The 54,968-nt window shown below is 60.0% G+C and carries 51 protein-coding genes; 24 read left to right on the top strand and 27 right to left on the bottom strand.

Going from position 1 to position 54,968, the window contains the following annotated elements; all coding sequences use genetic code 11:
• Nucleotides 1-160 (bottom strand): helix-turn-helix domain-containing protein (locus tag E2481_RS17825; RefSeq protein ID WP_169302491.1); only part of this gene is annotated, 160 nt, incomplete at its 3' end.
• Nucleotides 161-394: 234 nt separating this feature from the next.
• On the opposite strand from E2481_RS17825, the gene E2481_RS17820 reads away from it, so the two are divergent.
• Together E2481_RS17820 and E2481_RS17815 are read left to right on the top strand one after the other, a co-directional pair.
• The gene (locus tag E2481_RS17820; RefSeq protein WP_136718515.1) at nt 395-1,078 is read left to right on the top strand and encodes a nucleotidyltransferase domain-containing protein; all 684 of its coding nucleotides are present in this window, start codon (nt 395-397) and stop codon (nt 1,076-1,078) included.
• Nucleotides 1,079-1,145: 67 nt separating this feature from the next.
• On the top strand, nt 1,146-1,577 hold the full coding sequence (locus E2481_RS17815) for a hypothetical protein (RefSeq protein WP_250137878.1): 432 nt from the start codon (nt 1,146-1,148) through the stop codon (nt 1,575-1,577).
• A 151-nt stretch (nt 1,578-1,728) separates the two neighbouring features.
• Here E2481_RS17815 and E2481_RS19075 read toward each other — a convergent pair whose 3' ends face one another.
• Nucleotides 1,729-1,851 carry a hypothetical protein gene (locus E2481_RS19075; RefSeq protein ID WP_256867917.1) on the bottom strand — a complete coding sequence of 41 codons (123 nt, stop codon included), beginning with the start codon at nt 1,849-1,851 and terminating at the stop codon, nt 1,729-1,731.
• Nucleotides 1,852-2,148: 297 nt separating this feature from the next.
• Here E2481_RS19075 and E2481_RS17810 point away from each other — a divergent pair, with 297 nt between their 5' ends.
• The 3 genes from E2481_RS17810 (at nt 2,149) to E2481_RS17800 (ending at nt 5,639) form a co-directional block, all read left to right on the top strand.
• Complete coding sequence (locus E2481_RS17810; protein ID WP_136718514.1) at nt 2,149-2,730, top strand: DUF7437 domain-containing protein; 582 nt, start codon at nt 2,149-2,151, stop codon at nt 2,728-2,730.
• Between the two features lie 11 nt (nt 2,731-2,741).
• Nucleotides 2,742-3,272 carry a hypothetical protein gene (locus E2481_RS17805; protein WP_136718513.1) on the top strand — a complete coding sequence of 177 codons (531 nt, stop codon included), beginning with the start codon at nt 2,742-2,744 and terminating at the stop codon, nt 3,270-3,272.
• Between the two features lie 1,302 nt (nt 3,273-4,574).
• Nucleotides 4,575-5,639 carry a transcription initiation factor IIB family protein gene (locus E2481_RS17800; protein WP_136718512.1) on the top strand — a complete coding sequence of 355 codons (1,065 nt, stop codon included), beginning with the start codon at nt 4,575-4,577 and terminating at the stop codon, nt 5,637-5,639.
• A gap of 847 nt (nt 5,640-6,486) precedes the next feature.
• On the opposite strand, the gene E2481_RS17795 is transcribed toward E2481_RS17800, so the two are convergent.
• Entirely contained in the window at nt 6,487-7,011 is a 525-nt protein-coding gene (locus E2481_RS17795) for a zinc ribbon domain-containing protein (protein WP_136718511.1), read from the bottom strand.
• A gap of 1,166 nt (nt 7,012-8,177) precedes the next feature.
• Here E2481_RS17795 and E2481_RS17790 point away from each other — a divergent pair.
• Complete coding sequence (locus tag E2481_RS17790) at nt 8,178-9,194, top strand: DHH family phosphoesterase (protein WP_136718510.1); 1,017 nt, start codon at nt 8,178-8,180, stop codon at nt 9,192-9,194.
• A gap of 63 nt (nt 9,195-9,257) precedes the next feature.
• Here E2481_RS17790 and E2481_RS17785 read toward each other — a convergent pair whose 3' ends face one another.
• From E2481_RS17785 to E2481_RS17765, 5 genes are all read right to left on the bottom strand, one after another.
• Nucleotides 9,258-10,352 carry an ABC transporter ATP-binding protein gene (locus E2481_RS17785; RefSeq protein WP_136718509.1) on the bottom strand — a complete coding sequence of 365 codons (1,095 nt, stop codon included), beginning with the start codon at nt 10,350-10,352 and terminating at the stop codon, nt 9,258-9,260.
• Complete coding sequence (locus E2481_RS17780; protein ID WP_136718508.1) at nt 10,340-12,133, bottom strand: ABC transporter permease; 1,794 nt, start codon at nt 12,131-12,133, stop codon at nt 10,340-10,342. Before E2481_RS17780 ends, E2481_RS17785 begins: the two co-directional genes overlap by 13 nt.
• Nucleotides 12,133-13,185: a thiamine ABC transporter substrate-binding protein gene (locus E2481_RS17775; protein WP_136718507.1), complete on the bottom strand. Its 1,053-nt coding sequence runs from the start codon at nt 13,183-13,185 to the stop codon at nt 12,133-12,135. Before E2481_RS17775 ends, E2481_RS17780 begins: the two co-directional genes overlap by 1 nt.
• 162 nt (nt 13,186-13,347) lie before the next feature.
• Complete coding sequence (locus tag E2481_RS17770; RefSeq protein WP_136718506.1) at nt 13,348-15,570, bottom strand: GGDEF and EAL domain-containing protein; 2,223 nt, start codon at nt 15,568-15,570, stop codon at nt 13,348-13,350.
• A gap of 115 nt (nt 15,571-15,685) precedes the next feature.
• Nucleotides 15,686-16,846: a DUF2092 domain-containing protein gene (locus E2481_RS17765; protein ID WP_136718505.1), complete on the bottom strand. Its 1,161-nt coding sequence runs from the start codon at nt 16,844-16,846 to the stop codon at nt 15,686-15,688.
• A gap of 186 nt (nt 16,847-17,032) precedes the next feature.
• On the opposite strand from E2481_RS17765, the gene E2481_RS17760 reads away from it, so the two are divergent.
• Nucleotides 17,033-17,908 (top strand): GIDE domain-containing protein, encoded by an 876-nt coding sequence (locus E2481_RS17760; protein WP_169302490.1) that lies wholly within the window; start codon nt 17,033-17,035, stop codon nt 17,906-17,908.
• Between the two features lie 54 nt (nt 17,909-17,962).
• Here E2481_RS17760 and E2481_RS17755 read toward each other — a convergent pair whose 3' ends face one another.
• From E2481_RS17755 to E2481_RS17745, 3 genes are all read right to left on the bottom strand, one after another.
• Nucleotides 17,963-19,633, bottom strand: a complete 1,671-nt coding sequence (locus E2481_RS17755) for a flavin-containing monooxygenase (protein ID WP_256867916.1) — start codon at nt 19,631-19,633, stop codon at nt 17,963-17,965.
• A 99-nt stretch (nt 19,634-19,732) separates the two neighbouring features.
• Nucleotides 19,733-20,749 carry a TIGR04024 family LLM class F420-dependent oxidoreductase gene (locus tag E2481_RS17750; protein WP_136718502.1) on the bottom strand — a complete coding sequence of 339 codons (1,017 nt, stop codon included), beginning with the start codon at nt 20,747-20,749 and terminating at the stop codon, nt 19,733-19,735.
• Nucleotides 20,750-20,790: 41 nt separating this feature from the next.
• Nucleotides 20,791-21,654, bottom strand: coding sequence for a DUF2250 domain-containing protein (locus E2481_RS17745; RefSeq protein WP_136718501.1), 864 nt, complete (start codon nt 21,652-21,654; stop codon nt 20,791-20,793).
• An 82-nt stretch (nt 21,655-21,736) separates the two neighbouring features.
• Here E2481_RS17745 and E2481_RS17740 point away from each other — a divergent pair, with 82 nt between their 5' ends.
• Together E2481_RS17740 and E2481_RS17735 are read left to right on the top strand one after the other, a co-directional pair.
• On the top strand, nt 21,737-22,354 hold the full coding sequence (locus E2481_RS17740; protein WP_136718500.1) for a class I SAM-dependent methyltransferase: 618 nt from the start codon (nt 21,737-21,739) through the stop codon (nt 22,352-22,354).
• A gap of 459 nt (nt 22,355-22,813) precedes the next feature.
• Nucleotides 22,814-23,584, top strand: coding sequence for a pirin family protein (locus E2481_RS17735; protein WP_136718499.1), 771 nt, complete (start codon nt 22,814-22,816; stop codon nt 23,582-23,584).
• 549 nt (nt 23,585-24,133) lie between these two features.
• Here the strand turns inward: E2481_RS17735 and E2481_RS17730 are convergent.
• The gene (locus E2481_RS17730) at nt 24,134-24,391 is read right to left on the bottom strand and encodes a hypothetical protein (RefSeq protein ID WP_136718498.1); all 258 of its coding nucleotides are present in this window, start codon (nt 24,389-24,391) and stop codon (nt 24,134-24,136) included.
• Between the two features lie 843 nt (nt 24,392-25,234).
• Here E2481_RS17730 and E2481_RS17725 point away from each other — a divergent pair.
• The gene (locus E2481_RS17725; protein ID WP_136718497.1) at nt 25,235-25,879 is read left to right on the top strand and encodes a hypothetical protein; all 645 of its coding nucleotides are present in this window, start codon (nt 25,235-25,237) and stop codon (nt 25,877-25,879) included.
• Nucleotides 25,880-25,895: 16 nt separating this feature from the next.
• Here E2481_RS17725 and E2481_RS19150 read toward each other — a convergent pair whose 3' ends face one another.
• On the bottom strand, nt 25,896-27,176 hold the full coding sequence (locus E2481_RS19150) for an ATP-binding protein (RefSeq protein WP_136718496.1): 1,281 nt from the start codon (nt 27,174-27,176) through the stop codon (nt 25,896-25,898).
• 304 nt (nt 27,177-27,480) lie between these two features.
• On the opposite strand from E2481_RS19150, the gene E2481_RS17715 reads away from it, so the two are divergent.
• Complete coding sequence (locus tag E2481_RS17715; RefSeq protein ID WP_136718495.1) at nt 27,481-27,735, top strand: hypothetical protein; 255 nt, start codon at nt 27,481-27,483, stop codon at nt 27,733-27,735.
• A 152-nt stretch (nt 27,736-27,887) separates the two neighbouring features.
• Here the strand turns inward: E2481_RS17715 and E2481_RS17710 are convergent, their stop codons facing one another.
• Entirely contained in the window at nt 27,888-28,127 is a 240-nt protein-coding gene (locus E2481_RS17710; RefSeq protein WP_250137876.1) for a hypothetical protein, read from the bottom strand.
• Between the two features lie 182 nt (nt 28,128-28,309).
• Here E2481_RS17710 and E2481_RS17705 point away from each other — a divergent pair, with 182 nt between their 5' ends.
• A complete protein-coding gene (locus tag E2481_RS17705; protein WP_136718493.1) occupies nt 28,310-28,564 on the top strand; it encodes a hypothetical protein in 255 nt (84 codons plus the stop codon).
• A gap of 699 nt (nt 28,565-29,263) precedes the next feature.
• Here E2481_RS17705 and E2481_RS17700 read toward each other — a convergent pair.
• The 6 genes from E2481_RS17700 to E2481_RS17675 form a co-directional block, all read right to left on the bottom strand.
• Nucleotides 29,264-29,494 (bottom strand): hypothetical protein, encoded by a 231-nt coding sequence (locus E2481_RS17700; RefSeq protein WP_136718492.1) that lies wholly within the window; start codon nt 29,492-29,494, stop codon nt 29,264-29,266.
• 2,164 nt (nt 29,495-31,658) lie between these two features.
• On the bottom strand, nt 31,659-32,063 hold the full coding sequence (locus tag E2481_RS17695; RefSeq protein ID WP_136718491.1) for a hypothetical protein: 405 nt from the start codon (nt 32,061-32,063) through the stop codon (nt 31,659-31,661).
• A complete protein-coding gene (locus E2481_RS17690) occupies nt 32,060-32,935 on the bottom strand; it encodes a ParA family protein (protein WP_136718490.1) in 876 nt (291 codons plus the stop codon). Before E2481_RS17690 ends, E2481_RS17695 begins: the two co-directional genes overlap by 4 nt.
• Before the next feature lie 644 nt (nt 32,936-33,579).
• Nucleotides 33,580-34,857: a tyrosine-type recombinase/integrase gene (locus E2481_RS17685; RefSeq protein WP_136718489.1), complete on the bottom strand. Its 1,278-nt coding sequence runs from the start codon at nt 34,855-34,857 to the stop codon at nt 33,580-33,582.
• A 284-nt stretch (nt 34,858-35,141) separates the two neighbouring features.
• Complete coding sequence (locus tag E2481_RS17680) at nt 35,142-35,504, bottom strand: DUF7344 domain-containing protein (protein WP_136718488.1); 363 nt, start codon at nt 35,502-35,504, stop codon at nt 35,142-35,144.
• 80 nt (nt 35,505-35,584) lie between these two features.
• Nucleotides 35,585-36,256: a helix-turn-helix domain-containing protein gene (locus tag E2481_RS17675; protein ID WP_136718487.1), complete on the bottom strand. Its 672-nt coding sequence runs from the start codon at nt 36,254-36,256 to the stop codon at nt 35,585-35,587.
• Between the two features lie 156 nt (nt 36,257-36,412).
• Here E2481_RS17675 and E2481_RS18795 point away from each other — a divergent pair, with 156 nt between their 5' ends.
• Nucleotides 36,413-36,583 (top strand): hypothetical protein, encoded by a 171-nt coding sequence (locus tag E2481_RS18795; protein ID WP_169302487.1) that lies wholly within the window; start codon nt 36,413-36,415, stop codon nt 36,581-36,583.
• Nucleotides 36,584-36,625: 42 nt separating this feature from the next.
• On the opposite strand, the gene E2481_RS17670 is transcribed toward E2481_RS18795, so the two are convergent.
• Nucleotides 36,626-37,786, bottom strand: coding sequence for a glutathione-independent formaldehyde dehydrogenase (locus tag E2481_RS17670; protein WP_136718486.1), 1,161 nt, complete (start codon nt 37,784-37,786; stop codon nt 36,626-36,628).
• A 164-nt stretch (nt 37,787-37,950) separates the two neighbouring features.
• On the opposite strand from E2481_RS17670, the gene E2481_RS17665 reads away from it, so the two are divergent.
• A complete protein-coding gene (locus E2481_RS17665; RefSeq protein WP_136718485.1) occupies nt 37,951-39,726 on the top strand; it encodes an aldehyde ferredoxin oxidoreductase family protein in 1,776 nt (591 codons plus the stop codon).
• Between the two features lie 6 nt (nt 39,727-39,732).
• On the opposite strand, the gene E2481_RS17660 is transcribed toward E2481_RS17665, so the two are convergent.
• Nucleotides 39,733-40,311 (bottom strand): hypothetical protein, encoded by a 579-nt coding sequence (locus E2481_RS17660; RefSeq protein ID WP_136718484.1) that lies wholly within the window; start codon nt 40,309-40,311, stop codon nt 39,733-39,735.
• A 175-nt stretch (nt 40,312-40,486) separates the two neighbouring features.
• Here E2481_RS17660 and fdhF point away from each other — a divergent pair, with 175 nt between their 5' ends.
• Nucleotides 40,487-42,604: a formate dehydrogenase subunit alpha gene (gene fdhF / locus E2481_RS17655; protein WP_136718483.1), complete on the top strand. Its 2,118-nt coding sequence runs from the start codon at nt 40,487-40,489 to the stop codon at nt 42,602-42,604.
• Between the two features lie 186 nt (nt 42,605-42,790).
• Nucleotides 42,791-44,059 carry a formamidase gene (gene fmdA, locus E2481_RS17650; protein WP_136718482.1) on the top strand — a complete coding sequence of 423 codons (1,269 nt, stop codon included), beginning with the start codon at nt 42,791-42,793 and terminating at the stop codon, nt 44,057-44,059.
• A 43-nt stretch (nt 44,060-44,102) separates the two neighbouring features.
• On the opposite strand, the gene E2481_RS17645 is transcribed toward fmdA (E2481_RS17650), so the two are convergent.
• Nucleotides 44,103-45,449 carry an RNA-guided endonuclease InsQ/TnpB family protein gene (locus tag E2481_RS17645; protein ID WP_136718481.1) on the bottom strand — a complete coding sequence of 449 codons (1,347 nt, stop codon included), beginning with the start codon at nt 45,447-45,449 and terminating at the stop codon, nt 44,103-44,105.
• A gap of 269 nt (nt 45,450-45,718) precedes the next feature.
• Entirely contained in the window at nt 45,719-46,063 is a 345-nt protein-coding gene (locus E2481_RS17640; RefSeq protein WP_136718480.1) for a hypothetical protein, read from the bottom strand.
• A gap of 114 nt (nt 46,064-46,177) precedes the next feature.
• Between E2481_RS17640 and yqeC the strand changes: the two genes are divergently transcribed.
• On the top strand, nt 46,178-46,900 hold the full coding sequence (gene yqeC, locus E2481_RS17635; RefSeq protein WP_136718479.1) for a selenium cofactor biosynthesis protein YqeC: 723 nt from the start codon (nt 46,178-46,180) through the stop codon (nt 46,898-46,900).
• Between the two features lie 8 nt (nt 46,901-46,908).
• Here yqeC and E2481_RS17630 read toward each other — a convergent pair whose 3' ends face one another.
• Nucleotides 46,909-47,529 (bottom strand): molybdenum cofactor guanylyltransferase, encoded by a 621-nt coding sequence (locus E2481_RS17630; RefSeq protein ID WP_136718478.1) that lies wholly within the window; start codon nt 47,527-47,529, stop codon nt 46,909-46,911.
• A 147-nt stretch (nt 47,530-47,676) separates the two neighbouring features.
• On the opposite strand from E2481_RS17630, the gene E2481_RS17625 reads away from it, so the two are divergent.
• The 3 genes from E2481_RS17625 (at nt 47,677) to thsA (ending at nt 50,547) form a co-directional block, all read left to right on the top strand.
• Nucleotides 47,677-47,997, top strand: a complete 321-nt coding sequence (locus tag E2481_RS17625; protein WP_136718477.1) for a hypothetical protein — start codon at nt 47,677-47,679, stop codon at nt 47,995-47,997.
• Between the two features lie 201 nt (nt 47,998-48,198).
• Entirely contained in the window at nt 48,199-48,723 is a 525-nt protein-coding gene (locus tag E2481_RS17620) for an AmiS/UreI family transporter (RefSeq protein ID WP_136718476.1), read from the top strand.
• A gap of 129 nt (nt 48,724-48,852) precedes the next feature.
• Nucleotides 48,853-50,547 carry a thermosome subunit alpha gene (gene thsA / locus E2481_RS17615; protein WP_136718475.1) on the top strand — a complete coding sequence of 565 codons (1,695 nt, stop codon included), beginning with the start codon at nt 48,853-48,855 and terminating at the stop codon, nt 50,545-50,547.
• Nucleotides 50,548-50,595: 48 nt separating this feature from the next.
• On the opposite strand, the gene fmdA (E2481_RS17610) is transcribed toward thsA, so the two are convergent.
• Nucleotides 50,596-51,858: a formamidase gene (fmdA, locus tag E2481_RS17610; protein WP_136718474.1), complete on the bottom strand. Its 1,263-nt coding sequence runs from the start codon at nt 51,856-51,858 to the stop codon at nt 50,596-50,598.
• Between the two features lie 175 nt (nt 51,859-52,033).
• Here fmdA (E2481_RS17610) and E2481_RS17605 point away from each other — a divergent pair, with 175 nt between their 5' ends.
• Both E2481_RS17605 and E2481_RS17600 read left to right on the top strand, forming a co-directional pair.
• The gene (locus E2481_RS17605) at nt 52,034-52,714 is read left to right on the top strand and encodes a hypothetical protein (RefSeq protein ID WP_136718473.1); all 681 of its coding nucleotides are present in this window, start codon (nt 52,034-52,036) and stop codon (nt 52,712-52,714) included.
• 46 nt (nt 52,715-52,760) lie between these two features.
• Nucleotides 52,761-53,366, top strand: a complete 606-nt coding sequence (locus E2481_RS17600; protein WP_250137875.1) for a carboxymuconolactone decarboxylase family protein — start codon at nt 52,761-52,763, stop codon at nt 53,364-53,366.
• Nucleotides 53,367-53,427: 61 nt separating this feature from the next.
• Here E2481_RS17600 and E2481_RS17595 read toward each other — a convergent pair whose 3' ends face one another.
• Nucleotides 53,428-53,661 (bottom strand): hypothetical protein, encoded by a 234-nt coding sequence (locus tag E2481_RS17595; RefSeq protein WP_136718472.1) that lies wholly within the window; start codon nt 53,659-53,661, stop codon nt 53,428-53,430.
• Between the two features lie 680 nt (nt 53,662-54,341).
• Between E2481_RS17595 and E2481_RS18790 the strand changes: the two genes are divergently transcribed.
• Complete coding sequence (locus E2481_RS18790) at nt 54,342-54,788, top strand: CBS domain-containing protein (protein WP_169302489.1); 447 nt, start codon at nt 54,342-54,344, stop codon at nt 54,786-54,788.
• A gap of 74 nt (nt 54,789-54,862) precedes the next feature.
• The coding region (locus E2481_RS19255; RefSeq protein ID WP_169302488.1) for a helix-turn-helix domain-containing protein at nt 54,863-54,968 on the top strand (106 nt) is incomplete at its 3' end.

Here is a 54,968-nt window from a genome sequence, read left to right as displayed (position 1 = left end):
CTTTCCGTACTCGCTGCGTGACCGTGCCAGCCGAGTCAGGAAGACGGTTGAACCGGTGGAGGGCGTGATTATACACCTGTCGCACGGTATCACGTACCCAGTCCAACTGCTCGCGCTGCGATGTGGTGGGCAAGAGCCGGTATTTGAGCACGTAATCCATGCGCCGTACATGGGTTATCCAGGTGCAGGAAAGTAAAAGTATGCGCCCAGCTTCGCGGGGCGATTCATCTCCTCCCTACTCGCTCACCGCGACTGCGGTTCGCTCCTTGAGGACGGAGGCTTCTCGCCCAATCAGCTAAGACTGTGGTCTCTATTGATTATTGGATTGAGGGGAACTTCGTAGCGTCCAGACCGACCCGAAGACTTTTGCACATTATGCAACTACACTCGTATCATGCAAAGTCAGGCAGCCGTACGACTCGACTTTCCGTTCCCCGAGGAGCGAGTCTTCCGATACCAGGCGATGCAGGATATTCTCCATCATCTTATGAATCACCCGTTCGAGGAATTCACGCAGCGTGAGCTGGCGCGGATTACCGGTGCGGATGTCTCCTCAGTGTCGCGTGCTGTCGACCTTCTCACACAACTTGGAGTGCTCCACGTCACGGCGGGCAAACCAGCCCGCATTCGTATCGATCAGGAGCATATCGAACGGCCGGATCCGGTCTTTGCGATTCCACAGCAGGAGTTCCGCAAGCCAGTTCGAGCATTTCTCGACGAACTCACAACCCAGATTGCCGAGTCCGAGAAGGTAACCGAACTGATCGGCGTTGTCCTCTTCGGGAGCGTCGCCCGGGGCGCAGCCGACAGACGCAGTGACATCGACCTCCTCGTGATTGTCGACGGCGACGCAACCTACGGCCGCCGTCTCGGGTCACAGGTCGGTCAGAGTCTCTCTGAGCAGACGTTTGACGGTGACCGCTATCAGTTCGAGGTTCTCGTTGAGACGCCGGCGTCCGCCGAGTCACATGGGCAGAAATTGACAGAGATATTTGATGGCGGGATCGTCTTGGAACAGTCGGAAACGCTTCAGGTCGTCCGAGACACCGTCTACGAAGCCGAACAGGATGGTGCGTAACAGATGCCGCTCACGCTCGACGACATCGAACCGTTGCTCTCCACTGCGGAGGAGGCGTTCCGGCGCGGTGGGCAGGAGCAGGAAACAGGGGCTAGATGTTTCGGATGCAAGTTTCGTCCACCTCCGGAAGGGATGCCGGTCGCTATTAGGGGCCGACCGCCTGCTCACCGATGGCTACTACACCCTCGTCATCGAGGCGGCATTCACGTCCATCGAGAAGACGCTTCTCTTCTGGTTGATTCAAGAGGGGTATCAGGACCCGTCGAATCCCCCACAATCGCATACAACTGCGATCAACCGGAGTGCCGACGTTGGATTTCTTAGCGACGATGTCGCGTCTCGATTCGTCGATCTCTGGGCGGAGAACCGAGCGCAGACGTACTACCAGACAGGGAAGGCCACTCGTGAACGAGCGACGGCAATGCTGGAACTCGCAACCGAGATTCATTCACAGATCATCACTCTCGCCGGGCTGTCCCACGAATGTGTCTGTGATTAGAGTTCGTTGAAATTGCCGTGGACGATGTATGCAGAGGATCGGGCACGGGTAAGATCCCGGGTCGGGACTGGTTCAGTTGGTCCAGATGTGTGACCCAGTAGTTGATCGATCGTGTTCGTCGACCCTGAACTCCCCATGAAAAAGTGCGCTCTTACTCGTCGTCAGACCCACGAGCCATCTTCGAAGCCGCCGCACGGTCCTTCTGGAGTTGCTCTTTCGACTGGCCAGTCGTTTCGGCCAGTTCCTCGACCGTGGGGATGTTCTCCAACGCCATCGTCTTATTCACACATAGCTACCTCTGTCAATTATACTTTCGTACCGTCAGCTGAGCCTGGCTTCGTCTGCTAGTTTCCTCACCCCGTGCGACCCGCCCGCACAGTCCGCCAGGCCCGCCCGTGGGCCATCTGGCGAATGGCGACGCTTCGAAGCGCGACGCTTGGTGATTACGTTGGTATCGGAACTCGCCGCACGTTACCCGACAGCGGACAGTTATCAACGGGAGACTGAGAGCGTGCTGTGTCGCCGGGATCCCTCCCAAGGATTATTATCCAATACACGAATTATGTATTGTATGTCGAAAACCGCTGGTGATCCCGAGCGGGCGATCAATGGACTCCTCTCGGTTGCCCACCTGCTCGAAGAGCCCCGACTGGCACGTCTCTATACGTTCGTGCTTCGAGCCGGCGACGTCACCATCGACGATCTCGTCGACGAGTTAGAGTTGCCCCGGACGACCGCGTATTCGGACACGGCAACACTCGTTGACCTTGGTGTCCTCACCCGGGACGACACGCAGAAAACGCACACGTATTCGGCAGTCCCGATCACGCTGACGGCAGATCTCGACGGCGACGAGTACACGGTCACGCCTACGCTCATCGATGCGTTCGGACGCTCCCCGCGGGATCAAGACCTAGATCTCCTGATCGACAGGCATGGCCTCGGAAAACTCGCCGCCGCGCTCACGTACGCGATACCGTACACTGACGGAGCAATGTCTGAACGAGTCGCAGCGAGGGAACTCGACCTCCAGCCTGCATTCGCCATTGCAGTGTTGCAAGCCCTGCGAGCAGTCGTCCACGACATGCGAGATATCGATCCGTACTTCGAGGAGATCAGGAGTGCCCGGGGCCAGCCGCCAGCGGAGGACTAACGGGCGGACAGATGAGTGAGTCGCTCGACCCGTCTCACGAGACCGTCGTGTGGGTCGCAGATACAGGATTGTTCATCGCTTGTGGTCGTCAGCAGAACAACAAATACACCGCACTGAAGCAGTTCGCGCAGCGAAACGACACCACGTTCGTCATCCCACAGCGGGTCTACGACGAACTCGGCGGTGCGCCCGATCGGAGCACACCGGGGCAGATGCCAATCAACAGCGCAATCACCGATGGGTGGGTGACAGTCGCTGATGAACCGGACTATACGAACAGTACGGTCTCGAAGGTCATGGACACCGTTCGTGGATACATCGCTCGCTCGTCGAATCGAGACGAAGACGACATCGAGAAGGCTGATACCGCGCTCGCGGCCGTCGCAGCGACCCATCTCGATAACGGGGATGCCAGGTACGTCTGCATCGTGACGACGGACGTTGATGCTGGAGAGGGTGTCGTCGCCGCCCTGGCGGCACACGGATTTGTGGACCGTATCCAGTTCAAAAATGGATTCGAGTTAATTAAGGAGATTACGTGACCGATATGGGGTATTACGAACTCTAGCTGACGCGGGCTCCACGCCCGAGTGCGTGGCGGTAGCGAAGGCTCGTGAATCCGATGCCTCGGTTACTCTTCCGCATCGATGAGTGTGCGCCGACCCTCGGGACAGACGTATGCATCACGAATCAAGAGACCAATCCGGAGTCCTAGAACAACACTCCGTGAGAGCGCTGCCCTCACAGTCCGCCAGGCCCGCCCGTGGGCCATCTGGACCATGGCTATGACTAGAACCACTGAGAGACGCTGGGCGATCCCGTGAGTCTCTCGGAACCTCGCGATCCGCGCGCCTTCACACAACCTGACAACTCGCGCACGCGTCGGAGTCACGCGCACGGACCGCGAGCACTCAGGCGCGCGGACTGCGCGCCGGGGTCCTCCCGCGCCGGCCAGGCGGCGCGGGTCCCACCCGGTGCTCGGTCGCGCGGTACGGGCCAGCCGCGCGACTCGCGTCGTGAGGAGTAATCTGTGAGCTCGTAGGTGCCCCGGTTCCTGCGCGCCGTGGGTGCTCGGATACGCGCCCCCGCTCGCCGATGGCGAGCCTGCGCGGGGGCTGCCGGGACGCGGCAGAGCCGGTCCGGGCTGCCGGGCGCGACTGCCCCACATGGGATTCCATCCGACGCGTTGCTGCGGGGGCGCTCGCGGCTGTCACGATGTCCGTTGCTCACTGCGTTCGCGGCGGACATCGACCGCGATGCGCCCGCCTCGCGGCGCGCAGATTCCATCCCATGTGACTTCGTCGTGCCGGGCGCTCAGGGCCGCCCGCTCAACCCGCGAGCGGGTCGGCCTGACGGAACACCTACGTGCTCACGGCAGTCGCGCCGGCTTGGGCTTGTTTTCGCCCCGAACCCGGGTCGCGATTTCCGGTGCTCACTCTGCTCACGGTTCGCTTTGCTCGCGGGTCGAGTTGCTCCCCGCTCGCATTTCGAGACGCTCCCTGCCTCGCGGCAAGCCGCTCGGCTTCCGAGGCCTCCCTCTGTTCGGCCTCGCACCGGTCGCGTCTCGCCCCGCTCACCGTTCGCTTTCGAGGCCTCCCTTGCCGGTCGGCCTCGCACCGTTCGCAGTGGAAATCGACCGCGTTCGCGCCGACACGGGCGCGTCGCCGGCGCTCCCTTGGTCTTCGACCAGATCATAGACGGGGATGGCCCGTCCGGGGCAGGTCGCGACGCCGGCGGTTGGTCGGTTGCGACGTGCAGTCGGCCGCCGGGCGGGGCGTGGGGCGACAGCCGTGGCTCGCGAGGACTGGAAGCGAGGCGCGGTGAGCGCCCCAGGTGTGAAAGCAATGTCTCGTTCTACCTTCTCGGAAAAAACGGTTTCGGACGAACAGATCTCTAACCAGCAGCCAGCCAAGCCGGTTACGGTCAAGCGTGATCCGACACACCGGTCGGCGTGCCCGGACTGTGATGCGCTCCTCGTGTCGGACGAGGAGGTGTCGTTCTGCCAGGAGTGTGGCCTGATCGTCGCCCAGGAGTACCTCGAACGCGAGCCGACGCTCGCGGAAACCGGCGCGAAAGCCGGCACGGAGTTCCAGGCCGAACCGACGAACCCGCTTCGCGAGGGCAAGTCCATCGGTTCGACGTTCTGGCACTCGGACATCGACAGCTGTGCCCCCTCGACGACGCGCGCCAAACAGCTCAACCGGATGCTGACCAAACACCGGCGCTTCGCCTACAACGGCAATCGCCACCGGTCGAAGCGCCTCGACGACGTTTGCTACGACATCCAGTTGCTCAGGAGTGCACTCAGTCTGCCCGAGGTCGTCGCGATCGAAGCCGCCCGGTGGATGCGCCAGGCCAAGGACGAACGCCTCCCTGGCGGCCACATGGCCTGGGAGTCGCTCGCGGCGGGAGCGGTCCTGCTTGCGATCCGCGATGCTGGGTTCTCTCACGACCCCGAGACGGTCGCCAAGTTCGCCAAAACGAATCACGAACGCCTCTGTGCGGCCGCGAGAAAGCTCCGCGTCGAATTGGGGCTGGACGTGCCGCCCGTCCGGCAGGACGTCGTCACGACCGTCCTCGACGGGCTCGACGCCGGCGACGGCGGGACGGCCGTCCGGACGTGGCGGCTGGCCCGGCACCTGCTCGCGATCGCCGACGACGAGCAGATTGGCTCCGGGACGCCCCGGCTCACAATGGCAGCGGTCGCGGTCTACACGGCCGATCGCCTGACCGACGGCAAGCAGTGGACGCGCCAGGCCGTCGTCGACGCGGCCAACCCGGTAGTCGAGCTGTCGGTGAGTAAGCTCGACCAGTACAATCCCCGGCTGTACGACGCCTACGTGGACCAGCACGGAAGCGACGATCCGAACGCCGTGCTCCAGCCCAACGCGACGATCACCCTCGAATAGACGTCCTGCACCCCTTTTTTGCGCAGGTGTTGAGCACGTCGAGGGTGGGGGATACACTCCAGTTGGTGTGATCGAGTCTGCGTCACACCGTGGCGATGTGCTCGCGAACAGGGGTGGCACGGCTAGCTGTGGCTCCGCTTGGTGTGATCTCCTCGCTCACTGACGCTGTGTCGTAGAGTAGACACTTCTCCGGTGGAAGCGGGTCGATAGTGGTGGGCCCCAGGCCACGCTGGACGACTCGAAAATCGGCGCGAGCGAATGACCGCAAAGTTATGATTTTCAGCTGAGAGACGCGGTTTCAGGGCCAGTTTTCGTGGGGCAAGATAAAGAGGTGCTGCACAGCGTGAAAAATCGGGCGCAGTCCGGCGATTCGATGTGCAGCACGCTACAGATTGTGTAGCAGATCACGCTGCAGACGGCTGCAGTCCTGCGATTATCGAATTTCTATAATGGTCTATAGTAAATATTAGATGACGAATGGATTGATTCGCGCTGTCGGGTGTCGATCGGCTTCGCCCGGGCAACGCCAGTACCCACGCACAACGGAGTGAGTTATTGTAAGCAAACTAGATGATTGGCATGGCTCGTTTGCGAGCGATGTCTGCTGGTGATGGGTGTACAGGAACAGTCTAGATACACGGTGATGAGTCCGGTGTAGCTGTGCCGTGGACCGTCGGTGTGGATTGCTCAGTCAACCTGCCTACTGATCTCTAAGAATCCTAACAACCTTCGTATGTTTTCTGAAAGCCGTGCAAGATGTAGCGCGCGTATGCAGCACGTCGCACATCGAGAATCAGGGATGTCTGATCCGGTCAGTACATCTGCCGCGAGTAACAGCGCTTCTTTTTCATTCGGGCGTCAACCGACCGGACAGCAGATAAAACACGATGCCAAGCGGTAGTCCGACGACGAACGCCATGATCGTCAATGCTCCGCCACCGAGGGCTGCCCCAGCCGCTCCCGCATCACTGGAGGTCTGCGAAGAGGCGAAAGTGAACGTGTAAATGATCATGACCAGTGGTGAAAGGAGCATCTCGATTGCCAGCCAGTAAAACGCGCCTCCGAACATTGCTTTCGTTGTCGGTTGTTTATACAGCAGGTAGCCGAAAACGCCAATCCCGATTAAAAAAGCCACGCCGACTGGCCCACCGGCGTTCGCCAGCGAAATCAGCATGTAAGCACCAAACGCCGGCAACAGCCCGATCAATCCCGCCTTTCCGGCATGGCCCCAGTTGATGCCGTCCTCTGTCGGGGGGGCTGTGACTGATTCCTCAGTATCAGTTTCGACTGAACCGCTTTGGTCCAGTTCCTCACCACAGTCAGGGCAAAACGATGCATTACCTGCATCGGTCCCGCATTCTGAGCAGTACACAGCTGGCCTAATACATCGGATCAGTTTAAAATTCGGGGGAATATCAGGTCATGTTTCGCACAGTTTGTTTAATTGAGTCTGGCGTGCTGACTTCACCCTCTAAGTCTTGCACGTTAATTCTGACAATATTCTAGTAAATTAGAATTCGCATCGGTATCTGAACGCTCTGGATTGATCACTCATCGAACTGCAGGAGAGGGTTTTCTATGGCTCGTTCAGTAGTTTGCTCACTGGTTTTTCCGATCAGATCTCCCGGTCGCGGTCGATGTCGACGTCATCGCTGTCATCGGGAGCACGAGATTGGACTCGTCACTATCAGTGATGATGCGAATAAGGTCGAACGGGACTCCCCACGAGCTTGGAGAAACATGGCCGACCCCCTGTCGAGATACATCGATGGAGGAGCGTGATGATCACGTGGACTGTCACCACTGCTGTAGCACCGACGGCTGTACGCCTTCCACGCCGGTTCATGTCCCGGATTGCAGACACATTTTGCAGGCATGTTCTCGGGCGGAGTGGGGCACCCAGTGGAGCGCAGATCGGCTCGAAAATCGCCGTGCACGATGGTATGCAACCTGATGATTTTCGGTGAATCAGATCTGATTCGGGTGCCGATAGTGGAGGGCAAGATAAAGCGGTGCACTAGATTGATGAAAATCGGGTTGCCTCTTGCGGTTCGGAGTGCCCTAGATCCGAAAATGTGCCCTAGATACCTATCTAGATGGCTATTGTCTTGCGATTTTCCGAGTAAACATGCCCATTTTTGATTATTGTTATATTGATTACTATTGTTGGCATGCCAGCGGGCCATTGGCCCAATTGGAACAGTCCAGTTCCGTTGTCTCGACTACAACTCGATGTTATACCATATTGTATTTGATATTGGCTACGTCGGCATGAGGAAGAGCACATTCGGTTGGTACTAGTGATGGAAGTGGGTGCGTAGATTCGCAACTGGACCCAGTCAGCGATCCTCTTCGACTGGGGTCAGTGAGAGCCAAGTCGCGAGCAGTCGCGTGATATCCAGTCGTGAGAACTGCCGATTTCAGGGGTCCTTCTCGTCCTCGTAGATTCGACTCAACACCGACGAGATTCCATTTAACTCCCCGACGATTAGGAGAGTCCTGTACGCCTAACTGTATAGAAAGCATAGGATTCAGAGAATGAGTTCGCCGCAACAGCTTGATGAACTTCTCGGTGAGGGTAGCGAGATCAACATCGTGTGCCACAATAACCCCGATCCGGATTGTCTGGCAAGCGCGCTCGCATTGGGTCGGATCGCGGCTGCGGCTGGCATCGATAACCGGCACATACTCTACAGCGGCGATATTTCCCACCAGCAAAACCGGGCGTTCGTCAATCTACTCGATATTGACCTCCAACCGTTCGATGTCGAAGCTATCCAGAACCGTCAACCGGACTCGTTACTCGCATTCGTCGACCACTCAATCCCGGGCGAGAACAACCGGGTTCCCTCGGACACGAACGTAGATATCGTGATCGACCATCACCCTGCCAAGGATGTTGACGCCCGGTTCGTCGATCATCGCGAGGAGGTGGGGGCAGCTGCGACGATTCTGACGGAGTACGTGCGGGCCTTCGATATCGAACTCGATACGGATCTTGCGACGGCACTCCTGTTTGCCATCCGTTCGGATACCCTCGATTTCCTCCGCGGAGCGACCCCCGAAGAATATGATGCAGCAGGGCATCTCCATGAGTACGCGGACCAGGAGATGCTCCGGCAGCTATCGACGCCCTCAATTACCGGGGGAACCCTCGACGCGATCTCATCTGCTATCGACAATCGAAAGGCGATCGATGCGGTACTCATCTCTCATCTCGGCCGCACGAGCGAACGGGATGCACTCCCCCAAGCCGTTGACTATCTCGTGAGACTCGAAGGCGTTCAAACCGCAATCGTGTTTGGAATCGTCGACGATGCTATTCATGTTAGCGCTCGGTCGCCAGATCCACGAGTACACGTTGGGAACGTACTGAATGATGCGTTCGAAGATGTCGGGAGTGGTGGCGGTCATCACGATGTCGCTGGCGGTGAAATCCCGCTCGGCATCGTTGCTGACTACACGTCCGACGACGCGCAGTTGCTCGACATGCTCGAACAGATCATTACTGCACGCCTCGTTGCGGAACTCAACCTGTCTGAAGACGATGACTGAAATCGCTCCGGCAATATCCTGTGCGTATGCAGTCTGGCCATTGGCATTGAGAAAATCGGCTACTCAATCGGAATCTAGAATGATTCGAACGTCATCGCGATCGATCCCGAGTTCCACCGCGTCGTCAGTCTGTGTCCAGGCCGACGTCTTCACGAGTATCGACTGCCCCTGCCAGTCGCAGTGGAGGCGATACGCGTCGCCGAGGAACTCGACGTTGTCGACGGTCACCGTGAGCGTCGCATCCCCGTCTCCGAGTTCGATGGCTTCTGGCCTGACCGTGAGCGTCACGGATTCCCCGGCCGACACCTCGGAGCCAGCTGGAAGCAGGAACGGCTGGCCGTCGATCGTGGCGCGGGGAGGGGCAGTATCGGTCACAGTGCCCTCGAAGAGGTTGTTGTCGCCGATGAACGTCGCGACGAACCGCGAGGCAGGCTCCCGGTAGATGGCCTCGGGCGTTCCAACCTGTTCGAGTCGACCGTCGGACATGACGGCGACGCGATCGGAAATCGCAAGCGCCTCTGCCTGGTCGTGTGTGACGTAGACAGTCGTTATCCCGAGTTCCTGCTGGATGTCCCGGACGGTGACGCGAAGACGTTCTCGGAGTTGCGCGTCGAGCGCGGACAGGGGTTCGTCCAGCAGGAGGACCTCTGGGCCGGGAGCCAGAGCGCGAGCGAGTGCGACCCGTTGCTGTTGTCCGCCCGAGAGTTCCGTCGGATCGCGGTCGCCCATCCCCTCCATATCAACCAGATCGAGGAGTTCGTCGATACGGGCCGCCGGTGACTGGTCGCCTGGCGAGTCCCGAAACCGCAGCCCGTAGCCCACGTTTTCCCGGACCGTCATGTTCGGGAACAGCGCGTAGTTCTGGAAGACGATCCCGATGTCCCGCTCTTCGGGCGGGACCCCTTCAACCGAGCGACCGCCAATACGGATAGTACCCTCAGTCGGCGGTTCGAACCCCGCAATGGCCCGCAGAGTCGTCGTCTTGCCACAGCCCGAGGGGCCGACGAGCGTGAAGAACTCGCCCTCAGCAACCGAGAGGGAAATATCGTCCAGCGCCGTGACGCCGTCGAACGCGACGGAGATGCCATCGAGTTCGACACCCGACTCATCGGAAGGGGTACGGTCGACGGCATCAGCCGTGTCAGTCACAGGTCCCACCGCCCGCCCATGCGGTCGATAACGACGAAACTGGCGGCCGTGATCGCGAGCAGGACGGTAGCCATCGCGGTCGCGGGGCCGAGACTCGGCCCGAGTGATCGGTTCCCGATGTATCGTTCCAGGGCCACCGGCATCGTGTAACTGTCGACGTTGCTCGCGAGCAACACCGTCGAGTCGAACTCGCCGACGCTGATGGCGAAGGCGAAGGCGGCTCCGGCCGTCACTGCGGCCCCGATCAGCGGCAGTTCCACGTCGAGCATGACCCGGGTACGGGTCGCACCCAGCGACCGGGCCGCATCGACGAGTCGGTCGTCGAGACTCCCCAGCGCTGGCGCGACGTTTCGGGTAACGAACGGGTACGCCGCGATCGCATGTGCGAGGACGATCGCCACCGGGCCGAGGACCGTGAATCGGTGGCCGAACAGGACCGTTCCGAAGACGAGTGTCTGGAGGAGTCCGATTCCCAGGACGACACCGCTGACTGCGAGTGGTGCGGTCAGGACTGCCTCCGCGAGTCGACTGCCCGGGAGGTCTCGCGTCGCGACGACGGCGACGACGATTCCCATCGGCATCGCGAGCAGGAGCGTCCCGACGCCGAAGACCAGTGAGTTGATGATCGCGGGAAGGGGCCTGGTCGTTCCCGACGCTGTCGCTGTCTGCCGGGACAGGAGGAACTCGTAATACGCCGTCGTGAAAGCCCCGTTCGGCCCGGTGACGCTCTCGACGACCAGACTCAACAGTGGTCCGACGAACACGGCGAGCGCGACGACGCCGTAGGTCAGGAGCCCGATCCGGCGCAAATCAGTGAGCGTGTTCCAACCCACCAGGAATGGGCGTCTCGCCAGCGGTGTGCCCCCGCTACTGGCAGACGATTGTCGGTCCTCGTAGCGGAGATAGACGTACAGCAGCAGCAGCGATAGGACCGTCTCGATGGTCGCCAGCGTCGCCGCCTCAGCCAGCGCGAGACTCTGGACGCGGGCGAAGATCCACACCTCGACCGTCGCCAATCGGAGGCCTCCCAGCGCGAGCACGATGGGGAACGACATGAACGTGAAGATGAACGTGAGCAGCGCCGCGGTCAGCAGTGACGGTAAGAGCTCTGGGAGGACTACGTCACGGAACGCTCGCATCCGAGAGGCACCCATCGCACGAGCAGTCTCGACGCGACGAACGTCGACGGACTCCCAGGCGGCGGCCACGAGTCGCGTCACGAGCGGCGCGTTGTAGAAGGCGTGCGCGAGGACGATGATTTCGAGCGTATACAGTATCTCGATCGACCCCAGTCCAAGCAGTCCGAGCACGTCGTTCAGGAACCCCTGGCTGCCGAACATGGCGACGAACCCCACGGCGACCATGATCGAGGGCAGGACGAAGGGAAGGATGGTCAGCGACCGCAGTGTCTCCCGGCCCGTAAACTCGTAGCGAGCCAGCAAATACGCGCCCGGGAGCCCCAGCGCGACGCTAGCGACGGTCGATAACAGCGCCTGGTAGGCCGTGAATCCGAACAGCCCGAGTTCGACTGCCGGCATACCGGCCTGCAGCCACGTCGCGATTCCGCCCGGAACAGCAAGAGGGTCTGTAAAGAGATAGTGCGCCACGCCGGTGTAGAACGGGTCGGTGAGCACGTCCAGCAGCGGTGCCAGCGTTGGACCGCCGTCGCTCCAAACTGCCTGACTGAACACGCTCCAGACCGGATAGTAGAACACGACGGCAAGCACCGCGACCGTCAGGACGAATCCGAGGGGAATCGCCAGCCGTTCCGCCCACCGCCGTTCGTTCATCAGTTGCTCGCGACGAGTTGCGCCCAGTCGTCGATCCACGTCCCAACGTTACCGACCAGTTCGTCGTACGTGAACGTCACGGGGTTCGGCGGTTCGAGCGCGTACTCGTCGAACTCCTCGCTCGGCGTGACGCCCTCAATGGCCGGGAACTGGACGTTTCGGACCGCGATTTCGGCCTGTGCACGCTCCGAGAGGACGAACTCCATGAACTGCCGCGCCAGTTCCGACTGGTCGGTGTCTGCGAACACGCCCATTGCCTCCGGGTTCGCGTAGCCCTGATCGTTGAGGAAGCCGACCTGATGTCTGGACATATCCACGTCGGGACCGTGATAGAACACCTGATCGGTCGAGTAGGAGACGACCATCGGCGCTTCCTCGTTCGTATAGGCCTGATAGGCCGGTTCCCAGTCGGAGATGACCTGAACGCCGTTGTCCAGCAGTCCCTCCCAGTAATCGAGATAACTGTCGGGCCCCTGCTCGTGGATCGACCACAACAGGAACGCGCGTCCGGGATCCGATTGCTGGGCGTTCTGCGTGATGAGCGCGTCCTCGTATTCGGGTTCCAGCAACGCGTCGAACGAGCCGGGATTCTCGACCTCGTCCTCGTCGTACACCAGCGAGATGTACCCGGTGTCGTAGGGGAGCACGCGACCGTCGGGGTCGATACGGAGGCTCTCCTTGACCCCCTCGCTCCCTTCGATAGTTCCCTCGAAGGAACGGAACAGGTCCTCGTCGAGTTGTTCGTCGGCTCGGACGAGTTCGCCGGTGTTCAGTCCGACATACATGTCGGCACCGATAGGCGCACCCTGTTGTTTCCGCTGGATGAACTGGTTGAAGCCGTTTTCGGGCGTGGTGAACTCCACAGTTGCGTCCGAGTGTTCCTCCTCGAACGCCGACTTCAGCCACGCACCAGCCGTGTCTTCGCCAGTGAACGACGAATACGTCGCGATCGTGAGCGTGTCATCGCCAGTCGGTGCGGTGTTACACCCCGCCAGGAACGTCGCCGCGCCGACGCCAGCCCCGGCTTGTTGCAGGAATCGTCGTCGTCTCATTACCGGGTTGTTACACCGAGTTAATAAACGCCTTCCGAAATTATACGGTAGCTAACGGCACAGTGACAGGAATCGCGGTAGTTCTTCGGCGGCAGAGAGACCGTAAAAGAAGGATTCGGTGTCGAAATGTGACCGTACCGACCGACCACTCGCAGCAGCGTCTCAGGACTGGGAAGCGCGCAGGTCCTGGAAGATGCCGAGATAGCCGACGATCTCGTCCTCGCCGTCGATCCGCGTCGAGGAGAGTCGCACGTCGCGGAGTTCGCCGGATTTGGTCTGTCGTCGGGTCTTGACGGTCTGGATGGTTTCGCCGCTGTTGAGTTGGCCGATGACCGGTTCGAACTTCGAGGGTTTGTTCTCGGGGATGAACGGGACGGGTTCGCCGAGGACCTCGTCTTTCTCCCAACCGAAGAGTCGCTCTGCCGCACGGTTCCAGAGTACGACCTCGCCGGCTGGGTCGACGATGACGATTGCGTTCGGCGAGGCTTTGATGACGGCTTCGAGCGTGTTCGTCGTCTCCGAGAGGCCCTGCTGGACGTGTTTGCGCTCGTCGATGTCGATATGAAGCCCCGTCGCTCGGGTGGCGGTCCCGCTCGCGTCGCGGTCGACCACTGTTCCGATCGTCCGAACCCACTGCCAGTCCCCGTCCTCGGTCCGCATCCGGACTTCCTGGTCGTACCGCTCGGTCTCGCCGTCGAGGTGGGCATTCAGTGCGGCCCTCGCGTCGTCCACGTCGTCGGGGTGGATCACGTCCGCCCAGATGTCGAAATCGAATTCGGGAACCTCGCTCGCCAGTCCGACCATGTTGGTCCACTCGTCGTTGAAGACGATTTCGTCGGCCTCCCGGTCCCAGTCCCAGGTGCTGATAGTCGCGCCCTCGACGGCCAGTTCGAACCGCTGTCGGACCTGTTCGAGCGTCTGCTCGCGGTCCGTTTGCTCGGTGACGTCCCGCGTAACGAAGACGAGCCCCCCGATCGCGTCGGCGTCCAACCGGTTGACTCCCCTGGATTCGACGGTCGCCCACGACCCGTCGGCCTGTTGTAACCGGTAGGTACACGTCACCGTCTTCGATGGACTACCAAGCAGTTTCCCGATCTCCGTTTCCACCCCTTCCCGGTCGTCGGGATGGACGTGTTCGAGGAGCGACGACCCGACGATGTCGTCCGGTTCGTGGCCGACGACCTGCGTAGCCGCCGGACTCACGTACTCCACGGTCTTCTCGGCGTCGACGACCGTGACGAACTCGGTCGCGATCTCGACGAATGTTTCGTAGCGCGCGAGGTCCCGATCACGTGCCTTGCGGTCCGTCACGTCACGCCCGGAACCGACGAGTTGGACGACCTCACCATCGACGACCACCGGAGCAATTCGAATCGACCACGACGACTCGTCGTCCGGAACAGGGAGTTCGAGTTCGCACTCGACGGGTTCCTGCGTCGTCACGCACTCGCGAAACCGCGATACGAGCGTCTCGCCGGCGTCGTCGCCGAGGATTTCTCCGGCCGTTTCCCCACGGATATCCTCCGTCGACAGTCCCGTCTGGTCCTCGTAGGCCGGATTCGCCCGCTCGAAGACGAAGGTCTCCGCGCCGGCGTCGACGTCGACGAAAAATATCGCGTCCTGTGCGTTCCGGAACATCGCGTCGGCCCTCGCGAGACCCTGTTCGTGTTCCCGTTCGTCCGTCCCGCTCTCGAAGATGGTAACGTAGTACTCCCCACCGCTGATTTCCTCGCGGCTCGCAGTGATTGTACCCTCGAAGGTATCTCCGGCAAGGGTCTCGAATTCGATCGGTCGATCCGACACTTGCCCGGTCGCAGCCAGTGACTCGACGAGCGCCTCGCGTTCGTCCGCGTTCGCGTACAGTTCGGATGGCCTGTGATCCAGGAGCGCATCTGTCGATTCGGCACCGACCAACTCGACCAGCCCCTCAGTGACGTACGTGAACTCGTCGTCATCACCGGTCGTCGCTCGCTCGATGGCGACGGGGAGATGCCCGAGAATCCGCTCGTATCGGTCGACTTCCAGTTCTCGCTCTCTCCGTTCGGTAATATCGGTGAAGAACAGGGAGACACCGTCCTCGTCGGGATAGACGCGGACCTCGAACCAGCGGTCGATATCGTCGTCGTACCGTTCACAGGTCTCCTGTTGGCCCGATTCCATCGTCGCCTCGATTTTCCGCTGGGCCTCGGTGCCGACCATGTCCGGAAAGACGGTCCAGACGTGGCTCCCGACGATATCGTCGGCGTCAGTCCCGAGGAGCCCTTCGGCTCGTTCGTTACAGGTGAGACACTGGAAGTCAGAATCGAGAACGACGACCGCGTCGGAGACCCGTTCGAGCATCTCGTCCCGCATGAGAACGTCACTATCACGCTCGGATCCGCTCATGTTAGTGACGTTGTATAGGGGGATGGATAAATCGCTTTGGCGTCACCAGTGTCGCCGTAAAAAAAAGCAGTTCGCTGATACTCGTTACGGCAGGTCAGATCGGGTCACGGCGTGGTCACTCGCAGTCGAGCGATTCGCCGATGTCGATGATCTCTTCTTTCGAGAGTCGACCGGAGAGACTGTAGGAATTGTCCGCACAGTCGAGCACGAGGATGGACGTCGTGTTGCCATTGTACTCGTAGTCCGTGTAGTAGCCGGTCTGATTCCCGACATCGACTGCATCGAACTGCTCGCTGTCACTGTAGTTGAAGCCCGTCGCGGAGCGTGTGGCGACGTGGAGGGACTCGCCGTCTCCATTGGTGTACCGAAGCGTAATCGCGTGGTAGTCGTCACCGTCGATGACGTCTCCTCGATCGAAGTTGTAGGCGTCAGGCACGTCCGGGTCGGGGACCGATCGGTTCGTGTTGTCCTGGAGGGCCGACAGCGAGTCGTAGGTGCTCCGGTTCGGCATGGAGTGGTCCGGTTCCTCGGCGTCATCGGGGATGTCGACAGTGAACCGATCGTCCGGAATCGATTCGTTCAGCGTGACGTTCCGGAACTGAGCGGTCATCTCGTATTCTGACTCGCCGCTGTCGATGTTTGTGGCCATCTTCGTCGGGAAGTAGGTATCCGTGTCGAGCCAGACGGTCGCGTCGACGGACCCGTCCATCCCATCCGTGTTCGTGGGGGTCACCTCCAGCCGATAGGTCTGCTCACCGTCCAGACGCTCGCGGCCGTCGTACGAGAGTTCGCTGTTGTTGAGCATTCGGTCAACCATCGTCTTCGGCCCAGTGTCGCCGGTGTTGTCGAACCGGTTCACCTGATTGTTTTCCACGTCGTAGGTCACCGTCTTGCTCTCGTTGCGGACGGTGATCGTCTCGGTCCGATCGGTTTCGGTCTCAGTCCGGATGCGATCGTTCTCGTAGTCCACCCACATCTCCTGTAGGGTTGTCATCGTCCGGTTGTCGTTCATCGTCACGTTCGTCTCGTAGGCCATCACGAGCGTATCGAGTGACGAGACGCGTTCTTCGAACGTTTCGATCACTTCCTCACCGTCGGGAGACGGCGAATCTGTCTGTTCGTCCGCATCAGAAGACGTGCTCTCTGTCTGTTCTTCGGGCTGTTCCGCAGTCGGCGACTGGTCGGTCATCGCGGCCGCTCCGGTAACACCGGAGGCGACGACCAGCGCGCCGAACGTGACTGCAATCAGGGCAGCACGGAGGTTGTCGGGAACCATTGCACTACCAACTCGTGCCCGGTCTCGGATAAAACGGAACCGCGAGGTTCAGACCCGGAAGCCGTGGCCAACTTATAAATGTCATGTCGTCGTTCCCCGGGCAGGCGCGACGGAAGCCAGCGGGGCTTCGAGGTCCGTGTCCCCTCGATTTATGTATCCGTTCGGCCAAATCTGTCAATAGTTCGTATGGTCAGTATCGGCGCGCTCGGCGTTGGCCTCGTCACGCTCGTAATCGCGGGTCTCGTCGGTCGATTGGGCTGGCGACAGCAGCGTCGTCACTCCCTCGTCGCGAAGACGCCAACGACCGATGTCCGGTCCATCGACGACGAGGGACTCGTCGAGCTCAAGGGCCGGGTCAAATGCGAGGAGCCGTTTCAGTCGCCGATCAGGGACGAGGAGTCCGTCCTCTCCGCGTGGGAAATCGACGAGTGGGACGAGCGCGGCAACACCGATATGTGGGAGACGCGCGCCTCGGGTGTGTACGCGAAACCCTTCGTCATCGACGACGGAACTGGCGAAGTTCAGGTCGATATCGACGACCGCGTCGTCGGCGAGGACGCGGGCAGAACCGAACTCAGTCTGGGCCCCGTCGATTTCGACCGACTGGTCGCGAGCGGCGTCACGGTCGAAGACGTCTACTGTTCGTTCGACCGCTTCCCCGTGGAAACGACGGTGCCGCCCGACGCGGACCCGCCGGAACGGATCGCCGAGTTCGTCGAGGGAGAGACCGGCATCTCCGAACAGACTGATTCGATCACGAACATCGTCGATATCGGGAACAAACACGGCGAACGTCGGTACTACGAGCAGACGATCGAACCCGGCGCGGAGATATACCTCCTCGGGAACGCCGAGGCGACGGCCGACGCGACGTATCCGTTAGGTCCCGACGACGTGGTAATTACGCCCCCAGCGGACGGGGACGGGTCGATGATCGTCTCGGATCAGTCCGAGGACGCGCTCGTGTCGGACCTCGGCAGTTACAAATTGGCCTACGGGGTGGCGGCAGCCATCGGTCTCGTCGGTGTCGGGTTCCTCGTCGTGGGTGCCGGAGTGGTCTGACTTCCTGCGGTCGTGCGACACGTCGACTCCCGCTTTCGTGACTTGGTGGTCGTGTCAGCGACCCTCGACCGTCGGTGCGTCGTCGACCCGGTCGAGTTCGAAGCCGTCGTAATCGTCACCCGCGACTCGGTCACAGATCTCTCGGTAATTGTCGAGGCCACCGGGGAACGGCGTGAAGACCTGGGTTTTCCCGGGGACGTTCGCGCCGCGGTACCAGGACTTGGCTTCCGAGAACAGCATGTTTTCGGCCAGCATGTTCGTGTTCTGGACCCACTGGGTTTCTGCGTCCTCGGTCGCCTCGATGCGGTCGTACCCCTGCTCGTCCATGTAGGCGATGCAGTCGGCGATCCACTCGACGTGCTGTTCGATGGCCATCGGCATGTTGGTGAGGACCGAGGGACTCTGCGGCCCAGTGATGGTGAACAGGTTCGGGAAGCCGTGAATTCCGAGGCCGAGATAGGTTCGCGGTCCGGCTTCCCACTTCGCTTCGAGCGTCTGGCCGTCCCTGCCTTCGATATCGATCGCCAGAAGCGCGCCGGTCATCGCGTCGAATCCCGTCGCGAAGACGACGGTATCGAGGTCGTAGTGGTCGTCGGCCGTCCGGATACCATCGGGCGTGAACGCCTCGATGGGCGCCTCGTCGACGTCGACGAGCGTCACGTCGTCGCGGTTGTACGTCCCGTAGTAGTCGTTGTAATCCATCGGCGGGCGTTTCGAGCCGTAGGGATGGTCGGTGGGGACGAGTTTCTCGGCCGTCTCCGGGTCGTCCACCTTCTCGCGGATCTTCTCGCGAATGAACTCGGAGATCGTCTCGTTGATCTCGGCGTTCGACAGAATGTACCCGGGCTCGAAGGCGTGGAGAAATCGGAAGCCGCCCTGCTGCCAGCGCTCTTCGAGAACCTCCTCGATTTCCTCATCAGAGAGGTTGAACGCGGTGTGTTGCTCCCAGTCGAACGGCATCCCGAGCCGGGAGTCCCGCGCTCGCTCCCAGATGTCGTCGTAGTTCGCCCGGATGTCCGCGTACTCCTCGTCGCCGAGCGGTCGGTTCCTGGCGGGGACCGCGTAGTTCGGCGTCCGCTGGAAGACGGTCAGGTGATCGGCGCGCCCGCCGACCTCGGAGATGAACTGGATACCGGTCGAGCCAGTACCGATGACGCCGACGTGGTCGTCGCCGAAATCGATCTCCTCGTCGGGCCATCGGGCCGTGTGGTACCACTCGCCCTCGAAATCGTCCAGCCCGTCGAAATCGGGGCGGAAGGGCTTCGAGAGACAGCCGACCGCAGTGATGAAAAAGCGAGTGGAGACGCGTTCGCCGTCCGCCGTTTCGACTGTCCAGGTGCTCGATGACTCGTCGTACGTCGCCGACGTGACCTCAGTCTCGAACTCGATGTCGCGGCGGAGGTCCAACCGGTCGGCGACGAACTGGAGGTACGCGAGGATTTCGGGTTGTTCAGGGTAGCGTTCGCTCCACTCCCAGTCCTCGTGCAGTTCCTCGGCAAACGAGTAACAGTAAATGTGGCTCTCGCTGTCACAGCGCGCGCCGGGATAGCGGTTCCAGTACCAGGTCCCGCCGACACCGTCACCCTTCTCGAAGACACGAACGGAGAGGCCCAGTTCCCGCAGGCGGTGCAGCATGTAGAGCCCCGAGAACCCCGCTCCGATAACGACTGCGTCGACGTCGGCGGACCCAGTACCCCCCTCAGTATGTGTGTCTATGTCAGACACGCTGAATCACTGCCTCAAGCATAGGGACGGCCCCGGTTAAAAATACCCCACCAGACTATCGGCTGTATATCAGTGACGGTCGAACGCGGAATCGGGTTGCTACCAGTTTTCCGGTGCGAGCGCGTCCCTGGTCTGTTCGAGTTCCTCGACGGACTGGCCGTGTGAAAAGGAGATTCGGACGGCATCGACGGCGTCGATGTCAGTGAACTTCCTGATGCGTTCCCGGACTTCCTCGGGCCGACCGGCACCGACGAGGTCGTCCATCAGTTCGTCCGGGAGGGCGTCGCGAGCGCCCTCTTTATCACCGTCCTCCCAGCGCTGGTGAATCTCCGACGTCACCTCCTCCCAGCCCTGCCTGGCAACCGATTCCCGATAGAACGGGCCGTAGGCAGCCAGCATGAACACCAGCTGGTCGCGGGCGAGCGTGCGAGCGCGCTCGCGGTCCTCCAGCGCACAGCAGCGGAAGGTCGGCGTCACCCGGAGGTCGTCGAGCGAGCGGTCGCCGAGTTCGGCACCCCGTTCGAGGTCTTCGAGACGGTCCCGGAGCCCGTCCGGCGTGAACAGTTGTGGCACCCAGCCGTCGGCAAAGCGACCGGTCATTTCGACGGACTTTGGACCGAGCGCGGCGATGTCGATGCCCGGTTTGGGTTCGATCGCGTCGAACTCGGGGTTGAGGCCCCCGAGATCGAAGATCTCGCCCGAGTAGTCCGCGCGCTCGCCGGCGAGGATCATGTTGATTATCTCGATGGCCTCACGGAGCGTCCGGAGCGGGCGGTCGAACTCGCGGCCGTGCCACTGCTCGGCCAGCGGCGGCGAGGAGGCACCCAGCCCCATTCGATAGCGCCCGCCGGAGAGCTGCTGGACAGTGGCGGCCGTCTGGCCGAGGAGTGCCGGCGACCGACCGTACGGGGAGATAACGTCGTTCGTGATACCGATCTCTGTGGTCTGTCTCGCAAGCGCGCCCTGTACTGCAACCGCGTTGTACCCCGTCACCTCGGACATCGAGATGAAACTGTAGCCGACGTCTTCGGCGTCCTGTGCGAACTCGATGGCGGCGTCCATCGAGGGAAACGTACTCATCGGGAGCGTCGTATCGAGTTTGGCACCTGTTGGCATGTTCAGGACTCCATCCGGCTCGTACTTGGAAGTACCCCCGTTCAGTCGTCGAACTCCCGTAACAATCGATCGGCCGTCGACGTAGTAACGTAGTAGGTGTGTTTGCGATGTGTCTCGTCTTTGGGTTTCAACTTTCGTTCGCTGCCCTTGATCGTACTTCCCTCGTAGACGGTAACGAGGCCGGTGCGTCGCAGCGTACGATAGAGATGTCGCACGTACTCGAACTCCATCCCCAGTTCCTCGGCAGTCATTCGCGGATAGTCGGGACCGCCGCGCGCCAGTCGCTGTGCGATGGTCCTGCCGTCCGGCAGATGCCGGAGGACGTTCAGTTTGCCTTCATCGTCGTCCAGAAACCGGAGTAGGTGATCACCCTCCCGTGAGAGTCGATAATACGTGTGGTGTTGCCGGACTTCATCGGCCTTTTTCGCCTTCACGCGACGCTGTTTGACGGTCCCCGATTCGACCCGTTCGAGCAACCCCGTGGACTCCATCTCCTCACACAACGCTTCGACCTGGCTCCGCTCTGCATCGAGGTGCCCGGCCATCGACCGCGGGTAGTTTCCCTCGACGGTATCGAGGTGATAGAGCACGAGATACGCGACTGGATCGGCGGGTAGCGGTGCCAACTGTCCGACGACAGCCTGTTTCTGTTCGAGCTGGGATTCGAGTTCTTTCGCGCGCTCGTAGCGTGTTTGGGCGTTCGTCGCCGCGTCCGCATCGAGGTCGAGTTCGAGGTCGATGTCCTCGCCCTGAGGCGTCCGTAGGGTCAGGTCGAGTTCACCGGCTTCCCAGTGGTCGCCGGTTTCGTTGCGGGCCCGTTCGAGAGCATCGTCGACCGCCTGGATGCGAGTCATGATGGTATCTGCCTCCCGTCGAAGGCGCTCGATTTCGGCCTCGGATACCATCTTGGGGGCCGATAATAGCGATGGCCGTTTGAACCCATCGCGTATCGATCGGCCTTATTGTCTTCACGACGATATGCTCGGTATGGACCCTGACGACACACACACCGAGTGGGCCGAGCGCTCCGGCCAGTACTCGCCCGCGTACTACGCCGAGATCGGGCCCAACGAGGTGAGCGACACGCTCGCGACCGTCCTCTCGTACTACGCCAGCGAGGAGGCCGCGATCCTCGAAGTCGGCTGTAGTTCGGGCCGCCACCTGGCCCACCTCCGGGACAACGGCTTCGAGAACCTCACCGGGATCGATATCAACGACGACTCTTTCGACGTGATGGCCTCACACTATCCGGGACTCGCCGAGACGGGGACGTTCCACACCGGCGCTATCGAGGATATCGTTCCCGAGTTCGCTGACGACGCGTTCGACGTCGTCTACTCCGTCGAAACGCTCCAGCACGTGCCGCCCGAAAACGAGTGGGTCTTCGAAGAACTCACGCGTATCACGAGTGATCTCCTCATTACTGCCGAAAACGAAGGGAACAGTCCACAGCGTGGCCGGACGGGGGAAACGAAGACGGTCGTCAACGACGACTTCCCGCTGTACTTCCGGGAGTGGAAGCGCGTGTTCTCCGATCTCGGGCTCGCCCAGTTGCTGTGCGAGCCGACCGATCGAGACACTGTTCGTGTCTTTCGCGTCTCTTGAGGTAACGCCCGCTATCGGGGCCAGTACGGCCGCCTCCGTGGACTGGTCGCTCGTTCGCAACTGGTGAAGCAGCGGACGACAACTATATAACTCTACGTAATAAAGATGTAAGGATGTCTCCCTCTAAGTCTCTACCGGCCCGAAAGGCGACGCTCTACTGTACCGGCTGCAACCACGCTAATCTCATAAACGGCGACTGGACCATTCAGATCCGTTCCGACTCGCTTCGGTACGAGTGTCCCGAGTGTGGGACACTGATCGATTCGACCCGCGACCGTGGGGATCTGACCCAACAGAGCGACGGATCGCTTTCGTTCCGAAACTGATCACGTCCACGATCTGTGGCAGGACTGTCCCAACGAGAGCGACTGGTGTGCGATCTGGGACGTGTTCTGCCCTCAGGTCTGTGGCTCCCCCGCTACAGAATTCATATAACTCCTGATACCTTATCCGGACGTAATGGACAACTCTCCGTCGTCGCAAGCGCAGTCACACATCCACACGGCCCCGCGGACGGAGATCTCACAATATCAGGGCAAGTTTCGAATGCACTTCAACTTCCCTGGCCGGCTCGTTCCGGGCCACGACGATCACGGCTACGGCCCGCTGGCAACGGTCGTCGAGTCGTTCATGGATCCGGGAACGCTGATTCGGATGCATCAGCACCGCAACGAGGAGATCATCTCCTGGGTTCCCGACGGTGTGATGCGCCACGACGACCGCCAGGGGAACGAGCTGGTCACGGATTCGGACCACGTGATGGTCATGAACGCCGGCAGCGGCTTCTGGCACGCCGAGGAGACGCTCGCAGAGGACCCACCGCTGCGGATGCTGCAGATATTCGTCCGGCCACACAGTCTCGATCTCGACCCCGACATCCAGCACGAACCGATTCCCGACGCAAACCCCAACGAGTGGCGCACCCTCTTCGGACCCGAGGACGGCGATGCTCCACTACACGTCCGCAACGACGTGTATTTCTATGACTGTCGGCTCGACGCCGGCGCGACCGTCAGCCTACCCTCCAGACCCGGCTGGGACACCTATTTTTACGTCTTCGACGGCGCTGTGACGGCTGGCGAAGGAGAAGCCGAGCTGGGATATACAGAAAGCGGTCTCGTGACGGATGCTGGCGACGTGCCCGTGACGGCCACGGACGACTCGACCCTCGTTGCCTTCAGCATCAATCCCGACGCCCCGATCACCCGCCAAGGGACGATCGGCCGCTGAGTAGCTGCTTTCGAGGACCAGCGAAGAGTCCGGGACGGATTCCGGTCGGAAACAGCATCAAGCAGTCGGGACAACTGTAGCACCGTATCATCCTTTGGGTATTATTACTACTCGTATGCAGCCGAATTTAATGTCAGACACCTATCTGATTATTCTCAATAAAACTTACTTTCCCAGTGAATAGATAGTAATGTCAGTCGTGCCAGCACACGAAAACGATGTGGACGTTGTGGACGCCCCTTTCACACTTCCATGTGACCACAGCTTCGCATATTCGACGCTGGCAACATCGATCGAAGACAGTGAGTTCTCCCTGGAGAACATCGGGTCCACGACGGACGGAGCGATGTACATGGAGGTTTCCTTCGCGTGTCCTCGATGTCAGACGACGGTCACAGTCGAATTGTTAGAATCCGTCGTGATGTCAGGCGAATAACGGAGTCGCGTCGCGTAAGACACCGTTCACAGCCCTTGTACAGCCCCGATCCGGCAAATTCGACTCGTTCAACGTGAGTTCCGCCTGTTCGCGGGCCCCTGTCGCTCCATTACTCACTCCGAAAACTCGTCGGAGTCGACACCCGGTATCTGATCGACCCGTTCCGCGAACTCCACCGACGAGAGTTTCGCGATCTCCGCCAACCCGAGATGGATCATCACTGGGTAGAAATGGCGGGTGACAGCCATTTCACCGTCGAGTTCCTGCCTGATACAGTCCGCCATATCGGACCGGACGGATTCGAGGGCCTCGTCGAGCTCTTCCGGAACGTATAGATTGCGGTGCTCCCACTCCTTCTGAACGTGTTTCACACGTGGGTTTTCGCCGTGTGATCGAATCAGTGATGGATGGTCATCGCCAGCGTCTCGCGTGTCGGTCCTGATTTTCGGCGTCTCACCGTCGTTCGGCCGTCTGGATGACGAGGGTCCGCTCATGTTGAGATCATCCGAATTGCATCGGAACGGTTTTGATCTCGTCGAACCGGGACCACGTGAAAGCATAACATGGCTCTGTGGGTCTAACTCTATCTGTGCGCATGTCTCAAAAAGATTCGTCAGACAATTGCTATCTAATTGTCGTTGAAATGTGAGGGGAATTAGCAGACGGATCCCGGTTGTCCGCGTAAGACAACGTCTCCGCATATGTCCAGGACTGCGATCATCGATACCCCCAATCCGAAACTATGGCAGATTCCTTATCTATTGAGATTGGTCTTTCAGCGGATACAGTTCCACGAAACCGGACGAGTCCTTCGCGTTCACTCGGTCCACCAGTCTAGTCTGGAATATTATACGATTGGTGAGAACGCACCCAATATACATCCTGGGTGGGATCCCCGATAGACCAGTATTCTGGTCTCTTCGGTCGGTTTTCCGCCGTCCCGACACCCTAAATCACTTCATAATTAGAACGTATTCTAATCATAGCATAATTTTAATTTCCGTGGGGTGTCTCCGTACCTGTAGCTAGGAACACGACAGTTACCGGAAGAACGGGTTGGTGGAACATCTCGTTCTTCTCTCCGCTGATTGAAAAGTGTTTCCCGGCGTGAGAGGCATCACCGCCGAGCCAGGGCTGTACCGTCGAACACGGAGAACCAATGAAAGTAGACCACACGGACTCGAAACAGATAGGATTCGGACCGTTCAAATGCAATGAGCGTCCCTCGAGGCGAGGAGGTGACCGGGATGGGGCGAATCCAGATCGATGATCAAGGTGGGGAATGGGAACTGACGACCGCACGGTGGGACGGTGTCATCGAGTTGCAACTGGACGACGACGTCCTTCAGGTGGGTATCTCCGACCGGTCCCCGTACTCAGCTGATGACGTCGAAATCACCGAATCAGGGAACCGGGGTCCGTCGTCATTGTTCGGTGACGGTCCGCTGTGGCTGTTGTATGCCCCGACCGTTCTCGGAGTCCTGGCTCTGGTAGTCGACAAGTTATCGGTCTTTCAGGGATTCGGGACGTCGATCTCGTGGGCCATCGTCGTCGGCCTGTACTGGTCGTTTTTCCTGTTCGCTGTGTTCGGGACGATCTTGCTGTATAACGACGCGAAGGGGCACCAGGCGGCCGAGCGCGACTGGCAGCCGAACCCCTGGCAATACGTACTTTCGGGTGGCGTTGCGGTCAGTGCGATTCAGACGGCCTTCGTCGGCCTCCCGTCAGGCACGTTGTCTGGGACGCTCGCCTACGTGGTCGGCCTACTGGTCGTTGGGTGTGTCGTCTCGTCCGGAATCACTGGTCCGATCTATCTCTTCATCCGAACGCGTCGGCTCTCTGGACGGGCTTCGGACTGAGAGCCTCCAGATGAATCTAGAGCAGAACCCAGAAAAACACACTCAGAACCGCGAGTAGAAAGAGCAGTCCGACGAGATAACTCAGCCAGGTGTCGTCTCGATCAGCGAAGACTCCGATCGAATTCGTCAGTATCTCTCCGGCGAATGCGAATGCGAGGCGGAACTCCCGCCAACAATAGGTGCAGAGGTGAATACTCCGGGTCCGGATGAGACCAAATAGGTACACCATCATATCGCCCAGTTCCAGGAGGAGATTGTCCCGTTGAACCGTCGCCGCTCCTGACCCCGACCGAGACGAGTAGGGTGGGTTTCGCTCCGTCGACGACTCGTCATCGGCCGCCACCGAACTCGTGGTCGTGGGCTCGCTCTCGCCGTTTTGGGTGGCTGTCGCTGCTTCGTCAGTGCGCTCCTCTCGCGCGACGGTATCCGCCGATGTGTGGGTTCCGACGTCGTTCAGACGCTGGACGATCGACGGATCGACGGGCCGCAGATCCGGTTCGGTCGGATTCGAAAAGTCAGGGGTGGTACCGACGTCGACGGTTTCCCGCATTCGGAATTTGACTCGCCTGACTCGTTCGTCCCAGTCTGTCATCAGGAGCGCTTCCCCGTTTTCCAGATTCTCGACCGTCGTCGCCGCGTCGGAATCGAGTATCCGCCTGACGACGTCCGTATCGTTGTTCCACGTCAGGCGATGCCAGACGATCCAGTTGCACTGCGTGATGAAATCCTTGTCGACGGCAGCAGGCCGCTGCGAGATGCCACAGAGTCCGAGCCCCCGTTTGCGCCCACGCTTTGCGATCTGCAACAATCGCTTCCCGAACTCGTCGAGCCCACCGGATTCCGGGAGGTATTCGTGTATCTCCTCGACGATGAGGAGGAACGGGTTCTGGACCCGCTTTTCCCGGGTGAACAGTTCGCGGACGACACGTTCGAGCAACGCCGTTCGCTCGTCCTCGTCGAGATATCCAGAGACATCGAGGATCACCGGAACGTCATCTTCGAGCGCCAACTCGGCCAGTAGCGGAGCGTGCTCGGCACCGACTTGAACGTCACAGGTGGTGTCTGCACCGACGTGGAGGACTTCGTACTGTTCTTTGAGTCCGTAGTATTCACCGTCGGTATCGACAATGAGGAAGCTGAGGTCGTGGTCGAGCAACTCCTCGGCGATGACGCTCGCCGTCACTGACTTCCCGCTCCCCGATTTGCCAGTAATGAACCCTCGCCCCGTCAGCAGGTCGACGACGGGAAGCGTCCCGCCATCGACGGTGACCGTGATCTCGGACGGAGCGGTTGGCATCGCATAGTTCTATCCACGATTCGGCTATATGTCTTCTGACCAGTATCACCAATCAAAGAAAACATCTCTATTTCGATCACGTCACCGCCAGTAGATTTTTGCGCGGAAAGTGAGTGAATTCGGTATGGTCTCGCTGTTGCGCGGTGAGTTCGCGAGACAGACAGCCGGGTTTATCGTGGGTAGTTCCCTCGTTCTCACCGCGTGCTTCGTCGGTTTGCTGGGCCTCTCGACGGGCACTGTCGCAGATGTCCAGACTCGGTTACCGTTCTATATTCTCGGCATGGCTACGGTATTCGTGGCTGCCATGTTCGGACTCGTGAGATACGAAGCAGACGGGACGACGGCAATGTTCGGTGCAGTCGGCATCTCGCTCGTCGGGCTCGTCCTGATCTCACTCACCGTCGAAGGAGTCATCTACGCGTTTCGGTTTCCGGGACGAGTGTTCGGGTCAGAACTGCTGGTGTACTTCCTGGCGGCGGGCCTGATCGGAACCGCGCTGGGCTACTGGTTACTCAACTTCTGGCGGGATTTCACCGCAGATCACCCCGAAAAGGCCTGAATGAGTGGCGATCACTCGCGGTCGCCCGGTACAGCGGGTATCGATCAATACGCGTATCGAAACGGCAGTGGGTGAGTTCGCGGCAGTCGGTAAATGAGATCAATACGTCCGGATTGGACCGCATCTATCAGAAGTACTCGCTGATTGGCCCACTAGATTTTGTCTTCCAGCATGTTCAACGGGTCGACGCCCCGCGGTGCCTGGAGCAGCGATTCGAGATGTGCTGTACACAGCTGTGGCGTCGTGTCTTCGATCTCGTACTCGTAATTGATCTTGTCCCCGTGCTCGTCGTCGACGATGGAAAGTTGCATTTCGGGTACCGCGAAGACGCCGGCTTTGCCACACTCGAGACAGCGATGGTTCGTCTCGTCGTCGCCAGCGTCCCCGTTCAACGCTAACCGCGTGAGCTTCGATTCACAATTCGAGCACAAACTTCCCTGCTTGTTTCCGGTTTCGACGTGGACGATGAGTCTCGTAAAGCCTGCTTCGAGACCACACGAGATGCATTTCATGTTTCCGGGGAGTGTGGTACTTGCTCTGCATCGGCGGGTGCTGATTCCGTGAGCTGGTCGTAATGGAGGTCACACAGATATGGACTAGGTGGCTCCATCGAGTACTCCGATCGCGACACCCGTTTGCCATCGACCTCGACGACATATGCCCGCCACTCCGGCAGCGCGTAATATCCATCGCGGTTACACAACACGCAAACCTCGTCGATCCAGTCACCCGTTTCGAGTGCTTGCCCGAACTGTTTGCGCTCGCAGTTCGGGCAGAGCACACCGATTTCGGTATCGTCGACTGTATCCACCACGGCCCTGTTGTATGAACTCTGATGTCCACACGCTACACATTGCATGATTGCGTTCCTCCCGGCGGCTCGTTGTACCCGCTGAATCGGGATTCTATCAATTATCGGTCGAGATAATCAACCTGACTATGAGTATAGTTACCATCTATTGTCTCAGCCAGCAATCTATTTTCTCACAATACACAAACATATACAACCCATAGATACAGCATACATTTCAGCCATAATTATAATAATTATGTTACTACACCGGAGCCCCTACTTTTCACCTCCATACCATCGCTACGTGTGGGGATTATAGCGTTAAGATAGTCGAGGTGAAACACTACGTAGCGGTAATCTATAGTGGGATCAGTTCCATCGAGACTCAGAGCAAACGCGATCGCAAACCCCCATATCCAACAGACTCGAATTACTTCGGCGGTCGGGTTCACCACCTGTCCTATAATTCTACTGTATCATCTACATAGTTAGGTGTCTCCGAACGAAGGAGTCCAGGTAGCAGTTATATACGATTACAGACAGGTGATTGAATGCCCTAGGTACAATCCACACTCGACAGGGCAATCGATATCGAAAATGGTCTCTGAGAATCGGTAGTTCAGCGAAACAGGGATTCGCCCTCGTTTCGAGAGCGTTCAATGAAGACGCAAATGGATCGGTACTGGCCGTGTCCGAGATTTGGTCGGGTGACTGTCCCTGAACAGCATCGATCCATCACTGCAACGCGAGGTCGTACCCTTGATCGCGGAGTGTTGCAGCCACGACGAGTCGGAACTTATCGGCGATCTCGGATTTCGGGATCACGGTGTCTTCACCCCGAACTATGAAAAACTGGAACGTGTTGACCGCCAATGTTCCGTCGTCGAGTTCCGTAGTGACCTCGACCCGGAGCTCATCCGCAGCCGTATACACCTCGGTGTTGACTGCCCGATCGCGTTTGGCCATCTCGACAGTTAGAGTACTGTCTACGCGTCCGCCGTGAGCTGAGAGTGTATGATCTTCGTTCATAGTTATAGCGCGTACTCGATGCCACATTCGGACGGCAGTGGATCGACTGTTTGTTGATACTTCTCACCAAGCACACCTGAATATTTCTAATGATAACTGAAATGTTTGGAATCGATTTGATGGGGTATTTGATGGGCTGTGGCTGTCGGACCGATATTCATAGTTGATAGTCCGCGCCGCTCAACTGCCGGGATAGTAGCTACGGGCCGGATATCTTCACACCGGTAACAGCGCTGAAATCCACGGTTTCAGTCGTGGATACCTGGCTGTCCTGAGGGCGTCCGAGAGATGGATGGGGTCGTTTGGTGACGCCCCGACCTGCATGGCGTGATGGATAGTCGCCATTCCCAGTCGTTCGGACCGTGTTTCACCTTACACCAGGATCGTTCTTCGAACAGCGATCGAACTGATATTCGATCAACGGGCACTGATCGGTGAAGTGGTCAGTGCCGACCCTGGCAACTACTGCTTCTCGATGCTAGATAAAATACGTTTTTCTGTAAACATGATAGTTGGACTGAATCCCAGTATTATACCAATACGAACAATTTTGATGTAGCCGACATCGCAGTAATTTCGCGATTCAGTACATGATTAGAACATGTATTAAAATATTATAATCATAGTGGTACTATCTTGTTCCCTCGTGACTCGGTTGCGAGAAACCGGTCACCGTCGCGGGAATCCGATTGCGTGTGCCGGTAGTTTACGTCCCGACGGATTGGAGTATTACACCGGCGTCTGAGATAACATAATTATTGAATTCGTGACTGGCTCGTCGGCACGCGGACCGTTCGAGTCGGGACTACCGATCCGCGGGCTCTGACAGTGGATATGTCGCTTTCAACAGCTCCGTGTCCGTCCCGTACACCTCGACGATGCAGTAGGTGAGTCGGGAGGTGACACGAAGCCGTGAGGTACTGTTCCGTTCGGATTGTATAACACAGCGAAATTGGTTCGAACCCCGGTATGAGACAGGGACGCCGAGAACACGTAATACCAGATCCTGGACTACATAATTAGAACACGTCCACGTATCGGTGTTTCAAAGACAATTCATAGTCGAATCGTGTCCCATCTCCCGGTTAGATAGCGGCCCACGACTATTTGGAGATTGTCAATAACTACGTTTCATGTTTGCAGAAAAACGGTTTTTACTCACTGGCTCGTGTCAACAGGTACCGGGACCGCGTCACGACGAGTCTCAGTCAGCCGTCACACGCTCAGTTCGCTCATTGGCACGTCCAGTGAGCCATGGTCCTGGTGGGTTCAGGGATACCAGTTCCTTCGCGGACCACGCCGAATCTGCCCTGGACCCTCGAACCCTGCGTCCTTCGTACCAATGTACACCGACTCAACCGTTGACCCGACGCCGATCGACGACGTCCTCACTCCAGAGCGTTCCATCGACACGACTGACGGCCCTGTCACACGTGGGTGGGTGTTGGCAATCGATGAGACGACAGTCGACCAGCCGCTCGAAGACTATCCATTGGTTCTTACCCCCGCACAGTGTGGCACTCGGTTCACCGTCTTCCGATCGACCGAGACACTGAAGCTTCCAGCGGGGAGTTGTTTGCAGCCTTCCGTCGACACGATAGCAGTCGAGGACGACGACTATTGGTACACCATCCTCAAAACAGCGCTCGTTCCCCCATCCGACATCGGAGACCGTCCCGAACCCCGGCTTCTGACGGTTCCCAATCGGTTCCAGGACGGACTAATCGTCGAGTCACCACCGACTAGTCCATCGCTATGGAACATGCTCACCGAAGTGGAGCGAACCGCAACCGACTGTACTGATTGCTCTGAAGAGTCGGCTATCGAACACGGCCCGGATGAACCGTGGTTCCCCTTCGCAAGTACGTGATGTCACAGCTGTTACTGCAGGGGCCCCAGTAAGAGCCGATCTTTCGCCATATAGCGAGATACAATTCAAGTGTGATTGTCCGTTGATCAATCACCCGAGAAAGCGCGTTCTCTCGTGCTTCCGTTCGATGATATTTGGAACGGTCATACTACTGAGGGAATCGAGGGCGACATCGAGATTGATGAGCGCCACACAAAATACTCGTTCCGGGAAGCCACGTAGAATATCGAGTCACTCGTCAAACGTCATTCCGTATCCCCACTCCTCTAATTGCGCCGAAACTTCGTCGAGATGTTCGAGACCGGCTTTCATGAGTCCTTCGCGAAGGTCGGTCAGGGAGACGTTCTCGTCGAATCGATCCTCCAGTTCTCGAAGCGCATCACGCTCTGCGCTTTTCGTGTCCGGTTTGAGAAACAGCGGGACACGTTCACGGCCGTCCTGTACACCGTCACGGCGGTATTTATACGGTATCTGGAGTGAGCGTTGCTGGCCGGACTGTTGCTCTCCCGACTCCGTAGTCGAGGTCGCGGACGTTTCGGTATCCGCTTTCGCCTCCGTTTCGTCCGTCTCTGACCCTGAGGGAGTGGAATCCGATGCGAAGGGATCCTCGCCGGCACCTTCTTTCATGCCGGTCATGCCGAGAGCACCTCGTGGTCGAGATCGCCAGGCTCGGGCGGATTCGGCGCTTCTAGCCCCACCTCCTGCTCCAGATGGCGTGCGATGCGGTCGAACTGGGCGAGCGTTTCGAGTTCGTAATCTCGCTGGCGGTCGCGGAACTCACTGACGTACCGAAACGCCGAACACTGCTTCATCCAGCATCCTTCCATCAGGGACGCGCGTTCGCCGATGATCTCCGGAATGGGGTAGTCAATCTCGTCGAGAATCGTTCGCTGGTCTCGTGTATCCTTGAACCCGACTGGAACAGCCGCGAGTACGCCGACTTCGACATCGAGTTGTTCCTGGAGGCCGCTCACGAGCAGTTCCAGTCCTTCGACGGCAGCTCGCCCTTTGGCGCTTGGCTCGACCGGGATGACCAACGATCGCGTCGCATGAATCGCGTTGTACAGGTGCGGCCCTTCCGTCGCCGGCGGATCACAGATGAGGACGTCGTACTCGTCGGGAACGCCGGCTTCGCGAAGCACTCTGAGGAGTTGGGCGTGCATTCCGAACGCCTCACCCATCGCCTCCGCCTGGTCCTTCTCGCGCTGGAGATACTCCGCGAGATCCGAGAGCATGTTGTGTTCCGGAACGATATCGACACCCTCGACCGTTCGAACGAGGTCATCGAAATCGCCGTTCGGCCTGCGAATCATGTGTCGAACCAGGTTATCGACGGACTCGGTCCGCTGATCGTCGACGCCGAACAGGCGAGAGAGGTCTCCGTCCTGAGGATCCAGCGGGACGACGAGCGGCTTGAGACCGGCCCGAGCGTGTGCGACGGCGAGGTTCGCCGCAGTCGAGGTCTTGCCGACGCCACCAGCCTCGCTGTATGTCGAGTACGCTAACATACTCGCTTCATGAACTGCATCCACCTTGAAACTTCGTCAGACACAATCATTAATGAGTGTAGTTAATGAACACCATGAACACACGTAGCGAACACAACTAATGAACAATATCAATGAACACACTCAATGAATGCTTCTTATGGATCCGCACATTGAGTTCAAGCTGTCGCTGTAATTACATTCAAGATTCAGACCGACAGTACAGTGGGTACACGAGGTAGAGACACCAGTGAACATTATTGATGAACACAACTAGTGAATATTGTTAATGAATGTATGTACAACACGAAAGCGAGACGAACGCGAGAAGAAATAAGAGAAATATATCAATAACGCGTTAGCGGATCTCAGACGTGTTTTTCAGATGACCATATGGCGATACTAAAACAAGAAATCCACTACTTCCACGGCCAAATCCAGTATTTTGTCCGCGGTACTCGTTTTGTCACCGTCCTCGTTCCCCGAGGATTCATCGGTGCTATCGTCTCCCATGTATGAACGCAAAACAGAGCCCAGGGTCAATCCATCGATTGATTTAGGTAATAAGAGAGCTGGTCAGCGGGGTATACTGTGGGGCCAATTTGAGTCCCGGTGTGAGCCACAGGTAGTTCACGGAGTGGCGACCTACGGACTATCTCGGGACGTCATGGCGGAAGATAATCGTCGAAGATAGCAGCGAGTTCGTCCTGGACGTGATCTCGCATGGCCTCAGCTCTCGCCTGCCGACGGGTGCGTTCGTCGAGATAGTTTTGTTCCGACACACTCTCGTCACGGGAACCCTGTGATGCGGCGACAGCAGCCGTATCGGCGTCGATTCGTGGTCGTTGCTGGCGATAGATTCGGTACCAGGTACGGCGACCCATTTTCGGCTTCGGTGGCTCGCCATCGATGGTTACGTCCGCACGATCACCGAGGGATCGGAACCATCGCCTGGCGGTTTGGGTCGTAATCGGATGGTCGTCGAGAGTCGGTGAGGGAAAGAGATACCCCACGTCTCCGTGCTCCCTGGCGAGTTGGTCTCGACGGGCTTCGATGGCCGAAACCCCGACGAGAATTTCGACCGTGTTCCGAACGCGTCTGGCGTTCTTTCGTTCTCCGGCCTCGAATTCGATGTACGGAACGGTCCCCTCGGAACCGTCGGGTTCGAGTACCAACTGATCGACGTGGAGTTCACAGGCCTCGACCGGTCGAAGTCCCAAGCCAGCGAGGGCGAGCAGTAGATACCGTTCGTCAGTGTCCGCGACAGCGAGCATCGACTCCAGATCCGCACGTGTTATCGCGGGATGGTCGTAGACCGGTTCCCGATCCCAGCCGAAGCGTTTGCGAAGGTTCGCCGCTGGGTTGTACAGCGCACGACCGGTCTCTTCCAGAAACGTATACCAGTTTTTCACGACGGAGACGTACTTCCGCTTGGATCCCAGCGTCCCGAGTTCGTCGTCGAGAACCCTGAAAACCGCCTTGGCTCGTTGAATCTCGGCCGGCTTCTGTTGCTCGTCCAGTAAGGGGGACAGGAGATCAGCCGAATCGTGTTCGCGTGCGTACGTCCGGGCGTACGTTCGCAATCGAGACCGACGAGATTTGATCGTCGATGCCGCTCGATCACGATCACGTTCGAGTTCGTCAATATAGCCCTGCAGTGCCATCACTGTCGGTTCGTGGTCGAGTTGCCAGCGCGAATCACCGTCACCCGACGGTTCTGGTGGAAGATCGGTTTCCGCATAGAACTCCCCAGGAGACAGACCGTGGTCTCTGCGGAGCCGCTCGACGAACCCCGAATAGTTCCCCTTGAGCCAGCGATATGGCGGGGTTTCAGTGCCAGGGTCGATGTCCAGCGACTCGTCTTGGCGGAGCGCCGGAACGATTTCGGCACGGTAGAATTCGAGGAAGTCATCAACTGCCTCGAACTGTGCATACTCAGCCATCGAACGACAACACCCCAATCCCCGCGTTGACGGGTGGTTTCAAGCCTGCTACATTCACTGGGTAGCGTATATCTCTCCGATTGCTTAGTATTTGTGGTGCGTTGTTGTCCAATGTAGACAACCACACAACAAACGAAGTGTCAAATAATATGCCCCACAGTTATAAACTATATATAGCTATATCTATTCAGGTCAGGATTGACGCGAATCAAACACGAATCGGAGAGCGTACACGACGGTCGTTCGGAGCCTGTCTGAACCGACCCGAGACGAGCTCGCGGGTTTTATCCAGAATCCTCGCCCTCTGGCCCGTTCGTCAGGGGGAGTGAGTCGACTTGATCGGCGTTCCCTCCAAGCGTGACGATGTCCTGTTCCTGGTCGTACTCGACAACGCCGGCCTCGGCCAGTTTCGGGATGTGTGCGTGCCAGAGCGTCGAGTAAACCCGCAGGACTTCTTTTTCGGGAATCTCGGTTATCGGCGCGTCGTTCTCGTAACAGACGACTTCGTCGGCGAGGTCGGGGAGTGCTATAGAGCCGTGATCCTGGAGACAAGAGATAGCGTACCGACGGCGTTGGTTGGCCAACAGGTCGTAAAGAGTGTCGAGGGACGCAGAAGCCGTCGGTTCAGTCGTCTCTTGATTACTCACAGATTGGGGAACGAGTCGGGGAAGGATACATCGCCCGCTTTGAATTCAAAGTCCCTTATATAGAAATGGCTAGTGGGACGTTAATCCATATCGTTCGCGGATTCAGGTGTCGATATCGTCAGCGTGTTGCTAGTGAGATTAGTCATCGCTCGGCGCAGCCGTTGGGAAACGGCGTCGGTCGAGATACCGAGTTCGTTCGCCAGGTCACCGATCTGGGCGTCGCGAGGGATCGAGAAGTAGCCCAGTTCCAGAGCCGTCACGAGGACTTCGTATTGCTCGTGCGATAGCTCGTACTCGCGTTCTTTCGGCGCAGTCGCCTCGTAGAGCCGTTGTAACTCGAATTGGTACTCCCGTTCGTGGAAGTACGTCTGGAACTCGCTGACCGCGTCCTGATCGACGAATTTGAGTTTGAGAGACCACACGCCGTGTGCCGCCTCGGCTTCCTGGATGATGGCGTGTTGATTGACGATCTGATCGATCAACGTCTGGAAGTCCTCGACCCACTGAACTTTGAACTGACCGATACTGCCGTCGGCCCCTATCGCTTCGAGTTCATCGATAGAGGGGTCGGAGCGGAGTGCTCGCTCGACGCTGTCGAGGTCATCAGAGGTCGCCCAGAGAAAGGGCATGATCCACTCACGGCTGTGCGTGGCCAACCGCTCGATCTCGATTGTCACGTCCGGGACGGCCTCGAACGTCCGCTGTAACGCAAACGCATCCGCGGGAATCGTGAACTCAGTGATGACGCTCATAGGAGGGAAACGCGGTGAGCAACGAAAACCGGCTTGGCGGGACGTGTTGCCGGACGAACAGGAGTTCGATGGCCTGGCACCGAGCCGTCGACAGTATCCCACTGGTTCGAGAGGTGACCGGTACCCTAATACGTCTCACCTGTCGAGAAAGGGATAATGCATCAATCCACCGACTCGGCACAGGCCGAACGGCATACGAGCGGTCCATTGACTGGTCGCTGTGAGCACTGCGATTGGTACGTGATCGAACAGTCCTACGCAGCGATGGTGTCATCGTACCACGATCACCTCCGAGACGAGCATCCCAACGCGTGGGTGCAGGCCTGAGAGCGGCTCGCACCCGTTGGCGTCGGTCAGCACGTGCTTTCGCTACGGTTCGAGGAGGACTTTCACCACACCCTCCTCGCGATTGTCGAACTTTTCGTACATCTCGGGGGCCTCGTCGAGCCCGACGCGGTGGGTCACGACGAAACTGGGATCGGCACGGCCCTCGATGATGAGATCGCGGAGATAGCGGTTGTACTTCTTGACGTTACACTGGCCGGTACCGAGTTTGATCCCTTTCTCGAACAGTTTCCCGAAGTCGATTCCAAGCCGGCCCTGGGCTGCCATCTCGCTGGGCGCGCCAGGGTCGGACGGAACGTACAGGCCGGGGATGCCGAGTTCGCCCGTCGGACGAACAGTCTGGATGAGTTGGTTCAGAACGACCGCGGGGTTCTCACGGGCAGGGTCGTAGGCGTCGTCCCCGGGATCGGTGTCAGGATCGATCGCCTGGTATCCGACCGCGTCGATGCCCTTGTCGACGCCGCCACCGTGTTCGTCCTTGATCTGCTCGACCGGATCGCCCTCCTCGAAGTTGATGGTCGTCGCATCGGCGTGGTCTTCGGCCATCTCCAGTCGGCTCTCGACGCGGTCGACGACGTATATCTCGGACGCCCCCTTGATGTCCGCGCTGTAGGCCGCCATCAGCCCGACCGGTCCGGCACCGTAGACCGCAACGGACTCACCGGGCTGGAGGTTCGCCAGCTCCGTACCGTGCCAGCCCGTCGGGAAGATGTCAGCCAGCATCGCGAACGCGTCCTCGTGTTCGTCGCCCGGCGGGAGTTTGAGCGCGTTGAAATCCGCGAAGGGAATGCGGAGGCGCTCGGCCTGTCCACCCGTATAGGGCCCCATCGCGACGTATCCGTACGCGCCGCCCGCGAACCCGGGATTGACGTTGGTACAGAATCCCGTTTTTCCCTCCTCGCAGTTCTGACAGAACCCGCAGGCGACGTTGAACGGCGCGACCACGCGGTCGCCCTCCTCGAGGGTAGTAACGCCCTCGCCGGCCTCCTCGACCGTCCCCATGTTCTCGTGCCCGAAGACGAGTCCGGGGTCGGCGTCAGTCCGACCTTCGTACATGTGCAGGTCCGACCCGCAGATGGCCGTCGTGGAGATGTCGATAATTACGTCACTGGGGTGTTGGATTTCCGGTTCTTCCACTTCCTCTACTGAAACGTCCTTTTCTCCCTGATAAACGACAGCGTTCATAGACATTTGGTATCAATCCACTAGAAGGGTCCACGTTCAGCGCCATATTCGTAACTGATTAATTGTTACATATAGAGGGGCCAAGGGGTCGTCCGTACGGCGGCGAATTGCCAGTGAACCGACCTGAGACAGGTTTTTCCCTACTACCGCACTGAGTCGGCTAGATGCGACGGTCGACACCCAGTCGACTCGTGCGAGTCGATCTCCGAGCGCGGACGTCCGAAAGCGAGCCCATTCCGGAGGGATGGCAGCGACAGTTCGTCGGTGGCAAGGGCCTCGGTGCGAGATATCTCTACGAGGAACTCGATGCGGGAACCGATCCGCTGGGACCGGAGAACGTGCTGTTGTTCATGCTCGGTCCACTGACTGGGTATCTACCGGGCGAACAGCGATACGCGGCGATCACGAAGTCGCCACTCACCGGAACCTTCCTCGATTCGTACGCCGGTGGGACCTTCCCCGGAGCACTCGCTGGCGCGCTGGGCGAGCACATGGGGCTGCTGGTCACTGGCAGTGCCGACGAACCCGTGTCCATCGTCGTCGAAGACGGTGCGGTCCGGGTCGAGTCAGTCAGCGATCTCTGGGGAGAGGACACTGTGGAAACGTGTGAGCGCTTCCCCGACGCCGCGGTCGCCTGTATCGGCCCCGCGGGGGAACACCGAGTCCGATATGCAACGATCGCGACCGACGGCGGCGACCACCACGCGGGTCGGGGTGGGGCCGGGGCAGTCATGGGAAGCAAATACCTGAAAGCGGTCGTGGCTCGTGGCGAGTCACCGTCCGGACTGGGGGACCTCCGCGAGGCCTGCGCCGAGCGGTTCGCCAAAGCTCCTGTCGGCCGCTGGCAAGCCGCGAGCGAGACCCTCGAATCAGCCGATTTCGCCAACGAGGTGGGAGGCCTGGCCACTCGCGGGTGGCAGGAACGGCAGTTCGACGGGACGGACGACATCGGAATCGAAACCGCCCGTGACGCCGCTACCGACCGCGAGCGGAACACCGATGCAGTTCCCGGCGGGTTCAAGATACGGACAGCGGAGGGCGAAACCGTGCCTCGGGGTGGAACACAGATGACGCTCGGCGCGACGCTCGGGATCGACGAGTTCGACGCTGTCGTAGCGCTCGGCGAGGCGTGTGATCGCGCCGGGATAGACGTAATCAGCGCCGGCAACGCCGTGGCCCTGGCCGTCCTGGCGAGTCAGGAAGGTGTGTTGGATCGGGATCTCTCGTTCGGAGACACCGCCGCTGTCCGAGAGCTACTAGAGGAGATCGCGACCCGTCGAACGGAACTCGGAGAAAGTCTTGCGCTCGGCGTCGAAGCAGCCGCAGCCACTCTGGGCGTCGAGGATCGGATTCCCACGGTGAAGGGGATGGAGGTTCCGTCCTACGATCCCCGTGCGGCCGCCAGCATGGCGCTGGCCTACGCGACGAGCGACCGAGGAGCCTGCCACCGCCGAAGTCGGCCGATCGAGCGCGAGCCGCTGGATTCCGGGGCCTGGAATCCAGCCCGTGCCGCGACGGCCGTGATCGTCGAACAGGACACCAGTTCGGTCCTCTGGAGTCTCGTCGCCGACGATTTCCTGGGCTCGGTGCTCGACGATCTGGGCGAGGAGTGGCTCCGGGCAGTGGGAGCACCAGTGCCGGCGGACCTCCAGCGAGTCGGTGAGCGCATCTGGAACCTGACGCGACTGTTCAACCTCCGAGAGGGATTCAGCCGGGCGGACGACGAACTGCCGGCCGTGTTCACCGAAGCGGTCGGCGACAGGCACTCCAACGAGCGGGGGATCGATCCCGCTACCTTCGAAGCGATGCTGGAAGCCTACTACGACGCCCGCAGGTGGGACGAAGCAGGGCGTCCCACCACTGGGACGCTGGACCGGCTCGACCTTCTGGCGGTCGTCGACGACGACACGCCCGTCGGTGCGGACGATAGCGGCTCGTGACCGTTGTCACCGAGTAGCTTCGGCGTATTCGACCGTCCACGACCGCCAGAGAGCCATGTACAGCGTCCAGAGGTCACAGTCGAAACGGTCAGCCAACTGCCGACAGGTATCGAGATAGGTCACGTACTCCGAACCCGACGGCGGGTCGGGGAAGGGACGCTCCAGCTCGTCGGCCCGGAACAACACCGTCCACTCGCGTTCACCGACGACGACGAACGATTCGGGATCGATGAACATGAGAAACGCCGATGCGACCGGAACGTCGACGCCTTCGAGGTCGGTTAGTCGTTCCACCTTCGCGGTCGGATCGTCGGCCGCAACGGTCGCGTCGATCACACTGCGGACGGTCTCGAAGTCGTTGTCACCGAACCGGTCCTCGACGGCCTGTCGCTCGTCGTGGGGAAACTCGCCGAGGAACCGCCGGTAGTACCAGCGTACGACCCATTCCGCATCACGCCAGCCGAACCGTCCCTCCGAGAACATCGCGGGGAACACGTCGAGGGCCTCATGCTCGACGGAGTAGAGCGGTTCTTCCTCCCTGTATTCCGCCGCCCGGGATGTCACGATCGAACGAGTCAGGTCCATACGGCTCTCTACCGCCCCTGCCTCCCTGTGCTTTGTGCCGGATTCGGGAGTTCCAGCGTGGGAAACGGATATTCGATCCGGAAGGTTACCGTGTTTGTTAAAAACACTCATACTCGTGCGGTGGCTTTTTCGAGTACACGTTGCGGGCGAACCCGCGACATCCCCGGGGAAAACTATGTCAGAGAAAAACCAAGATCCAGTCAAGACGATCTGTCCGTACTGCGGCGTCGGCTGTGGGATTCAGGTCAAACCGGGCGAGGAGCCGGGAGACATGCGATTCATGCCGTGGGGTGACGCCCCGGTCAACGAGGGACGGATCTGTATCAAAGGCGGCGCAGCGACAGAGGTCGTCGACCACGAGGACAGGTTGACCGATCCGCTCATCAAAGAGGACGGGGAGTTCCGTGAGGCCACCTGGGACGAGGCGCTCGGGCGCGTCGTCGACGAACTCGGTCGGATACGCGAGGAACACGGGCCGGAAGCGATGGGCTTTTTCGGCTCCTCGAAGATCATGAACGAGGAGAACTACCTCTTTCAGAAACTCGCTCGTCGATACGGGACCAACAACGTCGACAACTGCACCCGGATGTGTCACGCCTCGACGGTGTGGGCCCTGCGTCGAAGCCTCGGCGCCGGCGCGATGACCAACAGCATGGAGGACCTGGGGGCGAAGGCCGACGTGTTCTGGATACAGGGTGCCAACCCGGCCGAACAGCACCCGATCGCGAACAGCCAGCACTTCCGCCAGGCAGTCATCGACGGGGCAACGGTCATCCAGGTCGACCCGCACGCGAACAAGACGACCGAGTCGTTCGACATCGAGGGAACCGAGCGCCACATGCACCTCCAGGTGAAGCCCGGGACGGACATCCCGCTGCTCAATATCGTCCTCAAAACCGTCCTGGAGAACGACTGGGTCGACGAGGAGTTCATCGAGCAGCGCACGGAAGGGTTCGAGGACCTGAAAGCGACGCTCGAAGGCTTCGACAAGGAGGAGGCGGCGGAGACCTGCGGCGTCCCGCTGGCAGACATCGAGGACGCCGCCGAAAAGTACGCCACGGCGGAGAACGCGGCCATCTTCACCGGGATGGGGATGAGCCAGCACAGTTGCGGCGTCGACAACGTGCAGAACGAAATCAACCTGGCACTCATGACGGGGAACCTCGGCCGCCCCGGCACGGGCGTCAACCCGCTTCGTGGCCAGAACAACGTCCAGGGCACCTGTGACGTCGGCGCGATGCCGAACGTCCTGCCGGGCTACCAGAACGTGGACGACGACGCCGCGCGCCGCTCCGTCGAAGAGGTGTGGGGCTTCGAGATCCCGCCGGAACCGGGGCTGACCAACGTCGAGATCTCGATGGCGGCTGGTGACACCGTCCACGGGTTGTACGTCATGGGCGAAAACCCCGTGATGAGCGAACCCGATGCCACCGAAGTCGCCGAGCGACTCCAGAAGCTCGAGTTCATGGTCGCACAGGACATCTTCCTGACCGAGACGGCTGAGTTGGCCGACGTGGTCCTGCCGGCGACGTCGTGGGCCGAACGCGGCGGCACGGTCACCAACACCGACCGCCGCGTCCAGTTGATGCGCCCCGTCGAGAAGGTCCACGAGAACACCAGACACGACCTCGACATCGTCGCCGAGGTGGGCACTCGTCTGTTCGGTGAAGACGCGGGGTTCGACTTCTCCGAGCCCGAAGCGGTGTTCGAGGAACTGCGGCAGGTGTGTCCCAGCTACCACGGGATGACCTACGACCTGCTCGGCGAGGAAGGGCTGCACTGGCCCTGCTACGAACTCGGCGACGAGGGCGACCCGTACCTCTACGAGGACGAGTTCACCACGCCCAGCGGCCTGGGACACATCGAAGGCGTGAGTCACCAGCCGCCGGCCGAGGTGCCCGACGAGGAGTACCCGCTCGTCCTCACGACGGCGCGACTCATCGAGCACTACAACACCGGAACGATGAGCACCCGGTCGCCAACGCTGAACCGCCAGCATCCCGAGAACTTCGTCGACATCCACCCGGCGGACGCCGAGCGCTACGGCGTCGAGGACGAGGACGAGGTAACCCTCAAATCGCGTCGCGGCGAAATCACGCTCACCGCGCACGTCACCGACGACATCAAGGAAGGCGTCGTCTGGACGACACCGCACTTCGCGGCCGCCTCCGCGAACGTGCTCACGAACGACGTGCTCGACGAACGCGCGAAAATTCCGGAGTACAAGGCTGCGGCCGCCGAGATCGAGGTCGGTATCGAACCCAGTCAATCCGAAGCCGGCGCAGACGACTAAGCCGGGCCCGCCCCGGCGGGATACGCCGACGGCTCGGCGGTCGAATTGCCGTTTTTCGACACGGCTGTCGAAATCGGGAGTGCAAACTGTTTGACCGATACCGTACCTAACCTTAATAATCTTTCATAGTGTTTAATGGTTCGTTCGTGGAATCGTCTTTCTTGGGCACTCCAGCCCAGGATACCAATGCCCGAAGTACACTTCGAAGTAGACGTGGACAGCCCGCCGGACGAACAGCCGGGGGCGAACCCGTTCAATCGATGGCATCCGGAGATCGAATCGGTCGTCACCGCCGAGCCAGGTGATACGGTCCGGCTCGAATGTCTCGACTGGACGGGCGGACAGATACAGGACAACGACAACGCCAACGAGGTGCGCGACGTCGACCTGAATCAGGTTCACTACCTGAGCGGTCCGGTGGAGGTGTCGAACGCCGAACCCGGGGACCTGCTGAAGGTCACGCTACTGGACATCGGGGCGCTGAACGACCGGTGGGAGTTCGGGTTCAACGGCATCTTCTCACAGCAAAACGGTGGCGGGTTCCTGACCGATCACTTCCCCGACGCCGCAAAATCGATCTGGGATCTCGACGGAACCTACGTCTCCTCGCGGCACATCCCGGACGTGTACTACGAGGGGAAGATCCATCCCGGGCTCATCGGGACGGCACCCTCCCAGGACCTCCTGGAAGAGTGGACTCAGCGCGAGGCAAAACTCATCGAGCAACACGAGGAAGACCCGAGTTCGATCCCGGATCACCCGACGGGCGAATCGGAACCGCCGGTCGCGTCGCCCCCGACGCCCGAAGGCGCACAGCCGGGCGAGGCGAGTGGCGACGAAGCGGACCGGATCGCCGAAGAAGGGGCGCGGACCGTGCCACCGCGGGAACACGGTGGCAACTGCGACATCAAGGACCTCTCGCTCGGCTCGACCATTTACTTCCCGGTGTTCGTCGAGGGCGCGAAGTTCGGTATCGGAGACCTGCACGCCTCGCAGGGCGACGGGGAGATCACGTTCTGCGGGGCCATCGAGATGGCCGGGTACGTCGACCTGAAATTCGAACTCGTCAAGGACGGGATGGACAAACACGGGATTTCGCATCCGATCTTCGAGCCCGGGCATCGCGGCCCGGACTTCAGCGACTACGTCGTCTTCGAGGGCTACTCCGTCGACGAGGAGGGCGAGCAACACTACATCGATTCCCACGTCGCGTACCGCCAGGCCTGTCTGCGAGCCATCGACTACCTAGAGAAGTTCGGCTACACCCGCGAACAGGCGTACATGATCCTCGGGACGGTCCCGGTCGAGGGACGACAGAGCGGGGTGGTCGACATCCCGAACGCGTGTTCGACCCTCGCGGTACCCAAGGACGTGTTCGAGTTCGACGTCAGTCCCGACGGGCTCGACCAGTCCCGGGACCGCGGGCAGGTTGCGATCACCGACGATCCACTATGACATCCTCCGCGCCCTGAAGGGCGCGGTTTCCTCCGTGGGAGTCTCAGCCGCTTCGGGACTCGCCGGAGGCAACATTCCCGCTGTGGTGGACAGTACTCGGGTCTGTGCGCCGTTCTTTGGGACTTTCGTGAGAGCGTGGTGACACCAACCAGTCGTGGTTGTCCCACTCGAACCGCACGGGCGGTGCCATCCGCCTGACTGCCTTCTCGGTGTGCCGCTCTAGGAACGTCTCCGATGCCGTGAGATCGGCGTGACCCTCGAATCCACACGGACAGGTGAGTGTGTCCTGATGCCGTGTCGTTCGGTCTGTCGACCCGCAATGTGGGCACTCTTGGGTGGTCCACGCTTCCGACCGGACTTCGACCGAGATGCCGTATTCCTCGGCGGTACACATCAATCGCTTCGTGAACTGCAGGAACGCCCAGAAGTTGTGCGTCTTGGCGTTCGTCTCAACAGACCAGTGCGTATCAAGCACGTCGGTCAACCCACCGACGTACACCGTATCGACACCTTCGGTGTACAAGCGTTCCAGTAGATCGCGACACAACGCTTCTTGGGCATGATCGCGACGTCGAGTCCGCTTCCGGTACAAGCATCGGATGCGCTCGCTGCTGTCTTGGTCTTCCGGTAATTTGGCCTGCAACCGGGCGATTTCCCGCGTCGTCTCACGGAAACGTTTGAACAACTGCCGGCCTTCGTACAGGTATTGCTCGCCGGTCGTGGTGGTGCAGGCGACGAGGTTGTTCGCACCGATGTCCAGAGCGGCCTTGTGGTCGGCCAGTGGAGTGTCCCGTGCATCAGTAATAGTCACGGGCTGCGAAGCTCTGAAGGTGCTGTCAGTCTCGTCGTACCACAGATCAAGGCGGCCCTGTTTGTCGTACTCGGGCCAGTTCGGGTCGCCGGCGATCTCCAGGCGGAGTCGTCCGGTGTGGTCGTATCGGTCCTTCAATTCGCTCCCGACCAGTATCTCGAGCCGGGAACGGTCGCCCCATTCGACGGTGTAGGATGTGTTGCGAATGACGGTCTTGAGAACGCGGCCTTCATCTTCGTTGCCGCGGAACCCCGGCGGGTTGGGGTGGTCCGTGACCGACGTGTTCGGCTCGTCGTAATACTTGTCCTTGTTTCGGAAGAATCCGCGCCACGCTTCGCTGTTCTTGCGGATCACCTGTTGGGCGGTGGACGCACCAAGATTGCCTTTGTACTTGCCTTCGAGGTGACCGGTGTCGGCGTCCCACACGTCACCTTCGAAGCCGTCTTCGTCATTGTACCGCATGAGGCGTTGGTAGTTGACTTCGTTCCAGAGCGCGGCGGACGCGTCCAACAGGTCCCGTAGCACCTGCTCTCCCGTTTCGGAGAGCGGACGCACGGCGAACGTGTTGGAGCGTTTCATCGGACAGTTTCCCGTTCAACGCGGCGTGTATCAAAGGGCAGCCACCCGCAGTGAAAGTAGAACTCGCGACGGGTGGTGGAGACTCACGATCGGCAGTGATGCGGCGGTTTCTCACAGGAGCTTACGCGATTCACACCCAGCCTGCTCAGTCCTAGGTTCCGACAGCAGTGTGTCGGAACGCTCGTCCCTCGCGGGAAGGGGGGACTCTCTCGCTGTTACAGGTAGGAGCCTCCGCCCACCCACGAGCCGTCGGTTTCACGGACGACTCGTCATCCACTCGGCTTGGTGGCCGAGTTGCCGTCGTTCACGTTCGCTTCGAGCGCCTCCCGAACGACTGCCGAGAGTGGCAGAAACACATCCTCGTCGGCTTCGACCGAATCCGGACGCCCGTTCGATGCGAGGGCGTGATATCGGGCTGTCCCCTGAAGCGCGAATCGAACCACGTCGTCGGTGGTAAACACCCGCTCGGGACACTCCTCGTTGATCGCATCGCGTACTGCTCGCAACGCATCGCGCGTCTCCATCGACATGGTCAGCGACACCTGGAATCGATGGGGAATCTCCTCGTGGAACTGGGCCGCCGCTTTCGCGACGTCTGTGTCGTTCTCGGACATCCCCAGTAGCGTCCACGAACACAGGGGTAACGTTTCGGAACGGTCTCGGCACTGAGAGGTCAGATCGATTCACTGGTGGGTGAAGACTTGGCGGCGTGGGTCCATACTCCTGCTATGGAACTGGTCGACGCGCTCGCGGCCGAGGGACTCGTCTGCGTCGTCGGTGCCGGCGGGAAGAAATCCACCCTCTGGCAACTCGCCGGCCAACTCGACCGCGCAGTTGTCACTGGCACCGTACGCATCCCAATATTCGACGCTCAGGTGTCGGAGGTGACAGTGACGCAGGATCCAGTCGGGGCTCTGGAGGCTGCTGGGGGGTGGCCGCTCGGGCTCGTCCCGGAGCGGGAGTCCGACAGGTATCTCGGGTACGACACGGAGACAGTCGGTCATATCGCCGAAACCGGTCTCGCCGATTCGGTCTTGGTCAAAGCCGATGGCGCAAGAACACGCGAGTTCAAGGCTCCAAACGACTCGGAACCGCGTATTCCCGCTAATACTGAGACGGTGCTTCCGATCGTCAGCGCCCACGTGGTCGGGAAGCCACTCACCGACCAGTACGTCCATCGCGTCGAGCGCGTCGCCGCGCTCACCGGGCTCTCACCGGGTGAGCGGATCCGCCCCAAACACGTCGCCGACGTGCTGACAAGTCCCGATGGCGGACTGAAGGCCGTCCCAGAGGAGGCGACGGTCGTACCCGTCATAAACAAAGTCGACGACGATACCGACGAGACCATCGCCCGACGGATCGCAGGCGAAATCCTCGACAACCGACGGGTCGACCGCGTCGCCCTCACACGGATGATCGCGGAAAACCCGCTTGTTGCCACGTTAGAATAGGGATCCCGCTATTTGCTGTCGCCGAATTCCTGTGCGGCGTCGCGCAATTCCGCTCGCGTATTGACGTTCCGGAACGTATCAGTGTCAGCGTGCGTGCGGATCTCGCGTTCGTCGACGACGACGTAATCGAGGGTAAACAGCGGTTCGATGATCTTGTGCTCGTCCCGTTCCAGCGCCTCGGCACACGCGGCTGCCATCGGCTCGGCGCGGTAAACCGCCTGCGTCGTCTGGAACCACTCGTCTTCGACCTGTGGAACCGCCGCGTCGTGACCGTCCGCTCGCTCGAACAGATAGCGGACGAACGCCGGACTGACGAAGGGCATGTCACAGGCCACGACCGCAGCGTACTCACCGTCGGCTGCTTCGAGTCCGGTCATGATCCCCGCCATCGGACCTTGATCAGGTTCGGGGTCCTCGGCGAATTGGATGGGGAGTTCGAGACCAAAGAGGGCCTCTTCGATGCCGGAGCGCTGTGCCGGTCGGCAGTTCACGAGTATCTCGTCGACGGGCGCGACGAGACGGTCAGCGACGCGACGAATCATCGGCTTCCCCGCCAAGTCCGCGACCGCTTTGTCGTCCGCACCGAATCGCGTCGAGTACCCCCCCGCGATGATGACGCCAGTTCGCATGAACTGACGTTCGTGCCACCCGTCACTAAACGTTTCACCGACCGGTGGTGAGGGCGATACGAAATCCAGGGAAGGGCTAGGTAGTAATCTTTTTATTTCCGACCTGACGAGATATTGTATGATATATGATAGTGAACGGGAGGACGCATGTCAGGCGGCGTAACGACGACAACGGCGAAACAGGTCGTCAGTAACGATCAGGTTCGCCTGACGGTCATCGACGACACCGATCCGGAGAAGCCGACCTGGTCGCACTGGTTCGTGCCGAAACACCTGACGGTCGAGCAGGACCGACTGACAGTCGCCCGCAGTCGCGGCGGTCAGTTGTGGCCGTCGGATCTCGGGGACCGCGCCCACAGTAGTATCGAGGGCATGGCCGTGGTCTTGACGTGGCGCGACGAAACGTACAGCGGCCGGATCGTGTCGGTGAAACCGTCCGTCGCCGTGATCCGTCGAGACGATCAGTAATTCCACGCACCCGACCCGAAGGTGCGCACTCTGTTTTCCGTTTCAGTAACGTACGGAAGCATTGTCCCCTGGCAAGACCGGTCGGTACCCATTGGTTGCTAACTACGTTCGATTCGATAAACTGTATTCCACGTATATAAACGAAAATCAACTATTTCTGCCCGGAAAACGATATGGTATACGGTATCACCGCACATAACCATGACCCTCTACACAGTGCTCGGAATGGGCCTCGTCTTCGTCGGGATGGTGCTAGTCGTGAACGGGGTATGGCTACTGGGTATCGGATCCGACAGGGACGTCGCGGTTTTGAATTCCTTGGTGGGAGGGCTCTTGCTGCTCATCGCCCTCTGGTGGGCCTTCGGTGGAGATGCCTCCGAGGGAACGCCGTTCAACGCCGCCGGAGTACTGTTGTTCTCGTTCACGTATCTGTGGGTCGGAGTAAATGCATGGCGCAGCGAAGCCGACCAACGAGCGTTCGGCTGGTACTGCATCATGGTGACGTTCCTCGCGATTCCGACGGGCTGGTTAGTATGGCAACTCGGAGACGTCGGTCTCGCGAGTTTGTGGTGGATCTGGGCTGTCCTGTGGGCGGCGTTCTGGCTCATGCTCGGGATTCAGAAGACGGAGTACACGAAACCGATCGCATGGTACACAGCCCTCGTCGGAATCGCTACTGGGGCTGCAGGCTACATGATGGCTGCGGGATTCTGGCCATGGGCGTGATTGGCCGCTCGTATTGAAACAGGAAAGGCACTCGCCGCCCCGGTCATCAGGCAGATCATACATACTGACCGAGAAGTCGCGACAACGCTTTGTGGATCTGCATGGACTCTTTTCGAGAGGTACGCTATCATGACACAGTCTGCTCAGGGATCGCTCACCGGAATACTCGGTGAGGGGAGTGAACGGTTCCAGGGTCGCGACGTTCGCGAAACGAACATCACTGCGGGAAAGGTGCTCGCGGACACGGTCAAATCGACGCTGGGACCGCGGGGAATGGACAAGATGCTCGTCGGCGAGGCCGGAAAAGTCGTGGTGACCAACGATGGGGCCAGCATTCTCGACCGGATGGACATCGAACATCCGGCCGCTCGGGCACTGGTACAGGTCGCCGAGGGCCAGCAAAACCGCATCGGGGACGGGACGACATCAGCGGTACTCCTCGCGGGGGAACTCCTCGCTGAAGCAGCGGATCTCCTCGAAGATGGCCTCTACCCGACGACCATCGAGACGGGCTACAGGCTCGCCGTCGAGCACGCGCTCACGGCAATCGATTCGCACACGGTCCCGGTCGACCCGACGGACACCGAACTACTGTTGAGCATCGCAAGCACGGCAGTCACCGGGAAATGGACCGACGAGGAGGCCCAAGCACTGCTCGAACTCGTCGTCGACGCGGCGCAGGCAGTCGAGCGAAACGGGACCGTCGAGCGCCGGCGGATCACTCGGACGACCGTCCCTGGGGGGTCGCCGACGGACTCGAAGCTCGTCGACGGCCTCGCGATCGACATGGACGCGTCGTCGACGACGCTCGCACCGCTCGACATCGACCTGCCGCGACGGATCGAAGACGCGAGGGTGGCACTGGTCGACGATCAACTCACCGTCGAGAAGGCGGACGCGATCACGCACGTCTCCGTCGAGAACCCCCAGCAACTCGACGAGATTTCCGACTACGAATCGGACGTGTACGAGGGACAGGCAAGTGGCATCGCCGACGCCGGTGCCGACGTCGTCTTCTGCCAGAAGTCGATCGACGACGAGGTTCTGGCGAGACTCGCCGAAAAAGACATAATCGCAGTCGAGCGGACCCGACAGGACGAGATGCACAAACTCGCCCGTGCGACGGGGGCCGAGATGGTCATGCGCGTCGACGAGCTCACCCCAAACCACGTCGGCCGAGCAGGGGAGATCGAGCGCCGAACAATCGCCGGGACCGACCTCGTCGTCGTCGGGGACTGTTCGACCGCCGAACAGCGCTCGCTGGTCTTTCGCGGCGGAACCGAGCACGTCATCGCGGAGACGAAGCGACTCGTCGAGAACTGTCTCGACGACGTGACACTCGCCGTCGAAGAGGCCGCCGTCGTCCCCGGCGGTGGTGCGATCGAGGTCGCCGCCGCTAGTTCGCTCAGGGAGACCGCCGACGGAATCGCGGGCCGCGAGCAACTCGCAGTCTCCGCGTTCGCGGATGCGCTGGAGGTCATTCCGCGCACCCTTGCCACGAGTGCCGGACTCGATCCCATCGACACGCTCGTCGAACTCCGGAATCGACACCATCGAGACGAGTGGCGGTCCGGCCTCGACGTAGTCACGGGCGAGATGGGGGACATGGTCGACCGCGGTGTGGTCGAACCTGCCAGTGTCAAACGACACGCGATACCGAGTGCAACCGACGCGGCAACCTTGCTCCTCGGTATCGACGACATGCTTCCAGCGAGTTCCGCCGAGGAGACAGCACACGGTCACGACGACGGACACGACCACGATCACGGTCACGGCGGCCTCGAAGGCAGCGGCGAGGGCTACCCCTGGACGATCGGCCACTGACGGCAGCAAGTGTCGTCTCGGCGCGACGCAAAAATAGCGATTTGAGTCTCAGGACGGCTTCGCGAGGTCGCCTCTGTCCTCGCTCGGAGCGGTTTCCTCGGCGAGTCCGTCGGGGTTGATGTCGAACTCGAAGACCTCCTCGGGGACGGACACGGTAACGCAGGTGTTCGGGAGATCGACGATGCCGGCGATCCGGCTCTCGACAGGGGCACAACTGAGGATCTGGTAGGCCTGCTCGCGCGTGTACCCGAAGTTCGACAGGTAGTCGATGGCGTCGAGGCAGGCGCGGCGCATCCCGACGTTGGCGTTCTTGTAGTGCTGGGTGCCGTCCTCGTCGACGGAGTAGCCCTCGAAGACGACGTACTCCGAGAACTGTGGTTCGACGTTGCCGGGCGTGAACAGGGGGTAATCGGTCCCCATCTTCTCCATCCCGTTTTTGATGACGTCGACTTTCAGGTCGATGAAGCCAGCCATTTCGATGGCTCCACAGAACGTGATCTCCCCGTCGCCCTGCGAGAAGTGCAGGTCGCCCGTGATCAGGTTCGCACCCTCGACGAACACCGGGAGGTAGACGCGAGACCCGCGACTCAGGTTCTTGATGTCACAGTTGCCCGCGTTCTCGCGCGGCGGGATCGTCCGAGCGGCCTTCTGGGCGGCCTCCTCGACATCGTCATCGTCCATGTCACCGAGCATGACGTCTTCCGGTTCCGGCGGGAGCGCCAGCGGCGGTTCGTCCTCGTGGGTCTCGTGGTTGATGGCCGTCTCGTCTTCCGGACCGCGGTCGATGAGGGCCTGTTCGCGGTCGTTCCATTCCTCCAGAAGATCGTGTGACGGAGCCGTACCCACGATCCCGGGGTGTGAGAGTCCGGCAAAGCGGACGTCCGGGATGTGGCGAGAACTCGCGTAGACGCCGTCAAGATCCCAGATGGATTTTCGCGCCTCGGGGAAGTGGTCGGTGAGGAACCCGCCACCGTTGTCCAGTTCGAAGATCCCGTTGAAGCCCCACTCGTTTTCGGGGAACGGACCCAGATCGAGGATATCCACGACCAGTACGTCCCCTGGCTCCGCGCCGTCGACCCCGATCGGCCCACTCAGGTGGTGGTTCGGCTCGAGGTCCATGTCACGAATGTCGTTCGCGCTATCGTCGTTTACGACCTGGTCACCCGTCCAGTCGAGACACTCCACACGGAACTTATCCCCCGGCTGAACGGTTTCGACCGGTGGAATGTCGGGATGCCACCGATTGACGATCGGATCGGGTTGTTCCTCTACCGAGCTATCGACATCGACCTCGAAAACGGTCTCTGGCATAATACAAGGCACCACACCACAAGGAGAAACGTATAGTTAATTGATACGAGAAGTGGGATGCGTGCGGATCGGTTGCAGTCTGCTTTACAATAGCCTTCAGGATCCGAACGTTCGTGCTCTAAGTCACATATCTGACAGTACGTTTAACAGTTTAGTCCCCGAACTTCCGGAGACGATGAGCGCAGAATCGACCCTGCCTGGACTATCGAAACACATCGAACGATACCTGCGAATCTGGGAATCGGTCGGGACACGGGAGTTCACGATCGACGATGTCAGAGGAATCCAGAGCTCTCAGGGTGATAACACCGGGCGAGAGATCGATGATCGAGAGTTGCGGCAGTCCCTCGATACCCTCGTCGCGTATGGCTTGCTCGACTCGTTCGGTGACGAGCGATACCGCCTCCGTCTGCGCCCCGACGATCGACTCGACGACTGGCTGGAGACGATGGCACCTCGTGTCACCGGACTGTACGACGCAGTACAATCAGCACTATCGGAACGAGAGGCCAGCGACGCAGACGGGGAAACCCAACCAGAGACCATCCAGTTCGAGGGGACGACGTATCTTCGAAAGCCCGTGTCCCCGACGGAGAGCGTCGAAGACGTCGCGGCCACACTCACCGATTCGTTGGATACCCAGTCCGACCTCGACAGCGTCGTGTTGACATCGCCAGCCGACGAGGCGGCCCGCGTCCAGCGAATCGCGGATCGTCTCTCCGATACTGAGACGACAGGAAATCTGCCCACCGGCGGTTTCGAGAAGGTCACAACGGAAGTGAAGGGCCCCGATCCCGATGCGCTGGAGTATCGGCTGTATTTGACTCGTGGTGATACGTCCGGTCGCTACCAATAGACGCACAGGAACGTCGACAAAACCTTATCGCCGTGAACGTCGTACTGTGGTACTCACACACATGCCGGATCGTATTCCAATCGTCGAGCCAGGGGAGTCTCACGACGAGGACGTGAACGAACTGCTTCGCGAGGCGACGACCGAGTGGTACGAAGACGCCGCGTTCTTCGGCGCGATGGCGCATGAACCGACGGTTTTCAAACGCCTGGTCGAGACACTGGGGGCGTTTCCCCAGTCAGAAACCATCGACTCGGCGTTGCTGGAACTGGTGCGTCTCAGGGTCGCGAAGTGCCACGAGTGTGCGTACTGTGGGACGGTACGGACAGTGGACGTGCGCGAGGACGTGGCTCCGAAAGAGGAAGCGGTACTCGGCGACGATATCGACGAGACGGCGCTCACCCACCGCGAGTTTCTCGCGGTCAAGCTCGCGGATTACCTCTCGACCGACCCGCATCGGATCACGGACGCGTTCTTCGACGACCTCCGCGCGGAGTTCGCGACGGACGAGATCGTCGAACTTCTCCTGTTCAGCAGTCTCGAAGTCGGGCTCGACCGGTTTACGATCGCTCTCACGCTCGATACGACCGAAGCGGGACCGTATCCGAACAGCCTGGACTATCCGCTATCTGATCCGCAACCGCGCGACGGGTAGATCACCCGCGCAACGACGAAGCGGGTCGTTCAGACTCTCGGCGACACCCTGATTGCGGTTGTCACCGAGGGTCTGGCGAATACGGAGCCGTCTCGTCCGCAGACGACGAAACCGACGCTTCGAGCAGCGAAATCCGCGTTTCGAGACGGCGCTCCACGTTCTGTATCCGCGCGTCGAAGTACTCGTAGACGGACGGCCCGGTCGGAGCCTCACCGACGACGGACTCACAGAACTGCTCGTGGACGGGGAGTTTGACGTGTGGTACCCGTTCGCAGCAACCGGGACAGGTTGGCATCTCGACTATCATACATCGCTCGTCTGCTTGAGGGTTGGCCCAAAGTGATTAGGTTCGTCGTGAAAAATCGGGACTAATCAAAGAGAGCGACAAGTCTCTTGTCGTGATCTGGAGGGGTATCAGGTTTTATCAACAGGTTCGTGGTACCATTAGTCGGTTGGTCGCGCGCCACACGCCGGCCAACTGGTATAATGAGTCACCAGAACAATCCCAACGAACCTTGGGAGCGACAGCAGAGCGGAACTGGCACCCAGCAATCACGAGGTGGGCAACCACAGGAGCAACCCACACAGCAACAACCACAGCAGCGACCCCAACAGGGACAGTCCCGATTGCACCAGCAGCAATTGCAGATGCCACAGGGACAACAGCAGCCACAGGGACAACAGCAGCCACAGGGACAACAACAGCAGCCACAGAGGGGCCAACCACAGGGCCAACAGCAACCCACAGGCGGGCAACAGCCGCAAGCGCAGGGCCAACAACCACGGAGCCAGCCACAGCAACAGCGTTCGGGTGGCATGCAGGCTCCATCGACACCCCAGGGGACCGCTACCCGGCAACCACAGACAGGGCAGCAACCTGGCGGGCGGTCACGACCAACGGCTGGTCAACAACAAGCCCAACAACAGATGCAGCAGGGTGGGCTACAGCAACAGAGACAACCAGCCAGAACCGGGATGGCTCAGCCCACATTCAAACCGGCGAAAGTCGAGGAGGTCATCGAAACCGACGTCGTGACGGCACAGGCCGATACGCCGATCAGAACGATCGTCAGCAGTATGGCGGAGAACAACGTGGGCTGTGTCGTCATCCTCGACGACGACGGACAAACACCGATCGATGTGGTCACCGACCGAAAAGTGGCACTTGCACTGGAAGGGAAACCCGACATCGCCGAAAAGAACGTCGAGGAGGTCCTCACCGGAGATATTATCGTCGGGTCGACGGAAATGACGGTCTTCGAGGTACTCGATAAACTCAGTGAGTCAGAAATCCGCCGACTGCCGATAGTGGACGAAGACGACACCCTGCAGGGGATCGTTACGCTGGACGACCTCCTCGTGTTCCTGGGCAATCAACAGGCCGACGCCCTCTCGGTCATCAACGCCCAGATCAAACAGTAGCTCACTTCACCCAATTTTTACCGTACGCAGTGCAAACAATTAAGTTTCTGTCAGTGTGTAATCAGGGTACGGCGATGGAATACACACACCGCTACCGCGCCCGCCCAAACAGCGAGGTAGCGGCAGAACTCAAACGCCACATCAACATCCATCGTCAGGCCTACAACTACACCCGCTACG

The organism is Halorientalis salina (assembly GCF_005049285.1).
Taxonomy (GTDB): Archaea; Halobacteriota; Halobacteria; order Halobacteriales; family Haloarculaceae; genus Halorientalis; species Halorientalis salina.
This window is presented reverse-complemented; position numbering and strand designations above follow the sequence as displayed.

Coding starts and splice junctions, on each gene's coding strand:
- yqeC (WP_136718479.1), top strand. CDS start 46,178: ATGGAACTGGTCGACGCGCTCGCGGCCGAGGGACTCGTCTGCGTCGTC.
- E2481_RS19075 (WP_256867917.1), bottom strand. CDS start 1,851: ATGGCGTTGGAGAACATCCCCACGGTCGAGGAACTGGCCGAAACGACT.
- E2481_RS17740 (WP_136718500.1), top strand. CDS start 21,737: ATGGACCCTGACGACACACACACCGAGTGGGCCGAGCGCTCCGGCCAG.
- E2481_RS17770 (WP_136718506.1), bottom strand. CDS start 15,570: ATGAGCGGATCCGAGCGTGATAGTGACGTTCTCATGCGGGACGAGATG.
- E2481_RS17790 (WP_136718510.1), top strand. CDS start 8,178: ATGAGTTCGCCGCAACAGCTTGATGAACTTCTCGGTGAGGGTAGCGAG.
- E2481_RS17670 (WP_136718486.1), bottom strand. CDS start 37,786: ATGAACGCTGTCGTTTATCAGGGAGAAAAGGACGTTTCAGTAGAGGAA.
- E2481_RS17750 (WP_136718502.1), bottom strand. CDS start 20,749: ATGCCAACAGGTGCCAAACTCGATACGACGCTCCCGATGAGTACGTTT.
- E2481_RS17620 (WP_136718476.1), top strand. CDS start 48,199: ATGACCCTCTACACAGTGCTCGGAATGGGCCTCGTCTTCGTCGGGATG.
- E2481_RS17595 (WP_136718472.1), bottom strand. CDS start 53,661: ATGCCAACCTGTCCCGGTTGCTGCGAACGGGTACCACACGTCAAACTC.
- E2481_RS17605 (WP_136718473.1), top strand. CDS start 52,034: ATGAGCGCAGAATCGACCCTGCCTGGACTATCGAAACACATCGAACGA.
- E2481_RS17645 (WP_136718481.1), bottom strand. CDS start 45,449: ATGAAACGCTCCAACACGTTCGCCGTGCGTCCGCTCTCCGAAACGGGA.
- E2481_RS17690 (WP_136718490.1), bottom strand. CDS start 32,935: ATGTTAGCGTACTCGACATACAGCGAGGCTGGTGGCGTCGGCAAGACC.
- E2481_RS18790 (WP_169302489.1), top strand. CDS start 54,342: ATGGCTCAGCCCACATTCAAACCGGCGAAAGTCGAGGAGGTCATCGAA.
- E2481_RS17780 (WP_136718508.1), bottom strand. CDS start 12,133: ATGAACGAACGGCGGTGGGCGGAACGGCTGGCGATTCCCCTCGGATTC.
- E2481_RS17765 (WP_136718505.1), bottom strand. CDS start 16,846: ATGGTTCCCGACAACCTCCGTGCTGCCCTGATTGCAGTCACGTTCGGC.
- fmdA (WP_136718474.1), bottom strand. CDS start 51,858: ATGCCAGAGACCGTTTTCGAGGTCGATGTCGATAGCTCGGTAGAGGAA.
- E2481_RS17715 (WP_136718495.1), top strand. CDS start 27,481: ATGTTCGGACTCGTGAGATACGAAGCAGACGGGACGACGGCAATGTTC.
- fdhF (WP_136718483.1), top strand. CDS start 40,487: ATGTCAGAGAAAAACCAAGATCCAGTCAAGACGATCTGTCCGTACTGC.
- E2481_RS17820 (WP_136718515.1), top strand. CDS start 395: ATGCAAAGTCAGGCAGCCGTACGACTCGACTTTCCGTTCCCCGAGGAG.
- E2481_RS17630 (WP_136718478.1), bottom strand. CDS start 47,529: ATGCGAACTGGCGTCATCATCGCGGGGGGGTACTCGACGCGATTCGGT.
- E2481_RS17640 (WP_136718480.1), bottom strand. CDS start 46,063: ATGTCCGAGAACGACACAGACGTCGCGAAAGCGGCGGCCCAGTTCCAC.
- E2481_RS17735 (WP_136718499.1), top strand. CDS start 22,814: ATGGACAACTCTCCGTCGTCGCAAGCGCAGTCACACATCCACACGGCC.
- E2481_RS17810 (WP_136718514.1), top strand. CDS start 2,149: ATGTCGAAAACCGCTGGTGATCCCGAGCGGGCGATCAATGGACTCCTC.
- E2481_RS17700 (WP_136718492.1), bottom strand. CDS start 29,494: ATGGCCAAACGCGATCGGGCAGTCAACACCGAGGTGTATACGGCTGCG.
- E2481_RS17695 (WP_136718491.1), bottom strand. CDS start 32,063: ATGACCGGCATGAAAGAAGGTGCCGGCGAGGATCCCTTCGCATCGGAT.
- E2481_RS17665 (WP_136718485.1), top strand. CDS start 37,951: ATGCGACGGTCGACACCCAGTCGACTCGTGCGAGTCGATCTCCGAGCG.
- E2481_RS17725 (WP_136718497.1), top strand. CDS start 25,235: ATGAGCGTCCCTCGAGGCGAGGAGGTGACCGGGATGGGGCGAATCCAG.
- E2481_RS17675 (WP_136718487.1), bottom strand. CDS start 36,256: ATGAGCGTCATCACTGAGTTCACGATTCCCGCGGATGCGTTTGCGTTA.
- E2481_RS17685 (WP_136718489.1), bottom strand. CDS start 34,857: ATGGCTGAGTATGCACAGTTCGAGGCAGTTGATGACTTCCTCGAATTC.
- thsA (WP_136718475.1), top strand. CDS start 48,853: ATGACACAGTCTGCTCAGGGATCGCTCACCGGAATACTCGGTGAGGGG.
- E2481_RS17745 (WP_136718501.1), bottom strand. CDS start 21,654: ATGGTATCCGAGGCCGAAATCGAGCGCCTTCGACGGGAGGCAGATACC.
- fmdA (WP_136718482.1), top strand. CDS start 42,791: ATGCCCGAAGTACACTTCGAAGTAGACGTGGACAGCCCGCCGGACGAA.
- E2481_RS17660 (WP_136718484.1), bottom strand. CDS start 40,311: ATGGACCTGACTCGTTCGATCGTGACATCCCGGGCGGCGGAATACAGG.
- E2481_RS19150 (WP_136718496.1), bottom strand. CDS start 27,176: ATGCCAACCGCTCCGTCCGAGATCACGGTCACCGTCGATGGCGGGACG.
- E2481_RS17760 (WP_169302490.1), top strand. CDS start 17,033: ATGGTCAGTATCGGCGCGCTCGGCGTTGGCCTCGTCACGCTCGTAATC.
- E2481_RS17625 (WP_136718477.1), top strand. CDS start 47,677: ATGTCAGGCGGCGTAACGACGACAACGGCGAAACAGGTCGTCAGTAAC.
- E2481_RS17775 (WP_136718507.1), bottom strand. CDS start 13,185: ATGAGACGACGACGATTCCTGCAACAAGCCGGGGCTGGCGTCGGCGCG.
- E2481_RS17800 (WP_136718512.1), top strand. CDS start 4,575: ATGTCTCGTTCTACCTTCTCGGAAAAAACGGTTTCGGACGAACAGATC.
- E2481_RS17705 (WP_136718493.1), top strand. CDS start 28,310: ATGGAGGTCACACAGATATGGACTAGGTGGCTCCATCGAGTACTCCGA.
- E2481_RS18795 (WP_169302487.1), top strand. CDS start 36,413: ATGCATCAATCCACCGACTCGGCACAGGCCGAACGGCATACGAGCGGT.
- E2481_RS17805 (WP_136718513.1), top strand. CDS start 2,742: ATGAGTGAGTCGCTCGACCCGTCTCACGAGACCGTCGTGTGGGTCGCA.